The organism is Nocardia amikacinitolerans, from assembly GCF_900215415.1.
Classification (GTDB): domain Bacteria; phylum Actinomycetota; class Actinomycetes; order Mycobacteriales; family Mycobacteriaceae; genus Nocardia; species Nocardia amikacinitolerans.
This window is the reverse complement of the sequence record NZ_OBEG01000002.1, coordinates 1109069-1165545: the sequence shown is the minus strand read 5'-3', so window position 1 is coordinate 1165545 and position 56477 is coordinate 1109069. Positions and strand designations below refer to the sequence as shown.

55 protein-coding genes and 1 pseudogene (2 of these 56 running past the window's edge) are annotated in these 56477 nt (G+C 68.7%); 30 read left to right on the top strand and 26 right to left on the bottom strand.

Annotated features, from left to right (window positions below; translation table 11 throughout):
- Positions 1-573, bottom strand: the 5' portion of a protein-coding gene (locus CRP45_RS13485; protein WP_097245275.1) for an alpha/beta hydrolase. Its footprint begins 561 nt before the window's first position; the window shows 573 of its 1134 coding nt (coding positions 1-573); it begins with the start codon at positions 571-573; its stop codon lies off the left edge, out of view.
- Positions 574-1058: 485 nt separating this feature from the next.
- Here CRP45_RS13485 and aceA point away from each other — a divergent pair, with 485 nt between their 5' ends.
- The 3 genes from aceA (at position 1059) to metE (ending at position 6104) form a co-directional block, all read left to right on the top strand.
- Positions 1059-2348 (top strand): isocitrate lyase, encoded by a 1290-nt coding sequence (gene aceA / locus CRP45_RS13480; protein ID WP_067790976.1) that lies wholly within the window; start codon positions 1059-1061, stop codon positions 2346-2348.
- Between the two features lie 157 nt (positions 2349-2505).
- Positions 2506-3393 (top strand): 3-hydroxybutyryl-CoA dehydrogenase, encoded by an 888-nt coding sequence (locus tag CRP45_RS13475; RefSeq protein WP_097245274.1) that lies wholly within the window; start codon positions 2506-2508, stop codon positions 3391-3393.
- Between the two features lie 407 nt (positions 3394-3800).
- Positions 3801-6104, top strand: coding sequence for a 5-methyltetrahydropteroyltriglutamate--homocysteine S-methyltransferase (metE, locus tag CRP45_RS13470; protein WP_097245273.1), 2304 nt, complete (start codon positions 3801-3803; stop codon positions 6102-6104).
- Between the two features lie 490 nt (positions 6105-6594).
- Here metE and CRP45_RS33825 read toward each other — a convergent pair whose 3' ends face one another.
- Positions 6595-6735 (bottom strand): hypothetical protein, encoded by a 141-nt coding sequence (locus CRP45_RS33825; protein ID WP_179830858.1) that lies wholly within the window; start codon positions 6733-6735, stop codon positions 6595-6597.
- A 770-nt stretch (positions 6736-7505) separates the two neighbouring features.
- On the opposite strand from CRP45_RS33825, the gene CRP45_RS13460 reads away from it, so the two are divergent.
- Both CRP45_RS13460 and CRP45_RS13455 read left to right on the top strand, forming a co-directional pair.
- Positions 7506-7931 (top strand): VOC family protein, encoded by a 426-nt coding sequence (locus CRP45_RS13460; RefSeq protein ID WP_097245272.1) that lies wholly within the window; start codon positions 7506-7508, stop codon positions 7929-7931.
- Positions 7931-8503 carry a TetR/AcrR family transcriptional regulator gene (locus CRP45_RS13455; RefSeq protein ID WP_245910100.1) on the top strand — a complete coding sequence of 191 codons (573 nt, stop codon included), beginning with the start codon at positions 7931-7933 and terminating at the stop codon, positions 8501-8503. Before CRP45_RS13460 ends, CRP45_RS13455 begins: the two co-directional genes overlap by 1 nt.
- Before the next feature lie 389 nt (positions 8504-8892).
- Here the strand turns inward: CRP45_RS13455 and CRP45_RS13450 are convergent, their stop codons facing one another.
- Both CRP45_RS13450 and CRP45_RS13445 read right to left on the bottom strand, forming a co-directional pair.
- Complete coding sequence (locus CRP45_RS13450) at positions 8893-10098, bottom strand: AI-2E family transporter (RefSeq protein WP_245910099.1); 1206 nt, start codon at positions 10096-10098, stop codon at positions 8893-8895.
- A gap of 647 nt (positions 10099-10745) precedes the next feature.
- Positions 10746-11801 (bottom strand): NAD(P)-dependent alcohol dehydrogenase, encoded by a 1056-nt coding sequence (locus tag CRP45_RS13445; RefSeq protein ID WP_067790959.1) that lies wholly within the window; start codon positions 11799-11801, stop codon positions 10746-10748.
- A gap of 204 nt (positions 11802-12005) precedes the next feature.
- Between CRP45_RS13445 and CRP45_RS13440 the strand changes: the two genes are divergently transcribed.
- Positions 12006-13109 carry a S1C family serine protease gene (locus CRP45_RS13440; protein ID WP_097245271.1) on the top strand — a complete coding sequence of 368 codons (1104 nt, stop codon included), beginning with the start codon at positions 12006-12008 and terminating at the stop codon, positions 13107-13109.
- A gap of 6 nt (positions 13110-13115) precedes the next feature.
- Here CRP45_RS13440 and CRP45_RS13435 read toward each other — a convergent pair whose 3' ends face one another.
- The 3 genes from CRP45_RS13435 to CRP45_RS13425 all read right to left on the bottom strand — a co-directional run bounded on the left by CRP45_RS13435 (position 13116) and on the right by CRP45_RS13425 (position 15215).
- The gene (locus tag CRP45_RS13435; RefSeq protein WP_097245270.1) at positions 13116-13682 is read right to left on the bottom strand and encodes a vitamin K epoxide reductase family protein; all 567 of its coding nucleotides are present in this window, start codon (positions 13680-13682) and stop codon (positions 13116-13118) included.
- The gene (locus CRP45_RS13430) at positions 13679-14428 is read right to left on the bottom strand and encodes a thioredoxin domain-containing protein (protein ID WP_097245269.1); all 750 of its coding nucleotides are present in this window, start codon (positions 14426-14428) and stop codon (positions 13679-13681) included. The genes CRP45_RS13435 and CRP45_RS13430 overlap by 4 nt, the downstream gene beginning before the upstream one ends.
- A 208-nt stretch (positions 14429-14636) precedes the next feature.
- Positions 14637-15215 (bottom strand): TetR-like C-terminal domain-containing protein, encoded by a 579-nt coding sequence (locus CRP45_RS13425; protein ID WP_372508066.1) that lies wholly within the window; start codon positions 15213-15215, stop codon positions 14637-14639.
- On the opposite strand from CRP45_RS13425, the gene CRP45_RS13420 reads away from it, so the two are divergent.
- The 3 genes from CRP45_RS13420 to CRP45_RS13410 are packed head-to-tail and all read left to right on the top strand — an operon-like array spanning position 15205 to position 18640.
- Positions 15205-16623 (top strand): carboxylesterase family protein, encoded by a 1419-nt coding sequence (locus CRP45_RS13420; protein ID WP_245910098.1) that lies wholly within the window; start codon positions 15205-15207, stop codon positions 16621-16623. The genes CRP45_RS13425 and CRP45_RS13420 overlap by 11 nt on opposite strands.
- Before the next feature lie 29 nt (positions 16624-16652).
- The gene (locus CRP45_RS13415; protein ID WP_097245266.1) at positions 16653-17786 is read left to right on the top strand and encodes an FAD-dependent oxidoreductase; all 1134 of its coding nucleotides are present in this window, start codon (positions 16653-16655) and stop codon (positions 17784-17786) included.
- A 35-nt stretch (positions 17787-17821) separates the two neighbouring features.
- On the top strand, positions 17822-18640 hold the full coding sequence (locus tag CRP45_RS13410) for an alpha/beta fold hydrolase (RefSeq protein ID WP_097245265.1): 819 nt from the start codon (positions 17822-17824) through the stop codon (positions 18638-18640).
- Positions 18641-18645: 5 nt separating this feature from the next.
- Here the strand turns inward: CRP45_RS13410 and CRP45_RS34620 are convergent, their stop codons facing one another.
- Both CRP45_RS34620 and CRP45_RS13395 read right to left on the bottom strand, forming a co-directional pair.
- Positions 18646-19125 (bottom strand): excalibur calcium-binding domain-containing protein, encoded by a 480-nt coding sequence (locus tag CRP45_RS34620; protein ID WP_245910097.1) that lies wholly within the window; start codon positions 19123-19125, stop codon positions 18646-18648.
- Between the two features lie 197 nt (positions 19126-19322).
- Positions 19323-20102 (bottom strand): class I SAM-dependent methyltransferase, encoded by a 780-nt coding sequence (locus CRP45_RS13395; protein WP_097245264.1) that lies wholly within the window; start codon positions 20100-20102, stop codon positions 19323-19325.
- Positions 20103-20149: 47 nt separating this feature from the next.
- Between CRP45_RS13395 and CRP45_RS35285 the strand changes: the two genes are divergently transcribed.
- The 3 genes and pseudogenes from CRP45_RS35285 to CRP45_RS33325 form a co-directional block, all read left to right on the top strand.
- Positions 20150-20404, top strand: a complete 255-nt coding sequence (locus CRP45_RS35285) for a ribbon-helix-helix domain-containing protein (protein ID WP_097245263.1) — start codon at positions 20150-20152, stop codon at positions 20402-20404.
- Positions 20401-21048: a transcriptional repressor LexA gene (gene lexA, locus CRP45_RS13385; RefSeq protein ID WP_097245262.1), complete on the top strand. Its 648-nt coding sequence runs from the start codon at positions 20401-20403 to the stop codon at positions 21046-21048. The genes CRP45_RS35285 and lexA overlap by 4 nt, the downstream gene beginning before the upstream one ends.
- Positions 21049-21364: 316 nt before the next feature.
- Positions 21365-21600: pseudogene (locus CRP45_RS33325) on the top strand (4-coumarate--CoA ligase family protein); the annotation flags it as partial.
- 9 nt (positions 21601-21609) lie between these two features.
- Here CRP45_RS33325 and CRP45_RS13380 read toward each other — a convergent pair.
- Genes CRP45_RS13380 through CRP45_RS13365 form a run of 4 tightly spaced genes read right to left on the bottom strand, consistent with a single transcriptional unit; the run spans position 21610 to position 24298 of the window.
- Entirely contained in the window at positions 21610-22455 is an 846-nt protein-coding gene (locus tag CRP45_RS13380) for a polyphosphate kinase 2 family protein (RefSeq protein ID WP_097245496.1), read from the bottom strand.
- Between the two features lie 46 nt (positions 22456-22501).
- The gene (locus tag CRP45_RS13375; protein WP_097245261.1) at positions 22502-23230 is read right to left on the bottom strand and encodes an ESX secretion-associated protein EspG; all 729 of its coding nucleotides are present in this window, start codon (positions 23228-23230) and stop codon (positions 22502-22504) included.
- On the bottom strand, positions 23227-23874 hold the full coding sequence (locus CRP45_RS13370; RefSeq protein WP_245910096.1) for a hypothetical protein: 648 nt from the start codon (positions 23872-23874) through the stop codon (positions 23227-23229). Before CRP45_RS13370 ends, CRP45_RS13375 begins: the two co-directional genes overlap by 4 nt.
- Positions 23875-23908: 34 nt before the next feature.
- Entirely contained in the window at positions 23909-24298 is a 390-nt protein-coding gene (locus CRP45_RS13365) for a hypothetical protein (RefSeq protein ID WP_067790937.1), read from the bottom strand.
- Between the two features lie 305 nt (positions 24299-24603).
- On the opposite strand from CRP45_RS13365, the gene CRP45_RS13360 reads away from it, so the two are divergent.
- A complete protein-coding gene (locus CRP45_RS13360) occupies positions 24604-25350 on the top strand; it encodes a GntR family transcriptional regulator (protein WP_067790936.1) in 747 nt (248 codons plus the stop codon).
- Positions 25351-25453: 103 nt separating this feature from the next.
- On the top strand, positions 25454-25660 hold the full coding sequence (locus CRP45_RS13355; RefSeq protein ID WP_067790934.1) for a hypothetical protein: 207 nt from the start codon (positions 25454-25456) through the stop codon (positions 25658-25660).
- A gap of 137 nt (positions 25661-25797) precedes the next feature.
- On the opposite strand, the gene CRP45_RS13350 is transcribed toward CRP45_RS13355, so the two are convergent.
- The 4 genes from CRP45_RS13350 to CRP45_RS13335 form a co-directional block, all read right to left on the bottom strand.
- Positions 25798-26430 (bottom strand): class I SAM-dependent methyltransferase, encoded by a 633-nt coding sequence (locus tag CRP45_RS13350; RefSeq protein ID WP_097245260.1) that lies wholly within the window; start codon positions 26428-26430, stop codon positions 25798-25800.
- Between the two features lie 70 nt (positions 26431-26500).
- Entirely contained in the window at positions 26501-27751 is a 1251-nt protein-coding gene (locus CRP45_RS13345; protein ID WP_097245259.1) for a saccharopine dehydrogenase family protein, read from the bottom strand.
- Positions 27752-27794: 43 nt separating this feature from the next.
- A complete protein-coding gene (locus CRP45_RS13340; protein ID WP_097245258.1) occupies positions 27795-29279 on the bottom strand; it encodes an ABC1 kinase family protein in 1485 nt (494 codons plus the stop codon).
- A 183-nt stretch (positions 29280-29462) separates the two neighbouring features.
- Complete coding sequence (locus CRP45_RS13335) at positions 29463-30143, bottom strand: TetR/AcrR family transcriptional regulator (RefSeq protein ID WP_097245257.1); 681 nt, start codon at positions 30141-30143, stop codon at positions 29463-29465.
- 220 nt (positions 30144-30363) lie between these two features.
- On the opposite strand from CRP45_RS13335, the gene CRP45_RS13330 reads away from it, so the two are divergent.
- The 5 genes from CRP45_RS13330 (at position 30364) to CRP45_RS13310 (ending at position 35765) form a co-directional block, all read left to right on the top strand.
- Positions 30364-31656, top strand: a complete 1293-nt coding sequence (locus CRP45_RS13330) for a DUF445 domain-containing protein (protein WP_067790982.1) — start codon at positions 30364-30366, stop codon at positions 31654-31656.
- A 105-nt stretch (positions 31657-31761) separates the two neighbouring features.
- Entirely contained in the window at positions 31762-32265 is a 504-nt protein-coding gene (locus CRP45_RS13325; RefSeq protein WP_067790927.1) for a helix-turn-helix domain-containing protein, read from the top strand.
- Entirely contained in the window at positions 32262-32918 is a 657-nt protein-coding gene (locus tag CRP45_RS13320) for a heparin-binding hemagglutinin (RefSeq protein ID WP_097245256.1), read from the top strand. Before CRP45_RS13325 ends, CRP45_RS13320 begins: the two co-directional genes overlap by 4 nt.
- Positions 32919-33072: 154 nt before the next feature.
- On the top strand, positions 33073-33378 hold the full coding sequence (locus CRP45_RS13315) for a DUF2516 family protein (RefSeq protein WP_097245255.1): 306 nt from the start codon (positions 33073-33075) through the stop codon (positions 33376-33378).
- A 1343-nt stretch (positions 33379-34721) separates the two neighbouring features.
- On the top strand, positions 34722-35765 hold the full coding sequence (locus tag CRP45_RS13310; RefSeq protein ID WP_097245254.1) for an alpha/beta fold hydrolase: 1044 nt from the start codon (positions 34722-34724) through the stop codon (positions 35763-35765).
- 310 nt (positions 35766-36075) lie between these two features.
- Here the strand turns inward: CRP45_RS13310 and purU are convergent, their stop codons facing one another.
- Both purU and CRP45_RS13300 read right to left on the bottom strand, forming a co-directional pair.
- Entirely contained in the window at positions 36076-36963 is an 888-nt protein-coding gene (purU, locus tag CRP45_RS13305) for a formyltetrahydrofolate deformylase (protein ID WP_067792658.1), read from the bottom strand.
- Positions 36964-37677: 714 nt separating this feature from the next.
- Positions 37678-38229, bottom strand: a complete 552-nt coding sequence (locus CRP45_RS13300; protein WP_097245253.1) for a GNAT family N-acetyltransferase — start codon at positions 38227-38229, stop codon at positions 37678-37680.
- A gap of 158 nt (positions 38230-38387) precedes the next feature.
- Here CRP45_RS13300 and deoC point away from each other — a divergent pair, with 158 nt between their 5' ends.
- Entirely contained in the window at positions 38388-39056 is a 669-nt protein-coding gene (deoC, locus tag CRP45_RS13295) for a deoxyribose-phosphate aldolase (RefSeq protein ID WP_097245252.1), read from the top strand.
- A gap of 50 nt (positions 39057-39106) precedes the next feature.
- Here the strand turns inward: deoC and CRP45_RS13290 are convergent, their stop codons facing one another.
- A complete protein-coding gene (locus CRP45_RS13290; RefSeq protein WP_097245251.1) occupies positions 39107-39835 on the bottom strand; it encodes an LmeA family phospholipid-binding protein in 729 nt (242 codons plus the stop codon).
- Between the two features lie 99 nt (positions 39836-39934).
- Here CRP45_RS13290 and CRP45_RS13285 point away from each other — a divergent pair, with 99 nt between their 5' ends.
- Together CRP45_RS13285 and CRP45_RS13280 are read left to right on the top strand one after the other, a co-directional pair.
- Complete coding sequence (locus CRP45_RS13285; protein WP_067792670.1) at positions 39935-40543, top strand: hypothetical protein; 609 nt, start codon at positions 39935-39937, stop codon at positions 40541-40543.
- Between the two features lie 91 nt (positions 40544-40634).
- Complete coding sequence (locus CRP45_RS13280) at positions 40635-42128, top strand: hypothetical protein (protein WP_143861425.1); 1494 nt, start codon at positions 40635-40637, stop codon at positions 42126-42128.
- A 373-nt stretch (positions 42129-42501) separates the two neighbouring features.
- Here CRP45_RS13280 and CRP45_RS13275 read toward each other — a convergent pair whose 3' ends face one another.
- From CRP45_RS13275 to CRP45_RS13265, 3 genes are read right to left on the bottom strand one after another with little or no spacing between them, the layout of a single operon-like run.
- Positions 42502-43302 (bottom strand): SAM-dependent methyltransferase, encoded by an 801-nt coding sequence (locus tag CRP45_RS13275; RefSeq protein ID WP_097245249.1) that lies wholly within the window; start codon positions 43300-43302, stop codon positions 42502-42504.
- Complete coding sequence (locus CRP45_RS13270) at positions 43272-43793, bottom strand: DUF2505 domain-containing protein (RefSeq protein WP_097245248.1); 522 nt, start codon at positions 43791-43793, stop codon at positions 43272-43274. The genes CRP45_RS13275 and CRP45_RS13270 overlap by 31 nt, the downstream gene beginning before the upstream one ends.
- A gap of 39 nt (positions 43794-43832) precedes the next feature.
- On the bottom strand, positions 43833-44318 hold the full coding sequence (locus tag CRP45_RS13265; protein WP_097245247.1) for a DUF2505 domain-containing protein: 486 nt from the start codon (positions 44316-44318) through the stop codon (positions 43833-43835).
- A 91-nt stretch (positions 44319-44409) separates the two neighbouring features.
- Between CRP45_RS13265 and CRP45_RS13260 the strand changes: the two genes are divergently transcribed.
- Both CRP45_RS13260 and CRP45_RS13255 read left to right on the top strand, forming a co-directional pair.
- Positions 44410-45450 (top strand): UDP-N-acetylmuramate dehydrogenase, encoded by a 1041-nt coding sequence (locus CRP45_RS13260; protein ID WP_245910140.1) that lies wholly within the window; start codon positions 44410-44412, stop codon positions 45448-45450.
- 91 nt (positions 45451-45541) lie between these two features.
- Entirely contained in the window at positions 45542-46762 is a 1221-nt protein-coding gene (locus tag CRP45_RS13255) for a L,D-transpeptidase (RefSeq protein ID WP_097245245.1), read from the top strand.
- 303 nt (positions 46763-47065) lie between these two features.
- Here the strand turns inward: CRP45_RS13255 and mscL are convergent, their stop codons facing one another.
- Both mscL and CRP45_RS13245 read right to left on the bottom strand, forming a co-directional pair.
- Entirely contained in the window at positions 47066-47527 is a 462-nt protein-coding gene (gene mscL / locus CRP45_RS13250; RefSeq protein WP_097245244.1) for a large conductance mechanosensitive channel protein MscL, read from the bottom strand.
- 192 nt (positions 47528-47719) lie between these two features.
- A complete protein-coding gene (locus CRP45_RS13245) occupies positions 47720-48454 on the bottom strand; it encodes an SDR family NAD(P)-dependent oxidoreductase (RefSeq protein WP_097245243.1) in 735 nt (244 codons plus the stop codon).
- Positions 48455-48550: 96 nt separating this feature from the next.
- Here CRP45_RS13245 and CRP45_RS13240 point away from each other — a divergent pair, with 96 nt between their 5' ends.
- The 6 genes from CRP45_RS13240 (at position 48551) to CRP45_RS13215 (ending at position 56061) form a co-directional block, all read left to right on the top strand.
- Positions 48551-49372: an alpha/beta fold hydrolase gene (locus CRP45_RS13240; RefSeq protein ID WP_097245242.1), complete on the top strand. Its 822-nt coding sequence runs from the start codon at positions 48551-48553 to the stop codon at positions 49370-49372.
- Between the two features lie 170 nt (positions 49373-49542).
- Positions 49543-50940, top strand: coding sequence for a D-inositol-3-phosphate glycosyltransferase (gene mshA / locus CRP45_RS13235; RefSeq protein WP_097245241.1), 1398 nt, complete (start codon positions 49543-49545; stop codon positions 50938-50940).
- Entirely contained in the window at positions 50937-51440 is a 504-nt protein-coding gene (locus tag CRP45_RS13230) for a type III secretion system chaperone family protein (protein ID WP_067792701.1), read from the top strand. The genes mshA and CRP45_RS13230 overlap by 4 nt, the downstream gene beginning before the upstream one ends.
- Positions 51441-51573: 133 nt before the next feature.
- Positions 51574-52467: an ROK family protein gene (locus CRP45_RS13225; RefSeq protein ID WP_067792704.1), complete on the top strand. Its 894-nt coding sequence runs from the start codon at positions 51574-51576 to the stop codon at positions 52465-52467.
- 43 nt (positions 52468-52510) lie between these two features.
- Positions 52511-53248: a phosphoglyceromutase gene (locus CRP45_RS13220; RefSeq protein WP_067792713.1), complete on the top strand. Its 738-nt coding sequence runs from the start codon at positions 52511-52513 to the stop codon at positions 53246-53248.
- Between the two features lie 761 nt (positions 53249-54009).
- Complete coding sequence (locus tag CRP45_RS13215) at positions 54010-56061, top strand: CocE/NonD family hydrolase (protein WP_097245240.1); 2052 nt, start codon at positions 54010-54012, stop codon at positions 56059-56061.
- Positions 56062-56372: 311 nt separating this feature from the next.
- Here CRP45_RS13215 and CRP45_RS13210 read toward each other — a convergent pair whose 3' ends face one another.
- A protein-coding gene (locus CRP45_RS13210; protein WP_097245494.1) for an NADPH-dependent F420 reductase crosses the window boundary here: on the bottom strand, positions 56373-56477 show its 3' end. Its footprint extends 555 nt past the window's final position; the window shows 105 of its 660 coding nt (coding positions 556-660); the start codon falls outside the window, past its right edge — the gene reads right to left on this strand; its stop codon occupies positions 56373-56375.

The following is a 56477-nucleotide window of genomic DNA, read 5'->3' as shown; positions in this document are numbered from 1 at the left end:
CTCGGTGGCGTAGCGGGCGGTGAAGACGGCCGCGCCGCCGCCCTGCGATTGGCCGACGACGACCCACTTCCTGGCCAGCGAGGTGTACTGCGTGGTCGCGGCCTTCACCGCGTCCACCACGTTGTGCGCCTCGACGGTGCCGTTCAAGTAAGGATGCTCGCCCGGCGTACCGAGGCCCGCGTAGTCGGCGGCGACCACGGCGTAGCCCTGGTTCAGCCAGGTGCCCAGGTAGGCCCAGTCGCGTTCGCGGGCGGCGGGGCCCGCGACGCTGTAGGCGCAGTCGTCGCCGAGGCCGACCGTGCCGTGCGCCCAGGCGATCACCGGCCACCCGCCTTCGGGCGGCGTTCCGGCCGGGAAGTAGACGGCGGCGCTCGCGGTGGTCGACGCGTCGCCCGCGGTAGTGGAGCGGTACAGGAGGCGGGCAGCGTCGGCTGCGTCCGGCGGCGTCGCGACCGCGGCGAGCGGCGCGACGGATTCGATCGTGCCCGCCGCGGGTTCCGCGCTCGCGGTCGACGGGTACAGCAGGGCGGTCGCGCAGGCCGTGACGGCCGCGGCGACGCTGAGCTTCCGCATGGGACTCCTGTTCGATGGGCGCGGGTGGTCACGCCGAGCGAGGGCGCTCCGCAAGAGTTGGACGCTTGCTCGAGATCGGCTCTCCGCCCAAGTCTGCCGCATCCCCGCGGCGCGCGTGGCCTGGCCCACACCGACGGCACCCGCCCCACCCTGTGAATCGACTCACAGACCGGTTCGCCCCGGCGTGTTGCCGCGGGCCCGCGGCGTGAACGCAAACAGTACGAGCGTTACGCTAAAACCCCACGTCAGGGCTACTCGCGGGTAGATTGAATGCTTGCAATTCGCCCGCAAATTTCGCAAAGTTGGCAAACGGTAGGCGAAACCTAGCTGAGATTCACATTAGCAACAGGTAGACGGCTATTTCCCGGTGTGCCATCGTGTGGAAGTACACCCCAAGGGCCTAGCAACCCTGCAAATCGCCGCTCCAGCAGTCCGGGTGGAATCTCGGCAAGCGGCACCGACCGACCAAAGAAGTGGAGTCAGAGATGTCGACCACCGGCACCCCGAAGACCGCTGCGGAAATCCAGCAGGATTGGGACACCAACCCGCGCTGGAAGGGCATCACCCGTAACTACACCGCGGAGCAGGTGGTGAAGCTCCAGGGCACCGTCGTCGAGGAGCACACGCTCGCTCGCCGCGGCTCGGAGATCCTGTGGGATCTCGTGAACAACGAGGACTACATCAACTCCCTCGGCGCCCTCACCGGCAACCAGGCCGTGCAGCAGGTCCGCGCCGGCCTGAAGGCCATCTACCTGTCCGGTTGGCAGGTCGCCGGTGACGCGAACCTCTCCGGCCACACCTACCCGGACCAGTCGCTCTACCCGGCCAACTCGGTGCCGCAGGTCGTGCGTCGCATCAACAACGCGCTGCTGCGCGCCGACGAGATCGCCAAGGTCGAGGGTGACACCTCGGTCGCCAACTGGCTGGCTCCGATCGTCGCCGACGGCGAGGCCGGCTTCGGTGGCGCGCTGAACGTCTACGAGCTGCAGAAGGCCATGATCGCGGCCGGTGTCGCCGGTTCGCACTGGGAGGACCAGCTGGCCTCCGAGAAGAAGTGTGGCCACCTGGGCGGCAAGGTGCTGATCCCCACCCAGCAGCACATCCGCACCCTGACCTCCGCGCGTCTGGCCGCCGACGTCGCAGGCGTGCCGACCGTGGTCATCGCCCGCACCGACGCCGAGGCCGCCACCCTGATCACCTCGGACGTGGACGAGCGCGACCGCGAGTTCCTGGACGGCACCCGCACCGCCGAGGGCTTCTTCGGTGTGAAGAACGGCATCGAGCCCTGCATCGCGCGTGCCAAGGCCTACGCCCCGTACTCCGACCTCATCTGGATGGAGACCGGTGTGCCGGACCTCGAGGTCGCTCGCAAGTTCGCCGAGGCCGTCCGTGGCGAGTTCCCGGACCAGCTGCTGGCCTACAACTGCTCGCCGTCCTTCAACTGGAAGGCGCACCTGGACGACGCGACCATCGCGAAGTTCCAGCGTGAGCTCGGCGCGATGGGCTTCAAGTTCCAGTTCATCACCCTGGCCGGCTTCCACTCGCTGAACTACGGCATGTTCGACCTGGCGCACGGCTACGCCCGCGAAGGCATGACCGCGTTCGTCGACCTGCAGGAGCGCGAGTTCAAGGCCGCCGCCGAGCGTGGCTTCACCGCCATCAAGCACCAGCGTGAGGTCGGCGCCGGCTACTTCGACACCATCGCCACCACCGTGGACCCGAACACCTCCACCGCGGCGCTCAAGGGCTCCACCGAAGAGGGTCAGTTCCACTGAGTTGACCAGCCCGCAGTGATGCAGGCCGACAACCCTCTACTCCAGTAGGGGTGTACCGCCCTCCCCGCCGAACAGCCCCGGCGGGGAGGGCATCCCTATAACTTGGACCAGAACCCCCAAGCCAATCCCAGCCACACCAGACCAGCAGGAGCGGGACGTGAGCAGCGAGAAGATTCAGCGTGTCGGCGTCATCGGCGCCGGACAGATGGGTGCCGGAATCGCGGAGGTGTGCGCCCGGGCGCACGTCGACGTGCTCGTCTACGAACAGACCCGGGAACTAGCGGCCGCCGGTCGCGCCCGCATCCTGCGCTCGCTGGATCGCGGCGTGAGCAGCGGCAAGATCACCGAGCGCGAGCGTGAGCAGGCCGCGTGGCGGCTGCGCTTCACCTCCGACCTCGGCGATTTCGCCGACCGTCAGCTGGTCGTCGAGGCGGTGCTGGAGAACGAAGAGGTCAAGACCTCGATCTTCGCCGAGCTCGACAAGGTCGTCACCGACCCGAGCGCCGTGCTGGCCTCCAACACCTCCTCCATCCCGATCATGAAGATCGCCGTCGCGACCGCGAACCCCGAGCGCGTCGTCGGCATGCACTTCTTCAACCCCGTGCCGGTGCTGCCGCTTGTCGAGCTGGTCACCACGCTGAAGACCAGCGAGTCGGTCTCCCAGCGCGCCGAGGCCTTCGCCGGTGACGTGCTCGGCAAGCAGGTCGTCCGCTCGGCCGACCGCTCCGGCTTCGTCGTCAACGCGCTGCTTGTGCCGTACCTGCTGTCCGCCATCCGCATGGTCGAATCCGGTTTCGCGACAAAGGAAGACGTCGACAAGGCCATGGTGCTCGGCTGTGCCCACCCGATGGGCCCGCTGGCGCTGACCGACCTCGTCGGGCTGGACACCGTCAAGTCGATCGCCGACTCGATGTACGCCGAGTTCAAGGAGCCGCTGTACTCCGCGCCGCCGCTGCTGATGCGCATGGTGGAGGCCGGGCTGCTCGGCAAGAAGACCGGCGCGGGCTTCTACCAGTACAACTCCCCCGCCTCTCCGCGTACTTAGCGGGCGGCGCGGAGCCGTCGGCGTCGCGCACCCGTGCCGGCGGTCGGGTGCCGAGCCGACTTCGGTCGTACCCGGCGAGTTACCCGGCCCTTGCGAGATCAGTTGTCGCGTTGGGTGAAGGAGCTCGCCGGGCCTTCCTCTCCTGGAACTCAGCAGCGGGACGGCCGCGAACGGGCTCGTAGGACTCGCCCAGGGGTGGCTGGGTGTGCTCGGATGATCGACAGGTGGGCAGGTCCGGTCAGGGGGCCGCTGCTCATCGCTTCGCAGTGATACCAGCAGTAACGGCATAAGCTGCAAGGACGCCGAGTCGTTGGCGCGGCTCGGCGGGACACCGAAAGCGCAACGCTGCGCGTCCTCCGCCGTGCGGAGCGGATATCGCGCAGGTGATCGAAAGGGAGTTCCCGCGCATGGTCAACGTCACGGATGGCTACGGGTCGAGCATTCTGGGTTATCCCAGGATCGGGCCGCACCGGGAACTCAAGCGGGCACTGGAGTCCTACTGGCGCGGTTCGCTCTCGCGCGCGGAACTGCTCGCGGTCGGCCGCGACATCCAGGAGCAGCAGTTCAGCGAGCTGGCCGCCACCGGACTCACCCAGGTGCCAGGCAACACCTTCTCCTTCTACGACCACGTCCTGGACAACGCGCTGATGTTCGGCGCGGTGCCGAAGCGCTTCCAGCCCTACCGGGACGTGATGGAGCCGCTGGACTTCTACTTCCTGATGGCGCGCGGCCGACCGGATCTTCCGCCGCTGGAGCTGGTGCGCTACATCGACACCAACTACCACTACCGCCAGCCCGAGCTGGACGCCGAGACCGAGTTCTCGCTGCATCCCGAGGCCCTGCTCGATGAATTCGACCGCGCGAAGGCGCAGGACATCGAGCTGCGGCCGGTCATGCTCGGTCCGCTCTCGCTGCTGCTGCTCTCCAAGGCGGGGCAGGTGCCCGGCGAGCCGGAGTTCGACGCGCTCGCCCTCTTGGACAAGCTGCTCCCGGTCTACGAGGAGCTGTTCGAGATCCTCGCCAAGCGCGGCGCCACCTGCGTCCAGCTGGACGAGCCGATGTTCACCAGCGAGCGCAGCGACGCCGAGCTGGCCGCGTTCGAGCGCGCCTACCAGCGGCTTTCCCACGCGCCACTGCGCCCGCGCATGCTGGTCACAGGTCAGTACGGCGACTTCGGTGAGGCGTTGACCATCCTGGCCGCGTCCAATGTCGAGGCCATCGGCCTGGACCTGGCCAGCCACCGAATCCGCCCTGAGGATCTCGCCGCGGTGCCCGGCATCCGCCGCAAGCGGCTGTACGCGGGGGTGATCAGCGGTCGCAACGTGTGGCGCGCCGACCGTTACGTGACGCTGGAATACCTCAACGAGTTGGCCAAGGTGTGCCCGGATCTGGTGGTCTCCACCGGAAGCACTCTGCTGCACGTGCCCTACGACCTGCTCGTCGAATACGACATCGAGGGCAACGTCGCCGATCGCCTCGCCTTCGCGAAACAGAAGGTGGGCGAGGTGGTTTCGCTCGCCAAGGCGCTCACCGAGGGCCCGTCGGACAAGTGGCGGAAGCGGCCGAGGGAAGTGCACTTCAAGCAGAAGCACGCGGTGCGCCAACGGGTTTACGCGATCACGCCGCAGATGCGCGAGCGCGAACCCTACGAGCAGCGCCGAATCGCCCAGCAGGCCAAGCTGAACCTGCCGCCGGTGCCCGCCACCACACTGGGCTCGTTCCCGCAGACCGACCGGATCCGCCAAGCCCGTTACGAACTCGGCGAGGGCAGGTTGTCCTACGAGGAGTACCGCAAGCGGATCGAGGCCGAGATCGAGGCGACGATCCGGTTGCAGGAGGACATCGGCCTCGACGTGCTCGTGCACGGCGAGCACGAGCGCAACGACATGATCCAGTACTTCGCCGAGCTGCTGGACGGCTTCGCGACCACCCACTTCGGATGGGTGCAGGTGTACGGATCCCGTTGCGTGCGACCGCCGATCATCTACGGCGACGTCTCGCGCCCCGCGCCGATGTCGGTGGACTGGATCACCTACGCCCAGTCGCTTACCGACAAGCCGGTCAAGGGCATGGTCACCGGCCCGGTCACCATGATCGCGCGCTCGTTCGTGCGCCAGGACCAGCCGCTGCACGAAACGGCCGACCAGGTGGCGCTGGCGATCCGTGACGAGGTGGTGGATCTGGAGCGCGCGGGCATCTCGATCATCCAGGTGGACGAGCCCGCGATCCGAGAGTTGTTGCCGCTGCGCAATATCGGGCGCGCCGAGTACCTCCGCTGGGCGGTCGGCGCGTTCCGGCTGGCCACCTCCGGTGTTCGACCCGAGACCCAAATCCACACGCACATCGGCTATTCCGGTCGCGCCGAAATCGTGGACGCCATCGAACAGCTCGACGCCGACGTCACCGCGATCGTCGCGACCCGCTCCATCGAGTGGGTGCTCAAGGCGCTCAAGGAGGACTGCGCCTCGGGTCACGGCCTGAGCCACGGCGTGGGTCCCGGTGTGTACGAAAGCCGTTCGGCCCGCATCCCGGACATCGACGAACTCGACGAGCTGCTCACGGCCGCAGCCGAGGCCGTCACCCCGGAACGTCTGTGGGCCAACCCGGACGGCGGACTCAAGACCCGCCACTACTGGCAGCTGGAGCCGTCGTTGCGCAACATGGTCGCGGCTGCTAGGCGTATTCGTCGGCGTATTCCGACGGGCGAATAGTCCACCTGCACGGGCCGCCTTTTCGTCGTGAAAAGGAAGGGCGGCCCGTCGTTTTCGTCGAGAATGCCTGGCTCTCGACTATCCGTCGCCAGGGCGGTTCGGTGCGCACTGTGCTTCTCGACGACCGCGGATGCGTCGCGCTGGCGCGGCTGTACTCAGCGCGCACCGGCCACACCGCCGGGCCGATGTTCCGCGCCGACATCAACGGTCGCGGAGCATGTCGAAGGCGAGGTCCTTGCGCGGTCGCCCGCGCACAGATCACGTCGAGCGCCCAAGTGACGTCGGCGGCCGTTGCCGGGCGGCAGTCGCTTGGGCACGGTGATCGTGTCGATGCAATCCATCTGGGCAACGGCGGGGCTGGCCGCGCGTCGCCCACCGGCAGAACGCGCCAACTGCGGCGCGGTTACGTTCGCGGGTGGCGGAAGTCCGTTGGGGCACCACAACATCACTGAGCACGTCATAGCAATGGACTCAGCCTTGCTCGTTGCCGTCAGCAGTTGAACGGGTAGCACGACTTCGGCGGGGCAGTCGTGTCTGCGGGCGCGACGGTCGACGGCACCACGGCGGTATCTTCTGTGCTGTCGGGGGATCCCATATGGGTGAGGGTCAGCACGACCAGCAGCAGGATCACCCCGCCGAAGAGTGACCCGAGGGCCCACAGGATCGGCGTGGGCGAGGCACTCCGGTAGCCGGGGTAGTAGGGGGACCGGCTCCGCGGCCGGGGTGCGCGCCGGTCGGTGAAGCGGACGGACCCGCGCACATAACTCCCGCCTATCCGTCCCCTGCGCGAATGTGGCCGAATGGCTTCATATCCCATGCCTATCAGTATGGGGCGAGGGTGCGACACGATCGGCCGGTCAGCGAGCCGCAAGAGGGCGTCCCGGGGGCAGCAGCAGGTCTACGAATTCTCTGGATGCTCGGGTCGTCGTCGAGCTCGGCGGTCACGACCGCCTGGGCCGACGGTGCCGTCACACCTTCCAGCCCGAGTGAGAAGGTGTGCTCCACTCCGTGACGGTCAGCGACAGACTGCGGTCTGCGGTCCGTCGAAGTCGATCCGCTCACCGTCCGGCGCACGCATGACGACTTTGCGCCATCGACCCCGACCTGCTGCCACTGCTGCGGGAAGCACTCGCGCGAGTCGAGTGATGCGGCATCGACCCGTCCGGCACATAAGCAAGGTCCCTGCGCCGAACCACACCCGCGTCTACGCCACCGGCGCCGCCTACGACCAGGCCAACCTCGCCCGCGCCGCGACTGGTGCGGCGGGCTCAGCCGCGTCACCGTAGCCACGGTCAGCGGGGCGGTGACGGACGAGCTGGTCGGACTCCCTGTCGCCTCGCCGCCTGGTCCGGGCCGGCTTGGTTCAACCTATATATCGGTACGGTTCGTACCGTATCATTTATGACTGTGGATGGACGGGTGTGGCCGGAATCGTTGCGGGTGGCTCAGGTGCGGGTTGCGCGGCCGACGGATCGGCTCGATGAGGTGGTGCGGTTCTATGTCGAGGGGGTGGGGCTGCGGGAGTTGTATCGGTTCGAGAACCATGCGGGGTATGACGGGGTGATGGTTGGGCTGCCGGGGGCGGAGTATCACCTGGAGTTCACCTCGCATGTGGATGGGAGTCCTGGGGACGCACCGAGTTCGGAGAATCTGCTCGTCCTGTACTTCGAGGGGGAAGCGCAGATGTACGACGTGGTGCAGCGGCTCGGCGAGTACGGTGTCGAGCCGGTACCGATGGAGAATCCGTACTGGGCGGCGAACGGCGGCTTGGGTTTTCCTGATCCCGACGGCTGGCTGGTCGTGTTGATGCCGCGGCCGGTGTTCTGATGGTGGGGCGGGCGCGGGACGATCGGATCGACGCGGCGGTGTTGGCGGCAGCGCGGGAACTGTTGGACGAGAACGGGTATGCCGAGTTGACGATCGGTGGTGTGGCGACGCGGTCGGGAATTCATCGTCCCGCGATCTACCGGCGCTGGCCGTCCAAACGGCACTTGGTCGTGGCGGTGGTCGCGGATCTGCTCGGTCTGCGGCCGACCGCGAACACCGGAGACCTGCGCGCCGATCTGATCGCAGCGATGCGTGATCTCGTTGCCGCCCTGCGTGATACGTCGCTCGATCGGGTGCTTCCCGCGCTGCTCGCGGACCTCGCCAACGACCCTGAACTGCGTGAGCACTTCCTTGCCGTCGTGTTCGAGCCGCGACGGCGAACCACCGAGACCGCGTTGCGCGGGGCTATCGACCGTGGTGAGGTGCGCCCCGAGATCGACATGGACTTCGTCTTGGACGCCATCGCGGCGCCCATCTACTTCCGTGCGCTGTTCGGCCACCTGCCGCTGGACGACGAACTCGCCGAGTCCTCGGTCGACGCCGTCCTGCGCCTGATCGTCGCGGCCCGATGAGGTGGTCGCTTCCGCGCGAGCGGGGCTGTTCCGGTGCGTGCGGAGTTGCTTCGGTGCGGGCGGGGCTGTTCCGGTGCGTGCGGAGTTGTTCCGGTGCGAGCGGGGTTGCTTCGGCGTGAACCGGGTCGCTCAGGCAACCTGATCGCTTCGGCGCGGACGGGGCGCTTCGGCGTGAACGGGGGCGTTGGCGCGAACAAGGTCGTTCCGGCACGAACGCGGGCGCTTCCGCGTGAACGGTGTGCTCTGGCGTGCACGGGATCGCTCTGGAGCGAACGAGGTCGCTTCGGCGTGAATCGGGTCGCTCCGGCACGAACGGATCGCTTCGGTGCGAGCTGTTCTCGCTCCGGCCGTCCTGAGCTGATCGCCCGGCGCGATGACTCGGAAACCCGTCAGTGCTGGGCGCGGGTGAGTCGAAGCATCAGTTCCCGCATGCGGTTCGGGCCGTTCCGCTTCGGGGGTTCGGGGGCGGGGGCTTCCACGTCGGTCTCGACCTCGTAGCGGCGGATGTAGGCGCCGGCGAAGGCTTGCACGGTGGCGGTGACGGGGATGGCGAGCAGCGCGCCTGTCGGGCCGAGTAATGCGGCGCCTGCGATCACGGCGCCGAAGGCGACGGCCGGGTGCATGTCGAGGGTGGTGGCGGTGATGCGCGGTTGCAGGACGTAGTTCTCGAATTGCTGGTAGAGGATGATGAATCCGAGAATCCACAGGGCGTCGCCGGGGCCGCCGTTCACCAGGGCGACGATCACCGGAAGGGCGCCCGCCAGGTAGGTGCCGACGGTCGGAATGAATTGGGAGACAACGCCGACCCACAGCGCGAGCGCGAACGCCGATGGCACGTCGAGCACTCGCAGCACCACGTAGTGGGCCAGCGTCGAGCAGACGGCGAGCAGGCCGCGTGAGTAGATGTAGCCGCCGGTCTTCTCGACCGCGATGTCCCAGGCGCGCAGCACATGTCGCTGACGGTGTGGCGGAAGCAGCGAGGACATGGCGTTGCGGAAGCGCGGGCCGTCGGCGGCGAAGTAGTAGGTGAACAGCAGCACGCCGAGACCTTGGAAGAGCGCGCCGATCGCGGCCGTGCCGATGCCCCAGGCGTTTTCGGCCAAGCCGACCAGGTAGCCCTCGATCTGGTCGCTCCACTCCGTCGCGTATTTCTGGATGTCGGTGCCCGACAGCTCGGTATTGAACGTGTCGTTGATCCAGTCGACCATGCGGTCGGCGTATTCGGGCGCGTTCTGCACCAGCGTGGTCACCTGGTCGATGAGCAGCGAGCCGAGTGTGTACAGGAACCCGCCGACGATCATCAGCAGGCCGAGGAACACCACGCCGGTCGCGAGCCCGCGCCGCACCCCGCGCGCGGCGAGCCAGTTGACCGCGGGTTCGATGGCGAAGGCGAGGAACAGCGAGACCATCAGCACGGTGAGCAGACCCTGGAGCCGCTGCAATACCCAGAACCCGAAGATCAGGCCCGCGATCGTCGCGGCAGCCAGCAGGAAGGCGCGCAGCAGCCACGGGGGCGGACCGGCCGAGAGGTCGGTGAGCACTCCGCCGCGGCGATCGGGCGTCTGCTTCTCCGATCTCGTCGCTTCGGGTTCCACTGCGCTCGGCCCTGGGCGGTCCGCTGAGGTCGGCACTGGGCGACCTGCTGCGGTCGGCGCGGGGCGCTCGGTTGAGCTCGGCCGTCGGTATTTCGCCCTGCTCGACGCTTCGGGTTTCGCTGCCTCGGAACGCGGCTCCTTCGGTCCGGACGCCTCGGGGCGCGGCTCCTTCGAGCCGGACGCCCCGGCACGTGACACACCGGACCCGCGCGCGGCGGAATCTCCCGCATCGGACTTCGGGGTGGTCGAGTCTTCGTCATCCGCGGACACAAATCCACGGTACTTACGCGAGAGGAACCCGCGCCCCGCAACATGCCAGCGCGCACGTGAACGCTGTCGGGCCGATGCGGGCCGGTCGATCATGGATCGCTGCGAGGACGACGATCTGCGCTCTCTGAGGGAGCCTGTGGACAACTCGCGCATGGGTACACGCGCGGTGTGCGCAGTTGGCGCTGCCGGGGGAGTCCGGCGAAAGGCCGGTGGCGGAGTCGACCCCGAGAGAGCTGTTGGCCTGTCAAGGCCGCAACCACCATTTGACTACCGTCGATTTCGCCCCGCGCTCAACGCAGGCGCGCCACACGCTCGGAACAGGCGAAAGTGCGCACGATGGGCGCTGCCGACGGAGGGCCTGACCGCAGCCGAAACCCCTACATCGTCGCCGTATCGATGACGAACCGATACCGCACATCGCTAGCGACAACCCGGTCGTACGCGCTGTCGATCTCGTCGGCGGAGATCAACTCGATCTCCGCGCCGATGCCGTGCTGGGCGCAGAAGTCCAGCATCTCCTGCGTTTGCGCGATGCCGCCGATCATCGAGCCCGCCAGCGACCTGCGGTAGCCGGCGAGGGTGAACGGCTTGACGGTCATCGGGTTCTCGGGGAGGCCGAGGATGACCAGCGTGCCGTCCAGGTTCAGCAGCTTCATGTAGTCGTCCAGCGGCAGGTCGGCCGAGACGGTGTTGAGGATCAGGTCGAAGCGGCCGCGCAGTTCGCGGAAGGTCTGCCGGTCGCCGGTGGCGTAGTAGTGGTTCGCGCCGAACCGCTTGCCGTCTTCTTGCTTGCTCAGCGAGTGGCTGAGCACGGTGACCTCCGCGCCCATCGCCGCGGCGATCTTCACGCCGACGTGCCCGAGCCCGCCCATGCCGATGATCGCGACCCGTTTGCCTGGCCCGGCCTGCCAGTGCCGCAGCGGCGAGAACAGGGTGACGCCCGCGCACAACAGCGGCGCGGCCACGTCGAGGCCGATGCCTTCCGGGATGGACACCACGAAGTTCTCGGTCACGACGACCTGGGTGGAGTAGCCGCCCATGGTGTAGCCGCCGGGCTGCACCGCGGGATCGACGGTGGAGTTGTAGGTCATGGTGGCGCCGGCCTGGCAGTACTGCTCCTCGTCGGCAAGGCACGGCGCGCACTTGCCGCAGGAGTCGACCATGCAGCCGACACCGACCCGGTCGCCGACCTTGTGCCTGGTCACCGCCGAGCCGACGGCGGCGACGAGGCCCGCGATCTCGTGGCCGGGCACGCAGGGGTAGCGGGTGCCGCCCCATTCGTCGCGCGCGGTGTGGATGTCCGAGTGGCAGATGCCCGCGTACTTGACGTCGATCAGCACGTCGTGCGGACCGAGTTCCCTGCGCTCGATGGTGACCTTCTCGAAGGCTCCGTCCGGAGCGGGCAGGGCGTAGGCGGCAGCAGCGGTGCTCATGAATACATGCCTACCGCCGCATGCTCCGGTTTGTCGAGCCGAGGGGTTTGTCGAACACAGGGGTTTGCCGAGGCCGGCGCCGGGGATGTCCATCCTGTCCTGGTTTTCCGGCCCGCGCTGGGCGCACGGTCCGGAATTCCTGATCTACGGTGAAGATCTCCGGCCACAATGGAATTCGTCAGGCGTAGCGAGGCGGGAGTGCCCATGGACGACGGACGGCGCGGCAGCGGCGGCGGGCGAGCGCTCGCGCTGATCGTCGTCGCCGTGCTCGGCCTGGCGGGCTTCCTCGGTTATCGCGGTGAACTGCCGGGCTGGCCGCTGTTCACCGGCCCCGGCACCGCCATCGCGCCGATGCCGCCCGCGCCGACCCCGCCGCTGGACCGAGCGACGGTCGCGGCCGCGGTGCAACCGGCCATGGTGCACATCAGCACCGCCACCGAGACGTTCGGTCAGGGCGCGGCCGGGTCGGGCATCGTGCTCACCGCCGAGGGACAGGTGCTGACCAGCCATCACGTGGTGAAGGGCGCCGACACGGTCACCGTGACCTCGGTCGGCTCCGGGCAGGTCTGGTCGGCGACCGTGCTCGGCTACGACTCCGGCGTCGACATCGCCCTGCTCGAGCTGCCCGGCGCCGCCGGACTCACCGTCGCCCGGCTCGGCAACTCCGCCGACGTGCGGCTGCACGACGAGGTGCTCGCCATCGGCAACGCGGGCGGCGCGGGCGGCACGCCGACCTCGATCACCGGGAACGTCACCGATCTGGACAGCACGATCGTCGCGCTGAACTCCGCCGACCTGTCCCGCAAGGCGCTGTCGGGAATGCTGGAGATCGCCGCCGCGGTCAGTTCCGGGCAGTCCGGGGGAGCGCTGGCCGATTGGCGCGGCGCGATCATCGGCGTGATCACCGCGGCGTCGGGCGAGCACGACCCGGAGGTCGACCGCGAGCCCAACGGGTACGCGGTGCCGATCGACACCGCCATGCGGGTGGTGCGCCAGATCCGCTCCGGCACGCCGACCGACACGGTGCACATCGGTCCGACCGCGACGCTCGGCGTGCTGATCTCCGACGCGCGACCCAGCGGCGCGCGCATCGATGTCGCGATCTACGGCAGCCCCGCCCACTCCGCTGGACTCGCCGACGGCGAGGTGATCACCTCGATCGACGGCCGGGCGATCACCAGTGCCCGCGCCCTGCGCGCGGCGATCAACGTCCGCAAACCCGCCGACACGGTGCGGCTCGGCGTGCTCGGCCCCGGCGGCGTCGAGCGGACGGTGACCGTGGTGCTCGGCAAGGGCGCGCCGAACTGACCCGGCTCAGAACAGGCTCAGCCAGTAGTCCTGGAAACGCAGGAAGATCAGCAGCAGCACCACCGCGTAGAAGAGCGCGACGATCGTCCAGCGCCATTCCGCGAGCACACCGAGCGGGCCGCTCGACCGACCCCACAGCTGATCGGTGGCCACCGCGAACAGCGGCGTGACGATCGCCCAGACCACCATGCAGTACGGGCACAGCGCGTTGATCCGGTACAGGCTCTGGAAGATGAGCCAGCAGACGAAGGCGATGCCCGCGATCGTGCCGAGCCACAGGCCGCCCCAGACCCACTTCGGGAACCCGAGCCCGGCGACCGCCAAGACGCCGAGGGTGACGACCACGGAGAAGCCGACGATGCCCGTCAGCGGGTTCGGGAAGCCGAACACCGAGGCCTGATCGGTCACCATGACCGAGCCGCAGGACAGGATCGGGTTGATGCTGCACGTCGGCCGGTAGTCCGGATCGGTGAAGAGCTTGAACCGCTCGATGGTCAGCGCCATCGAGGCGAACCAGCCCGCCAGGCCGCAGATCAGCAGCAGCCAGGCGGACCGGGGTGGCGCGGCGATCACTGTCCTGCGGCCGCCGTGGCGATGGCCTGCTCGAGCGCGCTCGGGTTGACCTGCTTGCCGTCGACGAACACCGTCGGCGTGGACTGGATGCCGCTGTCGAAGGCCTGGTTGGTGGTCGACGCGACGTACTTGTCGTAGGTGCGGTCGGTGATGCAGCTCGCGACGGCGTCGGTGTAGCCGACCGACTTCGCGATCTCGATGAGCTGCTGGTCGGTCAGGCCGCTGCCACCCTCGGGCGGCTGCTGGGCGAACATCGCCTTCAGCCACGCCTGGTACTTGGTCGGGTCCTGCTGGGCGACGCAGTAGGAAGCGTTGGCCGCGCGGGTCGAGTACTCCGTGGTGGAGGCCTTGTCCAGGAACGAGATGATGTTGTATTCGACCGCGGCGGTGCCGTTGGCGACCGCGTCCTCCAGCACCTGGCCGTAAGCGGCTTCGAAGTTCTTGCACGCCGGGCATTGCAGGTCGGCGACCACCCGGACGGTGACCTTGGCCTCCGGCTTGCCGACGCGGATGGAGCCGTTGTCGGTGATGGATCCGGAGACGGCGCCGGGCGCCTGCGCGGCGGCGATGCTCGGGGTTGGGCCCGGGTCGTCCCGCTCCGCCTTCTTGATCGCGATTCCGATGCCGATCGCGGCGACCAGGCCGATCAGCACGGCGGCCACCGCCACCTGGATGAGGATCTTGCGGTTGCGGTCGGCGCGCTCCGCTTGCAGCAGCGGATTCTTCCGTCCCGGGTTGTTGCTCACCGTGCGTTCACCACGCCTTTCGCTCGCCTGCCGGTTTCGCCTGCCGCCACGATGGTAGTTCCGGAACTGTTCGCCGAGCGGTCGGGCACGGCCACATCATCGTGGGTGAACCTGAGAGATTCCGAAATTTCCCACTGGCCCACTCGGTAATTCGCGCGGGCGAGCTCGGGAGTTCACGAGGACGTGTGCCGCGATTCGAAGCGGGCGCTCAGCGCGCCGCCGCGCCGCTCAGCACCAGATCGACGGCATCGCGGGCCCACGCCGCCGGAATCGCGCCGCCGAGGTGGGTGACCTGCAAGTGCACCAGGCCGCCGAGCGTGAGCATGATCAGCCGCGGGTCGGTGGTCGGCGCGAGCTCGCCGCGCGCTATCCCGCGGCGCACGATCTCCTCCGACGCGGAGAGCCGAGCCATCCAGAATTCCCGGCGAGCCTCGGCCACCTCGGGATCGCTGTCGGCGATGGCGGTACCGCGAATCAGCGCGGCTCCCGATGGCGTCTCGGCGAACCGGATCAGGTCGGCCAGGAAGGCCTCCAGATCGGCGCGGGTCGAGCCGGTGTCGGCGATCGGTACCTCCGCGTCCAAGCGCGCGAGCAGGGCGTCGAGCAGCAACTTGGGCAGCGTTTTCCATCGGCGATAGATCGAGGTCTCGTGCACACCCGCGGCGTCGGCCACGTCGGCCACCCGGACCTGGTCGATGCCGACGGACTCGATGCGCGCCAGCGTCGCGTCGAGCACTGCCTGCCGCAATCGCGCGCCGCGGATTTGGGGGTTCGCCATGGGGTCGATTATCGCAAGTCGTCTTGCGTTATTTCCGCGCGGGTCCTACCGTGGACCGCACAACGCAAGTCGACTTGCGTTAGAAGGCGAGAATGGCATGGACAACGTGGTCGCCGGGGGCCTGCGCGGCGAAAGCACCGACGGAGTGGTGGCGTTCCGGGGCATCCGCTACGCGCGGGCCGAGCGCTTCGGGCCGCCCCAGCGGGTATCCGCGCACGACGGGACGCGAGACGCGACGAGCCGCGGTCCGAGCGCGCCGCAGCTGCCCTCGCGGCTGACGGCGGTGATGGGTGCGCCCGCGCCGTTCGAACAGTCCGAGGATTGCCTGCGGCTCACCGTCACCGCGCCTGCTCAGGCTGTGCCCGGTGGTCACGCCGTGCTGGTGTGGCTGCACGGCGGGGCGTACCTGACCGGCGGCGGCGAATGGAATCTCTACGACGCGGACCGGCTGGTGCGGGATACCGGAATCGTGGTGGTCTCCGTGTCCTATCGGCTCGGCATGCTGGGTTACCTTCGCGCCCAGGGTGTTTCGCCGGGCAACCTGGGTCTGCTCGATCAGCTGACGGCGCTCGAGTGGGTTCGCGACAATATCCGCGCCTTCGGCGGTGATCCGGCGCGGGTGACGGTCGCGGGTCAGTCGGCCGGCGCGCACTCGGTGGTGGCGATGTTGGGGAGCGGGCGGGCCGAGGGGTTGTTCGCGCGGGCGATCGTGCAGAGCGCGCCGTTCGGCGTCGGCTTCCATCGGCCCGCCGACGCCGAACGGGTCGGTGCGGTGTTCCTCGGCGAACTCGGTGGCGACCCGCGGACGGCACCCGTATCGGAAATGCTTGCGGCACAGGCGCGTACGGCGGCGCGCTTGGCAGGGCCGGGCGGCCTGAACTCCGCGCCGCCCCTTCTTCCCGTGTGCGAGACCGAGGTCTTGCCCGGGGACTGGCGCCGGCTGGTCAGTGAGCGCGCCGCGCGGACGCCGGTGCTCGTCGGCTGTACGGCCGCGGAGATGCGTGCGTTCTACGACGGGCCGCACCCGGTGTTCGGCAGGGTGCGGCGCGCACCGGTCATCGGGCGACGCCTCACGGCCGTCGCGGAGCGGGTAGTCGGCCGGAAAGTCTTCGAGGACGGTGTGTTTCGGTTCGCCGATCTGCTGACCGAGTCCGGTGGAACGGCCTTCTGCTACCGGTTCGGTGCGCTGCATCCGGACGGCCCGTTCGGGGCGTGTCACTGCATCGAATTGCCGCTGCTGTTCGGCGCGGCCGACGACTGGCGCGCGGCGCCGATGGTGCGTCCGCTCGACTCGGCTCGTCTCGATGAACTCGGCGTCCGAACACGCGGCTACTGGGGCGAATTCGTGCGGACCGGAAGTCTCGGGGACCGGCCGCGTCATCGGCACGGATCGCGTGCCGTTCTGGAGCTCCCGTGAACGGGCGCGCACTAGGAAGGAGCGGGTCGGTGGGACGACATGCGGAAGTGATCGGCGGTGGCATCGGCGGGCTCACCGCGGCCACCGCACTCGCCTTGGGCGGGTGGACGGTACGGCTACACGAGCGGCAAACCGAGATCCGTGCCGTCGGTGCCGGAATCTACGTGTGGGACAACGGATTGTCGGCGCTGGAAGCGATCGGGGCGTATCGCGAAGCGACGCTCGGCGCGCACATCGGTCCGGCCGTCGAGGCACGTTCGCGGACCGGACGCACGCTCTACCGGATCGGGATCAACGGGCCGGGTCAGCCACGCTGCTACACACTGTTGCGGGATCGGCTGATCGAGGCCTTGGTGCACGCGGCCGAGCGGGCGGGCGTGGAACTGGTGACCGATTCCCGCGCGGTGTCGGCTGACCCGGACGGGACCGTCGCTTTCGACGACGGGCGCACGGCGACAGCGGATCTCGTCATCGCGGCCGATGGCGTGCACTCCCGGCTGCGCGACAGTCTGGGTATGGCGACCCGGCGGGTGCGGATGCGCCAAGGCGCGGCGCGGCTGATGGTGCCCGCCTCGCCGGACTATTTTCCCGCCGAGGACCTGGTCAAGCACCTCGAGTACTTCCAGGGCAGGCGCCGGTTGCTCTATACGCCATGCACGCCCGAACACGTCTATCTCGCAGTGGTTTCCGATGTCGATGACCCGTCGACCCGCGGCTCGAGCATCGATCTCGAGTCCTGGGTGCGCAGCCTTCCCAGCCTGGAGAACCTGCTACGGCGGGCCGATGGCATTCCGATCCGCTGGGACACCTTCGAATACATCCGCCTCCGCTCGTGGTCGTGCGGCCGGGTCGCCTTCCTCGGCGACGCCGCGCACGCCCAGCCGCCCTACCTCGGGCAGGGCGGCGGCACCGCGATGACCAACGCGGTCTCGCTGGCCGCGACGGTGGGCAGGCCGGGGCTCGCGCTCGGCGAAGCGCTGGCGGCCTGGGAGCGCGAGCAGCGGCCGGACGTCGAACGTACACAGCGGACTTCGTACCGGATGCGACTGCTCAACGCCGTCCCCGACGCGGTACGCGACCCGTTGCTGAGCCTGGTCGGGCGCACTTCCGGATTCGCCGACAGCCAGCTTGCCGCGACCAAGCTGCGCCCGACCGCTTCCTGAGAACGCTCGTCGAACAAGAGAAACAGGAGAAGAGAATGCTCAACACCTATCGGATCAACGGCGTCGAGATCGGTTTCGACGACCAGGGCTACGCGCCGGATCGGCCCGCGATCGTGCTGCTGCCCGGCTGGGGCCACGACCATCGCGCCTTCGACCGGCTGCTGCCCTACCTGCGCCCGCACCACCGGGTGGTGCGCGTGTGCTGGCGCGGACACGGGATCGATCGCACGCTCGTCGGCGATTTCGGCGTGGCCGAACAGGTTTCCGACACCATCGGCCTGCTCGACGCGCTCGAGGTGGAATCCTTCATCCCGCTCTCGCACGCGCACGGCGGGTGGGCGGCCATGGACATCGCCGAAACGCTTGGCGCCGAACGTGTTCCCGCGCTCCTGCTGCTCGACCTGATCATGACCCCGCCGCCGCCGGAGTTCGCCGCCGGGCTCCAGGCGCTCCAGCGCAAGGAGAGCTGGCGGGCCGCCCAGCGGGCCCTGCTGGACAGCTGGCTGGCGGGCAGCGTCGACCAATCGGTGCTGGACCACGTGCGCTACGAGGCGGGCGGCCACGGTTTCGACATGTGGGCACGGTCCGGGCGTGTCATCGAAAACGCCTACGCCACTTGGGGCTCACCGATGGGCCGCCTCGACAAGCTCACCGAGCCGCGCCCGGTGCGCCACGTCTTCTCGCACCCGAAGTCCCTCGACTACGACGCCGTGCACGAGGAATTCCGCCGCAACCACCCGTGGTTCAGCTACACCCGCCTCGACGGGCACACCCACTTCCCGGGAATCGAACTCCCGGAGCGCGTGGCGGCGGAACTCTTCGACCTCATCGGCACGGACCGCGCCGCGGCCTGAACGTCCTATTCGCAAGCGATCCCGTCGCCATCCCTGTCCAACTCGCTGCGATATCCGGGCTCGCCCTGATGGAGCGGTGCCGCGCCCGCTGCCCTGGCCGCCGCGCAATTGCGGTAGTAGGCGCCGCTCTGCTGCGGGCTTGGCGGGGGCGGAGGGGGTGCGATCTGCGGTGGTGGTGGCGGTGGCGCGGCCTGCGGCGTCGGGACGGCGAGTGGCGGTGGTAGTTGCGAGGTCGGCAGTACCGGCGGCGGCACGAACGACGCTGGTGGCGGCGCCGTGGTCGCGCCTGTGGTGGTCGGGGGTGGCGTCGTGCCGGTCGTGGTCGTGGGTGGCGTCGTGGTCGCGCCTGTCGTGGTCGGCGGCGTGGTGACGGTGGTTCGTGCCGTCGTCGTCGGGCGCGGAGTGTCGGTGTCGCCGCCGCACCCAGCGGCGGCGAGCACCGCGAAACCTAACGCGACGACGGCGATATGTCGTGGATTTCCCATGTTCCCCTGCGATATCGAGTCGATGAAGACGCGACCCGGTTCTGGCCCGAAGGCGGCTCCCCCCGACAGGAGTCGTCGCGTGCGGAACATTTTGACAGGCAGAATGTTTGGACACGCGGGATTCGGGGAACTATGTCCAGCCGCAGTTACGGTTGGGCTATGTCTGGCGACCGCAACGGCTATCGGTGGGGCGGACCTCAGGCCGGACCCGACCGGTGCGCGGTGAGCACCGGCTGGAAGAAGCCGGTTTCCTCCGGCGTGTGCCAGGCCGGTTCGACGAAGCCCGCCTCCGTGACGAACTCCGTGAGCTGCGCCCTGGTCAGCGCCCAGTAGCGCGCGCCGCCGACCCGGACTGCCCAGCCGTCGCCGCCCTCGGTGAGCCGGAACATCTCGAAGTCGTAGCGCTCGCCGTCCTCGTGCCAGCTCCAGAGCTGGAAGGTGACGGTGCGTCCGGTCGCGGAATGGACCGACTTCGGTGGCATGCCAGCGGGTTTGGCGGCGCGCAGCGCGTCGTAGTCGCGGGTCGTCAGCACCAGTAGGCCGCCGGGCCGCAGCACCCGCCACATCTCGCCGAGCGCGGTGCCCACCTCGACGGCGGTGAGCAGATGCGGCAGCGCGTTGTCGGCGCACACCACCGAGTCGGCCCACCCGCCAGCGAAGGGCAGCGCCCGCATATCGCCCGCCAGAGTAGGCAGCCGCAACCCCCTCGTCCGCGCCTCCTCGGCCGCCCGCGCCGCCGCCACCGGACTCAAATCCATCCCCACCACGCTGTGCCCGCACGCCGCCAACCCGATCGCCTGCGTGCCGATCCCGCACGCCGCGTCCAGCACCGTCGACGGCCCGGCCCCCAACCGCCCCCGCAACACCCGATCCAGCGCCCGCCCCTGCCCCGCGACCGCCGCGGGCCAGTCCTGGTAGAGCAGGTGATACTCGTCGGCCAAGTGGTCGTAGAAGTCCCGCGCCGCGTATCCGGACATAGTTCAACCGTAGATGCCTGGGTCGACCGGGCCATACCCTGCGTCGAATGAAGACCGAGACGAGCGTGTACCTCGAAGCCGATCAGGTGGCCCGACTCGAGAAGGCCGCGGAGGAGTCTGGCCGGTCGAAAGCCGAGCTGATCCGAGAAGGGATCGACCTCGTACTGCTTCGCACACTCGAGGTCCGCCGCACCCGGCCGTGGCCGTCGTTCGATTCCGGCGACCCGAGTTTCGCTGCCGCCGCCTTCGCACCGAGTCGTGCGGCGAATTGTCCGAGGCCGCCTCTAGCATTCCCCGGGTGACCGGATACGACTTCGAGCATCTCGATACTTCGACGCTGCCGCCGCGGCAGCAGCGGATCCTGGCGGTGATTCGGGACTGGGTTGTCGAGTACGGGTATCCGCCGAACGGCAGGCAGATCGGGGACGCGGTCGGGCTGTCGGCGTCCACGGTCTCCAAGCACATGAAGAGCCTCGAGGAGCGGGGGTTTCTGCGGCGCGGCTCCGGGATGGCGCGACCGATCGACGTGCGGTTGTTCCTTCAGGGGACGGCGCGGGCGGAGACCTCCGACGCCGCGGTCACCGTGCCGGTGGTCGGCGACATCGCCGCGGGCACGCCGATTCTCGCCGAGCAGCACGCCGACGACACGTTGACACTGCCGCGCGAGTTGGTCGGTCGCGGAACGGTTTTCGCGCTTCGGGTGCGCGGCGATTCGATGATCGACGCTGCCATCTGCGACGGCGACACGGTGGTGGTGCGTCAGCAGAACGAGGCGCACTCCGGTGACATCGTGGCCGCCATGCTCGGCGAGGAGGCGACCGTGAAGGTGTACCGCCGCCGCAACGGCCACGTCTACCTCGAACCGCGCAACCCGGCCTACGACGTCATCGATGGCGACGATGCCGTGATCCTCGGCAAGGTCGTCTCCGTGATGCGCCGAATCTGACACGCGGGGCGCCCGCGCGGGGCTCAACCCGTAGTGGCCACTCCCGCGCAAGCGTGTCGCTCGATGACGCTGGAACAACTTCGCCGATGGGCTGATGCTGTCCTGCCGACCCGCGCCGCGCACGGAGGCGACCCCCGCCGGGAGGGGACCGACGGGGGCCGCGCTGGCACCGAGGTGAAGCGGGTACGGGCGGGCCGATCACCCCGGTTGCTCTGTTATCTCCGCTGCCACCTATTTCGCAGCAGCGAGAGCGGCACTGATTTCCGCGGCGGCCCGCGCACCCGCTTCCACGGCACCCGAGATCCACCCACTCCAGTACGGTCTGACGGTGCTGCTGAACGCCGCCCTGCGCTGGTCACCATGCCGAAATTCGGACTGTCCCAATTCCTTTGGGTGGTCGCCCGGCGGCGCTGTAGCTATCTGTACATCGCGCCGCCGATCGCGGTCGCGCCGGCCAAGCACCCCTCGGTCGACGAATACGACCTCACCAGCGTGCGGGCCGTCATGTCGGTCGCGGCGTCGTTGGGCTCGAAACCGGCCGAGGCGGTGGCACGCTGAGCTTCAGGACTTGTCCAAGCGGCGAAGTTGTTCGGCGACATCGAAATTCGCCGGTGGCCAGTCCAGTTTCAACTTCTCCAGCGCGTCGATGAGCAATTCGGTGACCGCGAGCCTGGCGTACCACTTGTGGTCGGCGGGCAGCACGTACCAAGGCGCGTCCGCGGTCGACGTGCGGTCCAGCATGTCCTGGTACGCCGCCTGATAGGCGGGCCAGTAGGCGCGCTCGTCGATGTCGGAGGGGTTGAACTTCCAGTACTTGTCCGGCCGCTCCAGCCGCTGGCGCAGCCGCTTCTTCTGCTCGTCCAGCGAGACGAACATGGCGACCTTGATCAGTGTGATGCCCTCGTGCGTCAGCTCGCGCTCGAACTGGTTGATCTCGTCGTAGCGCGGCTCCCACTCCGCGTGCGGCACCAGTTCGTGCACCCGCACCACGAGGACGTCCTCGTAGTGCGAGCGGTCGAACACGCCGAGCTGCCCGCCGCGCGGCAGTTGCTTGCGGATGCGCCAGAGGTAGTGGTGGCGCCGCTCCTCCTCGGTGGGGACGCCGAATGCGGCGTGGTCGACGCCCTGCGGGTCCACCGATCCGATGACGTGCCGGACGATGCCGCCCTTGCCCGCGGTGTCCATGCCCTGCAACACCAGCAACACGCTGCGCTTGTCGCCGGAGCGTCCGTTGGCGTAGAGCTTCTCCTGGAGCACGGACAGGACGTTGCCGCGCTCGATCAGCAACTCCTGAGCGAGTTTTTTGTCCCCGGTGAATCCCGGCGTCGATGATGTCTTCAGCTCCGCGAGCCGCAAACCGTCCGCTTTCAGGGCCTCGGTGACCGGGAGGGACCAGTACAGCGCCATCGACCACACTTACCACGTCCGCGCGCGCCCGGAAGGCGGTTCGGCGTCAGCGGATCTGCGCGAGCCGCAGCAACTGCACGGCGAAGTCGTCGTCGGAGACCGGCGTGAGAATCAGGTCGTGCGAGGTGGTCAGCAGGTAGCGGCCGTCGCCGGTGAAATCGAGCCAGGTGCGGTGGCGCGTCGGGGGCGACATCGGATTGTCCGGGTCCACGGTCACGGTGATGAACCCGCGGCAGTCCACCGGCTTGCGCAACGTCTGCCGGAAACGGGCGGCGCCGCGCTGGCCGTTGGTCGCGGGCGTCTCGGCCGGCTCCGTGGTGAGCACCGCGTCCTGCGGCTCGCGCATCGCACCGAGCCGTCCGGGCTGCGCCGAGCCGATCACCTGCACCAGATGCTGGCCGAGATTGCGCGCGTGGCACATCTGCACGATCACCTTGTCCGGCATCGCGACGAGCACGCCCGCGTGATTGTGCACCACCGCGGCGAACGCAAGGACGCGGTCGCCCTCGGGGGAGCTGCCGTTGCGCCCCGGCGTGCTCCGCTCACCCGAGATGGTGATGGTGGTGGCGTCGGTGCGCGCGCACAGCATCAGCGCCGCGGCCAGATCCGGGTCGGCCTGCCTGGCGAAGCGCTGCGGCAAACGCAGTGCGGCGTATTCGGTTTCGGTGCGCACGGTGGACGACGGCACCATGTTGATCGGATACGGTCGCCTGTCCAGGTTCGTTTCGCTTTCCCAGACATGCGTGAATTCGTCCGGGGTGAGTACCCATCTCACCGTGCGCCGCCCTCGCCGTCGGAGGGTGCGCGCGGCGGCGTGAATCGGGGCACGCTGTCGCCCGAGGCGGGCATGGTCGGTGTGTAGACGTAGGTCATGGTGTCCTGGACGTCGGCCTGCGCCGCCGCGGCGGCCAAGTCGTGATCCATCCTGCGGCGCCCGCCGTACACGGCCTCCGCCGCCGGGTCGTCCAGCGGAACGTAACGTCGCGGCTCCGGGATCGCGGCGCGAATGGTCTGCGCCGCATCGCGATTGAGCTCCATGAGCCGCTGCACCGCGCGGCACACGTCGTGCGCCTCGGCGCCGACCCGGATGAACTCCCGCGTCGCCCGCTGCGCCGCCTCGGCGGATCGACCTGACCAGCGGGCGAATTCGCGATTGGCGGCGTCGGCGAAGTGCTGGAAGGCGTCGGCGATCGCGTCGGCGCCCGCCTGCCACGCCGCGGCCGTCTCGCCGAGCGCGCCGGGATCGAGCGCCTCGTGCACCCGGTCCCAGATCTCGACGTGCGTGTACGCGCCGAATCGCTCCCGCTCCGGCGCGTAGGCGGGATCGGTTCCGCCGCTGGATGTTCCGGCGGAGTCGGCGAGCGCGCGCTGTTGCACCCTGATCTCGTCGGCGGCGGCTCGTGCCGCGGCGTCCACCACGGTCACCACCTCCGCATCTCGGATACGCGCGCGGTCATCGCGGATCCAGATACTCGGTGACCAGTTCGAGCGCGGCCCGATTCGCGGCCTCCGCGTCCGCGAGTTTACGGCCGGCGGCGAGATAGGCCGCTTTGAAGAGCAGCGCGGTCTCCTGGAACGCGGCAACGGTATCGAGGAACTGCCTGCCTTTGTCGCCGAACCCCGCGGCGAGGCCCCGGCCGGAAGGCAACTCGGGAAACCCGCTCACCTCGGTGACCAAATGCCCTGTGGCCATGGCCTTTCGCAGATCGTCGACCAAACGGTCGCAAGCCGCGGCGAGATTCTCGGCCACATCCTCGGCCAGCTCGAAACGCTCGCCCTCCGCGCCGACGGCCGCCGCGTACAGCCCCCTGGCCAGCCCCTGTCCGGTATCCGGCACCGCCATTCGGTTCGCCCCCTTCTGCTCGGTCCACACCCAACCGCCCGAATCCGTCCGCGGCCGCGCACGGGCCGTAGCGGCGGTGGAGGTACACAAAGAACAGACACTGTCCGTCGCTACACCGCGCATGGCCGGAGCGGATGCGGAGGTACGCGTACTGGTCGGCACTCTACCGTCCGGTAACCACCGCCGTTGCCCGCTTGCGCCCGCCCACGTGCTGTGATGTGGCGCACGGTCGGCGGCGAGGCGCAGTTCGCGGGCTGGTTACACTGGCCCGAAGTATTGGCAGATCCCGGAGCGGAAGGCGTTCGGTGCCCGACATCGAAGAAGTACTCCCGAAGTATCAGCAGATTTCGGGGTACATCCGCGACCAGATCGAGCGCGGCGAACTCGCGCCGGGCGCCGAGGTGCCCTCCGAACGCGAGCTCGCCGCGGCGTGGAAGGTCGCGCGGCCGACGGCGGCCAAAGCGTTGAATACGTTGCGCCAGCAAGGATTGGTCGAATCGCGACGCGGCTCGGGCACCTTCGTGCGCGGCCCGGACGCCGTCCCGCTGGTGCGCGAATCCGCAGGGCGGGCACGGCAGTACGGCGGGATGTACGCCGAGCGCGAGCCGATCGACATCCTTGCCGCGGAACTCGTCGACGGCCCGGAGTACGTGACCACCGCGCTCGGTTTGGAGATCGGTAGCGAGGTGATCGCCCGCAGGCGCTTGCTCCACGGCGAGAACGGCGACGCCGAACTCTCGACGTCCTGGTTCGCCGGCGACCTCGCCGATGTCGCGGATCGCCTGCTCGATACCCAGCGGCTGCCCGGCGGTACCGCCACCTACCTGGAGGCGGTGACCGGTCGCCGGGTGGCGTCGGTGTTCGATCAGGTCAGCGCGCGCATGGCGACCAACGAGGAGCGCAAGCGGCTGCGGCTGGCTCGCACGTCCGCGGTGCTGGTCTACCGGCTCACCGCGATCGATGCCGACGGCGTGGTGCTCCAGTTCGACGAGGGCGTCTATCCGCCCGAATCTTGGTTATTCCGCCAGGAATATTCCGTTCCCGGCGTGTGACACGCGGTCGATGACGCGCCGCGAATCCGTTGACAAGGCGGCATCGCACCTGGAATAGTCCGGCGCGCGAGGGAATGGCCTAGTCCGCAGGGTGGGAGGTGCGATGCTCGACCAGTTGACCATCGGTGGCTGGGTAGTCGTCGGAGAGCACTGCTCGGTCCGGCGTGCCGCATTGCACTGCGACGACTACCTGACCTATGTCTTCGAAAACGGCGGTACCGAACTCGATTTCGCGATCGCGCCCGCCGTGCTGCGCCGGATGGTCGAGCTGAGCGAAGCTCGGCCGCCGGGTGATGAGTCGTCCGACTGATCGGGTTCGGTTCCGGCCGGGGCTGCAGCCGCGTGTGAGCCGGGTTTGCGCGAACCCAAAGCGGTCGTGTCTGAGCTGGAACCGCCGCAAGGGTGGCGAAAAATCATCACGAGAGAAGTAAGGTGCCCAGCCCTCGCTCACGCAGGACGGGTGGCGCTGACGTACTGCAAAAGCCGGTGCACCCGCTGATCGATCTCCACGAGCCCCAGTTCCCGGAACAAGTCCGGGAAGGTCGAATCGTCGAACACCCGCAGACCGCTCAACCCGCCGACGAACCGGCTGGCGCGCCCGAACGGCGTATCGGCGCGGTGGCTCGTGGTGATGGCGATGCGCCCGCCGGGAGCGAGCACCCGCACCATCTCCCTGGTGGCGGTCAGCGGATCGGGGATCAGATAGAGCGCGCCGAAACAGCACACCGCGTCGAAGACGCCGTCGGCGAACGGCAGCGTGCGGGCGTCCCCGCGCAGATAGCCCACCCGCGGTCCGACATTGTCGACCACCGCGCGGGCCAGCATCGGCTCGGAATAGTCCACGCCGACCGCGTAGCCGCCCTCGGACAGCGATTCGCTCAGATACTTGGTGAAATTGCCCGGACCGCAAGCGATGTCGAGCACCTTCTGGTCCCCGCCGAGCCGCAGCGCGGTGACCGCGTCGCGGCGATCGGACGCGGTGCTGCGGCCGCTGGCGAGGTAGAACAGCGTCGGCCGCCACGCGCGTTCGTAGACGGCGGCCAGCGCGGGGTGATTCATGGTGCGGCGCGCCAGGTTCAACGCGCCGCCCTCACAGCGTCGTACACGACAAAGCTCCTGGACGATGGAAATCGTGGTGCGGCAGTCCGATTCAGGACCGCTCGACCTCGATCGTCATGCCCGCGGCGCGCAACCGATCGGTCAGCGCGTCACCCATGGCCGCGGCCGGGGTGAGGATGCCCGCAAGCTCGGGCTGCTTGTCGGTGTCGAAGGCCAAGCACAGCCCGGCCTCGCCGAGCATGACCGCGGTGGCCTGGTACCCGGGGTCGCCCTGACCGGCGAACGTCGCGACGTACTTCGCGCCGGATGTGGTGCGCGCGTAGGTCTTCATGGTGAACCAGCCACTGCGCCTTGCCTCTTCGCTCGGACCGGTGCCCGGCTTCGGCAGCACCCGGTCGAGCAGCTTGCGTCCCGCCGAGACCCGGGACAGCAGCGCGCCGGTGGCCATGGTGGCCACGATGCCGCCCGCCATGCCCGCCGCGACCAGCGGTGCCGCCGCCGACTTGCCCGCGTTCATCACCTCGCGGTAGCGGAAGTTCTTGCCGTACGGCCAGCCGAGCAGGCCGTTGCTGCGGCGCACGATCTTGGTGTTGTGCGCGGCCATCACGAAGGTGGCCACCCAGCCGTCCAGGCTCGGGTCGATGCTGCTCGCCCGCTGCAGCGCCTGATCGCTCTGGCGGCCGACGTCGGGATCCATCGACTTGTCGGGGCTCAGCGAGTACGGGTGCGAAAGCACCGAGGCCTTACTGGAATCGGCGGCGATGGCCTCCATCATGGCCCGGCCCGAATCGATGGTGCCGCCGCTCATGCCGCCCTTGAGCGAGGCGATCAGGGTGGTGTCGGTCAGCTCGCCGGTGTTGTCCGCGACCGTGCTGCGGTACAGCTGGTAGACGCTCAGATCGGACGGAATCGAGTCGTAGCCACAGGAATTGACGATCTTCGCGCCGGTGCGCGCGGCCTCGTCGTGGTAGGTGTCGATGGCGTCGCGGATGAACAGCGGCTCACCGGTGAGATCGGCGTAGTGGGTGCCCGCCTTCGCGCAGGCGGCGACCAGCGGCATGCCGTAGCGCAAGTACGGGCCGACCGTGGTCACCACGACCTTGGTGCGCGCGGCCAGGGCGTCGAGTGTGGCCTGGTCGGTCGAGTCGGCCACCACCAGGTCCCACGCCGCGGCCTTCGGGCCCAGCTCCGCGCGGACCTTGGTCAGCTTGTCCAGCGAGCGGCCCGCCAGCGCGATGCGGGCGTCCGAGGGCGCCGCGTCGAGCAGGTACTCCGCGGTGAGCTTGCCGACGAAACCCGTCGCGCCGAACAGGGCGATGTCGAATTCGCGATTGTCTGCCATGTGTCTGTTCACTCCTGGTCGGTGCCGTGGCGTGCGGTGCGGGTCAGGCTTTGCGCCCGGCCCTCGGCTGCCGCGCCTTCTTCGCCGCGGTCTTCTTGGGTGTGTTCGCTGTGGACGCGGCCGAGCGCGGCCGCGCGGTCTTGGTCGGCGCGGGCGGCGGGTTCTCCGCAAGCCATTGCTGGTGCGCCTTGCCCAGTTCGGTGACCGGTGGTTCGTCGTAGAGCCACTCGCGGGAGATCCGATGCCAGTTCGCGGTGGCGTTGAGCTGGCCGAGCATGCCGAAGGTGAGGAAGTCGGCGCGGCGGGAGAACAGGTGTTCCGGCGGCAGGTTCTGCTGCTTCATGCCCGCGAACTCGCTGGCCCGCGGGTCAACGGCGAGCAGGAACGCGCCGCTGGCCAGCTCGGGCGTGATGGTCAGCTCCTCGTCGACCAGACACCACTCCGAGGCCGCGAGCACGTACTCCAGGCATTCCTCGGCGCCGATCTCCTCCGGCGAGTCGATAACGCCGCGCTGAATCATCAACTCGCGCAAGTCTTCCGCGCGGTCCTCGGCGGCCGCCCGCAGGCAGATCGTCTCGAACCGCACGTGCTCGGGGTCCATCCGGTTGAACAGGCCGAAGTCGAGGAAGCCGACGCGGCCGTCGTCGACGAGCAGCACATTGCCCGGATGCGGGTCGCCGCAGAACTCGTTGAAGGTGAACAGCGAGCCGACGTAGAACCGGTAGATGATCTCGCCGATCCGGTTGCGCTCGTCCTCGGGGAACTGGCGAAGCTCCTCGAAGCCCTTGCCGGGCAGGTATTCGCTGACCAGCACCCGAGTCGTGCTCAGCTCGGGCAGCGAGCGCGGCACCGCGATGAACGGGTGCCCCGCGTAGAGCTCCGCGATCTGCAGCTGGGTGACGGCCTCGGTCTGGTAGTCGAGCTCGCCCTCCATGTTCAGCCGCAGCTCGTCGAGGACGGCGGGGGTGACCCACGGCATGGCGGAGGTGAGCACCTTGCGGAACATGTTGAGATTCTTCAGATCCGCGCGCACCGCGGCGTCGATGCCCGGGTACTGCACCTTCACGGCGACCACTCGGCCGTCGCGCAGCGTGGCCTTGTACACCTGGCCGATCGAGGCGGCCGCGATCGGCTCCGGATCGAACTCCGCGAAGATCGCCGTGAGCGGCTGTCCGAAATCCTCCTCGACGACCTGCCGCATGGCGTCGAAGGAGACGGTCGGCGCGGCGTTGCGCAGCACGGCAAGCCGCTTCTGGAAGCGTTCGCGATGATCCTCGGGCACCAGGTCCAGATCGAGCACCGACATCATCTGTCCCAGTTTCATGGCCACGCCCTTCATGGTGCCAAGCACCATGACCACCTGCTCGGTGGTGCGGATCATGGATTCCTCGGCCATCTTGGCGCGCACGGCCTCGGATCTCCCCCGCATGGAAAGCCTCGTGCGCTGCGTCCGCAAGACCGAACTGGCGGCCACGGCACCCAGCTTGGTGCCACGAGCAAGCCGGGAAGTCGGTACTTGCTTCGCCATCGAGGTACCTCCATTGGTGCCGCGGTCGTAGCCGACGGGACACGCAGGCGAGAACTCGCGTGACCACGTTGGGGGCGGTGACCAACCCCACTGTGGCACCGCTCGCGTTCAGAGTAACCAACCGGGCGGCATTGTCGAACCCACCGTCACAGACACCGGCTGCGACGGGCGCGGCACCGCCTCTTACGCGGAGGCGTCGGTGTCCGGCCTCGGCAGCACGTGCGGCTGCTGGTTGAAGGTCTCCCGCGAGCCGCCTGCCCGCGCCATGCCTTCGATGGCGCTCCAGGCCATCATCGTCAGATAGTCGATGACCTCTTCGCGCGCCATCGATTTGTCGGTGGTCCACCAGTGGGTTGCCAGCTGGATGCCGCCGACCAGCACGTAGGACCACAGCATCGCGCCGGTGGTGTCGATGCCGAGCGCGCCCGCCTTGTCGGCGATGACGGCGGAGACGACCTCGGCGAAGAGCTTCTCGAACTCGGCGAGCGAGGATGCGTCCGAGCCGCTGCCCATGATGAAGCGGTACACCTCGGGGTCCTCGTCGACCGTGCCGACGTAGGCGGCCAGCGCCGAGCGCACCAGCTCGAACTCGTCGGCGTCGAGGCTGATCGCGCCGTACACCCGAGGCATCAGCGTGGTCTCGATGAACCGCTGCATGGTCGCGTGGACCAGGTCGTTCTTGTCGGAGAAGTACCGGTAGAGCACGGTCTTGGAGACGCCGATCTCCGCGGCGATCTCGTCCATGCCCGCGTTGCTGCCGCGGGTGCGGACAGCGGCAAGGGTGCCGTCGACGAGTTCCTCGCGGCGGTCGATCTTGTGCTGCCGCCATCGGCGCTTGCGGCCGTCCATCCGGCCGGTGCGCACCGCAGCCGGTCGCTCGGCGAGCTCACCGATGTCGACAAGGTCTTCGGTGGACAGCGTTGGCTCCCTCGTTCGTAATGGTCGTGGACTTTCAGCTTAGGTGCAGGCCACCCAGCGTAGGTCCGTTTGGGTGCCGGATGCGGCAGGAACCACACATCAGAGGGCCCAGCGCGCGGCACAGCAGAATGGAGACATGGAGAAAGCTCCCGGCAACATCCCGGTCATGGCCCCGCCGACCCCGGCTGGGCCGACCGGGTTCTTCGTCGACGAGGCCGCCAAACGACGTGACCTGTGGAAGATGAAAGCCGTCGCCACCGGCTTCCTCGCCTTCGCGACGGTGGTCTACCTGTTCTGTCGCTGGCTGGAATCGCGCGGCGGGGGTGGCGACTGGGTCGGGTACGTGCGCGCGGCGTCGGAGGCGGGCATGGTCGGCGCGCTCGCCGACTGGTTCGCGGTGACGGCGCTGTTCCGGCATCCGCTCGGCCTGCCGATTCCGCACACCGCGATCATCCGCAAGAAGAAAGATCAGCTCGGCGCCAGCCTCGGCAGCTTCGTCGGCACGAACTTCCTCGCGCCGGAGGTGGTCTCGGCCAAGGTGAACTCGGCCCAGATCTCGCTGCGCGTCGGGCGCTGGATGGCCGACCCGCAGCACGCCGGGCGGGTTGCCGAGGAGAGTTCGACGATCCTGCGGGCGGTGGTCGGGGTGTTGCGCGACGAGGACGTCGAGCAGGTCATCGACAACACGATCGTCAAGCGGATCGCCGAACCGCTGTGGGGTCCGCCGATCGGCCGGGTGCTCGCCGAACTGCTCGCCGACAACCGGCAGCTGCCGCTGCTCGACATGCTCGCCGAGCGCGCGCACCAGTGGGCTCTCGGCAGCCAGGAGACCATCGACCGGATTGTTTTGCGCGACGCGCCGCAATGGGCCCCGAAATTTGTAAACATTCTGCTTTCAGAAAAGATCTATCGCGAGCTCGTCGAGTTCACCTGGAAGGTGCGGTCGAATCCCGAGCACGAGGTGCGATTGGCCGCGAATCGCTTCTTGGAGGATTTCGCGCACGATCTGCAGTACGACGACGCGATGATCAAGAAGGCCGAACGGATCAAATCGCAGATCATGGGCCGCGAGGAAATCACCGGCATGGCAGAGGCGACCTGGCGCGCGGCCAAGCGGCTCATCCTGGAATCCGCGGACGATCCGAACAGTACGTTGCGCCGCAAAGTGGGGGAGAATGTGCAGCAACTCGGTGAGCGGCTGCGCGACGACGCCGAGATGCGGGCGAAGGTGGACGGCTGGATCGACCGGGGCGCGCGCTACCTCGTGTCGAACTACGCGAGCGAGATCACCACGCTGGTCACCGACACGGTTGCCAGGTGGGACGCCGAAGAGGCGAGCAAGAAGATCGAATTGCAGGTCGGGCGCGATCTGCAATTCATCAGGATCAACGGAACCGTCGTCGGATCGCTGGCCGGGCTGGCGATCTACACGGTTTCGCACCTGTTGTTCCAAGGTTGAGAAAACGGCACGCCGGCGGTTTGCCGAACGCGTGCTAACAGCGTGCTTGCAAGAGTTAGCACCCTGCCCTAGAATTGAATCCGTACAACCGCCAGAAGGTGAGTGATGGCAGACCATCCCGAGGTTTCCGCCGAGTACACCGACGGTCCGTCCGAGCAATCGGCGGGCGTCGGCGAACGAGGGGGTCGCGTCGCGAACGCGGCGCACGACATCGGAGGTTTCATCAGGGCGCAGCGCGAGGCGGCGCAAGTCTCCCTGCGTCAGCTCGCCGCACTGGCGGGGGTGAGCAATCCGTACCTCAGTCAGATCGAGCGCGGATTGCGCAATCCCTCCGCCGAGGTACTCACGCAGATCGCGAAGGCGCTGCGGGTGTCCTCGGAGGTGCTGTACGTACGGGCTGGCTATCTCGAGCAGCGGCCGCACAGTCCGGTCCGGGATGCCCTGCTTGCCGACACGGAGATCAGTGAACGGCAGAAGCAGGTGCTCCTGGAGATCTATGAATCGTTTCGCCGGGAAAACGGAGGGAACGAGCCAGGGGGGGAATGGGACAGCGACGTTCCGCGCACGACAACCGACACTCCGCCACGCCAGGAGAACGAAAAAATATGACCGAGAAGACCGCAACAGTCAGCAAGCCTCTGTTCGCCGCCGTCGGCGCCGGGGATGCCGTCTACACCGCCGCCCTGGACGTCGTCACCCAGGTGCGTGAGCGCGCGGCGTCCGCCGATGTGCCGGGCCGGGTGGAAGAGGCCCGCGAGCGCTTCGCCAACGTGCCCGCCGACGTGCAGGCCCAGTTCGAGACGCTGCGCGAGCGGCTGTCCGGCCTCCCCGCCGAGCTGCCGGACGACCTCGCCGAGCTGCGTGAGAAGTTCACCTCCGAGGAGCTGCGCAGGCTCGCCGAGGAGTACTACAACAAGGTGGTCGACCTGTACGCCGACCTGGCCGTCCGCGGCGAGGAGACCGTCGAGCGGCTGCGCGCCAACCAGCTGGTCGAGGACCAGATCGACCGCGTCGAGACCCTGTACAAGGACGCCGCGGGCCGCGCCGAAGAGGTTCTGGAGCGCGTCAACGGCCTGATCGGCCGCAAGGCCGACGAGGAGCCCGTCGCCGAGCCGGTCGTCGAGGCCGAGGTCGTCGCGGTGACCACCGAGACCGCGCCTGCCGCCGAGAACGGCGCGCCGAAGAAGGCTCCGGCCAAGAAGGCTCCGGCCGCGAAGAAGGCCGCCCCCGTCGCGAAGAAGGCCGCGCCGAAGAAGGCGTAATCGGCACGGGCGGTCCGTCGACAGCCCGCGGACACGCCGATGGCACAGCCGGACGTGATCCGTCGACAGCCGCGCATGGCCGCGGTCGAGGCGGAGATACACACACCCCACGACGCCCCCGCACAGCCTGCTGTGCGGGGGCGTCGCTCGTATCATGGGTCAGGTGAATACCGTGCACGGGTTGACCGGACTGATTCTGCTGGTGTTGTGGCTCGTTGCGCTGGGCGCGACGATCTTCGCGCTGATCCACGCCATCCGCCAGCGGCCGGACGCCTTCACCGCGGTGGACAAGCAGACCAAGCCGATCTGGCTGGCGATCCTGGGGGCGGCGCTGCTGCTTCTGCTGCTCTCGCCCGCCGGGCTTGGTCTGCTCGCCTTCGTGGCGATCATCGCCACGGGTATCTATCTGGCCGATGTGCGGCCCAAGGTGGACGAGGTTCAGCGCGGTCCGCGTTGGTGATTCGCTGATCGGCGCCCGTTTCGCGCGTCGGCGAGTTGTCGGTGCCGCGATGGCGATTTCCACGAGATCGGCGCGACCGCGGGACGCAACATCATCACCGGCTTCGCCAGGGTGACGGCCGCAGCGTCAGGGTGCGCGCACTGAGCCGAAGCTGGTCTGCATGGCGATCGGCCTTTGGAGCGGGCGCGATCCGGCGGCGCTGGTGATCTTCGGTTGATCGCTGCTGTGTGCCTTGCGGCTGCTGGTTGTGTGGGGCTGGTGGCGGTCGGCTGATCGCCGTCCTTTCGGGCGGCAGTGAGTCGGTGCTGTGGGCTCGTCGTCAGCCGAATGCAGGTGTGCGCGGCGATCTGCCCTTCGAGTCGGCGCGATTCGGCCGCGCTGGTGATCTTCGGTTGATCGCTGCCGCGCACCTCGCGGCTGCTGGTTCTGTAGGGGCTGGTGAGCTTCGGACCGCTGCCGTACGCCTCGCAGTTGCTGGTTCTGTGTGGGCTGGTGGCCGCCGGTTGATCGCCGTCCTTTCGCGCGGCGGTGAGTCGGTGGTGCCGCGAGGTGTGGGCTCGTCGTCAGTCGTATGCAGGTGTGCACGGCGATCCGCCTTTCGAGTGGGCTTGATTCGGCGGCGCTGGTGATCTTCGGTTGATCGCTGCCGCGCACCTCGCGGCTGCTGGTTCTGTGTGGGCTGGTGGCTGCCGGTTGTTCACTGCCAAGCGCCTTGCGGGAGCTGTTTCTGTGGTGGCTGCCGGTTGATCGTTGCCGTACGTCCCGCCGTGGCTGCTGGTTCTGTGTGGGCTGGTGGCTGCCGGTTGTTCGTTGCCATGCGCCTCGCGGCTGCTGGTTTTGTGTGGGGGCTGGTGACCTTTGGTTGATCGCTGCCATGCGCCTTGCGGTTGCTGGTTCTCTGGGGCCTGGTGGCCGCCGGTTGATCGCTGCCATGCGCCTCGTGGCTGCTGGTTCTGTGTGGGCTGGTGACCTTCGGCTGATAGCTGCTGTACGCCTCGCGGCTGCTGTTCTGTGGGGGGCTGGTGACCTTCGGCTGAGATCGCTGCCGTACGCCTCTGGCTGCTGGTTCCATTTGGGGGCTCGTGACCACTGGTCGATCGCCGCCACACGCCATGAATACGCCGCTCGTGTTGCTGTCGCTGTGCGGAATGTGCGCGGGGATTCAACGAGCTGCGGCAGAAATTTCTCGCGCTTGCCACAGCTAGCGGACTTGGCGTTCGCGCTGGTAGGCGACCTTGTGTGCCGCTGCCCTGGTACCGGGCGGCGGCGCTTTTTGTGCTTGCACTAGCTAGCAGGCGGTACTTCGGGTTACTGTAATTATCAGTAACACAAAGGAGTGTCCGATGCGTGCACAGTTGCAGACCGCGTTGGGCGAGCTGCCGGGAAAGGCTCGGGGCCTGCTCGACGTACATCGCGCCAATCTCCGGGCGCGCACCTACTCGACCCCGGCGCTGAACCCGCCCACCGTGCCACACGACGTCATCCCGGTGACCGCGCCAGACGGCACGAAGCTGCGGGTGCACGCGTACGGTCCGGTCGACGCTCCCGCCCTCGTGCTCGTGCACGGCTGGACCTGCGCGATCGAGTACTGGAACGCCCAGATCAACGCTTTCGCAGGCGAATACCGGGTGATCGCCTACGACGTGCGCGGACACGGTGAGAGCGAGCGCGGCTCCTCGAAGCTGACCATGGAACTGCTGGCCGACGACCTCGCCGCGGTGCTGAAAGCGGCGCTGCCCGCGGGCCGCAAGGCCGTGCTCGTCGGACACAGCCTCGGCGGCATGACGCTGCAGGCATGGGCCGGGCGCTACCCCGAGGAGGTCACCCAGCGCGCGGAGGCGGTGCTGCTGACCAACACCGCGCCGCACGGTCTGGTCGCCACGACCACCGTGGTGCCGTTCTTCAACCGGCCGCTGCCGTGGAAGCGCACCGGCGTCTCGCTGCCGCACGTCGTCGGCAAGCTCGGCCTGGGAACGCCGATCGTCTTTCCGCCGATCAAGCCTGTCAAATGGGTGTTCGCCCGGCAGATCATGAGCCTGGAATCCACCGGCGACCTGGTGGACTACAGCATGGCCGTGGTGCGCTCCTGCCCCGCGATGGTGCGCGCCGAATTCGGCAAGCTGCTCGCCGTGATGGACCTCGGCGAGTCGGCGAAGAACCTGGTGGTGCCGACCACCATCCTGGCCGGCTCCGCCGACGACATGACGCCGCCGCTGCACTCCGAGATCATCGCCGAGATGCTCGAGTCGGTGGGCAGCCTGGTGCGCTACGAGGTGCTGAACACCGGCCACCTCGGCAACGTCGAGATGTACGAGCGGTTCAACGATGAACTCGCCCGCGTGCTCGACTCCGCGTACGCCCCCGCGCGTACCGAAGCGGTCGGCTGAGCCGACCGCCCGCTGACCCCGACCGGAGCCGACGCCGTCTCCGATCGGGGTTGCGCGCGTTCGGGCCACCAGGTGCCGAGCCGCGCTTCCCAGTCGGGAGGAAGTCCCTCGAGCAATGCTCTGCCTGTCAAGGCCCCAACCACCATTTGACTACCGTCGATAGAGAAATGGATTCGACGGTAGTCATATGGTGGCTTTTGAAGATCGAATAGCAACCATTTGACTACCGTCGATTTCAGACGGCTGTGCGCCCGGGGCGCCTCGGAAGAGGGGCGCGGCTACACGGGACTCGGGACCTCCGCGGCTGCGGTCAGTTGAAGACGACCGTGCGGCGGCCGTGCACCAGCACCCGGCCCTCCAAGTGCCAGCGCAGTCCGCGGGCCAGGACCACGCGTTCGATGTCGCGACCTTGGCGCACCATGTCGCGGACTTCGTCGGCGTGATCGATGCGGATCACGTCCTGCTCGATGATGGGGCCCGCGTCCAGTTCGGCGGTCACGTAGTGGCAGGTGGCGCCGATCAGCTTGACGCCGCGGGCGAACGCCTGGTGGTACGGGCGGGCGCCGACGAACGAGGGCAGGAAGCTGTGGTGAATGTTGATCGCCCGGCCCGCCCAGTGTTCGCAGAGTTCGGGCGGCAGCACCTGCATGAAGCGGGCGAGCACCACCGCGTGCGGGTCGTGCGCGTCGACCAGGTTGCGCACCTCTTCGAAGGCGGGGCCGCGTTCGGCCGGGTCCTTGGGGAACGGGACGTGATGGAACTTCACGCCGTGCGCCTCGGTCATCCCGGCCAGATCCGGGTGGTTGCCGATGACGGCCTCGATGGTCGCGGGCAGTTCGCCCGAGGCGGCGCGGCCGAGCAGGTCGTGCAGGCAGTGGCCGTCCTTGCTGACCAGCAGCACCGCGCGGCGGCGCTCGCCGGTGTCGTGCAGCTGCCACTCCGCCGTGCCGAGTCGGGTGGCGACCTCGGTGAAGCGCTCGCGCAGTTCCGCGATGCCGAAGGGCACCGTCGAGGCCTTGATCGCCTGCCGGGTGAAGAACCAGCCCGTTTCGGTGTCCGAGTGGTAACCGGCCTCCACGATCGAGCCGCCGAAGTCGGCGATGAACGAGGTGATCCCCGCAATGATGCCGGGTCGGTCCTGGCAGCCCAGCGTCAACACGAAACGGCGATCGTCCGAGGCGGATGGAGCGGAACTCATCGGCCCATCCTCCCAGGCGACGCTTCGCGCGCTACACGAGGACCGCCCGTTCCCCGGCGTAACTCCTCGGATGCCCACCGTTCGCCCAGCGCACAGCCACCGCCTCCAACGACCGAAGGTGACCGTCACCCACCCAACCCGACCGAATGTCACCTTCGTCCGGTTCCCGCCCGCAGGCATAGCCCGACCGAAGGTGACATTCGGTCGGTGTGACCGGGTGGCGGTCACCTTCGGTCGGCTCCCGCCCGCGGGCATAGCTCGATCGCAGGTGACATTCGTTCGGGTTCCCGCCTCCGGGCATAGCCCGATCGAAGGTGACCTTCAGTTGGTTCCCGCCCGTGGGCTCAACCCGACCGAAGGTGACATTCGGTCGGTGTCACTGGGTGGGGGCCACGTTCGGTCGGTCCTTGCCCGTGGGTTCAGTCCGGTTGAAGGTGACATTCGGTTGGTGTGACTGGGTGGCGGTCATTTTCGGTCGGTTCCTGCCTGTGGGCTTAGTTCGACCGCAGGTGACATTCGGTCGGTGTGACCGGGTGGGGGTCATTTTCGGTCGATTCCTGCCCGTGGCTTCGCTCGATCGCAGGTGACATCCGGGCGGTTCCCGCCCCCGGGTTCAGTCCGGTTGAAGGTGACATTCGGTTGGTGTGACTTGGTGGAGGTCACCTTCGGTCGGATATGACCAACCGCGCGGGTGCGCGCCGAGACCGGCAGCGATCACAGATCGTAAAACGGTTCGGCGTAATGGAATTCGCCGGTGATCTGGGCTTCGTAGGTGGTGAGCGGGCGGACCTGGAAGTGCGAGGACCAGTCCGATTCGTCCGGGGCGATGCCGAGGCGGGCGGCGGGGACGAAACCGAATCTTGGGTAGTAGTCGAGGCTGCCGAGCAGGCCGATGAGCGGTTCGTCGAGCGCGTCTGCGGCGCCGAGCGCGGCGTGCATCAGCGCGGAGCCGACCCCGGTGCCCTGGTGCTCGACGTGCACGCCGAGCGGTCCGAGGCCGAGCGCGGGGAACGGGCCGACGGCGGCGCGGGTCAGGCAGACGTGGCCGATCACGGCGTCGTACTCCACCGCGACCAGCGAGAGGGTGGGGATCCAGCCCGCATCGCTGCGCAACCGCGCGACGAGATCGACTTCCGGTGGATCGGCGGGTGGCGCGGCGGCGAGTCCGGCCGCAGCGGCCTCGCGGGCGTACAGCGCGCCGAACGCGCTGCGATGCACCGACGCGACGGCGGGGGCGTCCTCGGCGCGTTCGCGACGGATCAGCACGGTGTCGTCTCCTCCCGAACGAGTTGGGCCATCCGCACAACGCTCGTCAGGTGGGCGAGCTTCCCGAAGCCCGCGGATCCACTGACAGTTACGAGTGTGCGGTACGCGTCGCCAGGCACGCAACGGAATTCGCCTCGCGTGTGCCAGACTCTCGAAACATGGCAGATTCCGCGTCGCTGAGCAGGGCCGAAGTGGCCGCCGTCATCGATCACACCTTGCTGGCGCCGGACGCGACGCCCGCCGAGGTCGCCGCGCTGGTCGACGAGGCGCGCGCGCTCGGGGTGTACGCGATCTGCGTTTCGCCGTCCATGCTTCCGGTGCGCGCGCCGGGTCTGGTCGTCGCCACGGTCGCCGGATTCCCTTCGGGCAAACACCATTCGCTGGTGAAGGGTGCCGAGGCGCGGCTCGCGGTGGATCAGGGCGCGGCCGAGGTCGACATGGTCATCGATGTGGGCGCCGCGCTCGACGGCGAATTCAACGCCGTGCTCGCCGATATCGTCACCGTGCGCGAGGCCGTCGGGGATCGCGCGGTGCTCAAGGTCATCATCGAATCCGCCGCGCTGCCGGACGAGGCGATCGTCGAGGTGTGCCGCGTCGCCGAGCGCGCGGGCGCCGATTTCGTGAAGACCTCCACCGGATTCCATCCCGCGGGCGGTGCGAGCGTGCACGCGGTGCGGTTGATGGCCGAGACCGTCGGTGGTCGGCTCGGGATCAAGGCCAGCGGCGGCATCCGCACGGCCGAGGCGGCGGCGGAGTTGATCGCGGCGGGCGCGACACGCCTCGGGCTGTCGAAATCGCGTGCGGTGCTGGAGGGTTTCCCCGCCTGAGCCGCGGCCACGTCGAAAAGAGCGGGGCCCGAGGCTGTTTCGCATGGGGATCAGCAGCGAACCTCGGCGTTGTTCTCGGCGGCGGGCAGTTCCGTGCGACCACCCGCGAGCTGCGCGACCACGCCGTCGTCGGTCACCTTGATCTCGGTGGCCTTCAGGCCCATGGGGTAGCTCTGCAGGCTCTGGGTCATGATGTCGACGATGCCCTCGACCAGATCGGTCGGCAGTCCGATGCCGAGCAGCTCGGCCGACTTGGTCTGCACCTCCACGGCGCCGTTGCGCACCTCGGGGTGCACCTGGAGCTGGGCGAGCCCGCCGAGCACGTCCAGAGTGATCATGCCGGTCGCCGACGACGAGCGCACCCCGCTGACCATGCCGCCGAGCGACTCCTGAATGCCCTCGTTGCTCCAGGTGACGTGCGCGGAGGAGCTGCCGACGACGCCGCCGCCGTTACCGCTGTTCACGCCTTCGAGATCGTTGAACTCGGCGTGCACCACCATGCCGACGGCGGGGCCGAACTTGTTGTCCTTGCTGTCCACGGTGACTGACGAGACCTTCCCGTCCAGCCAGGTGATCAGCATCGGCTTGGCGCCGAAGCCGACATCGATCCTAGATCCCATCTCTTTCTCGAACTGGCTGCTGATGCAACGCGAGACGACATGGCGCGCGTACGCCTCGCCGCCGGCCAGGACGGCGGCCAGCAACGTGGCGACCACCACCAGGGCGATCACCAGCGTGCGCCTGCTGACGGACAACTTGGTGGGCGGCTTCGTACTCATGCGGAAGATTCTTCCCGACGTTTCTGTGCGGGTTCTGTGGGCGCGTTGAGGGTCTCGAATGTGACATGTGACACAGAATTCGAGCGTAGCCTGGTCTGCATGGCTGGCGATGCGGCGGGCCGCGCACCCGAATCCGTCGATCAAGGGTGGCGTGTGCTGCGCAGGCTGGCCGGTCGGCACGCCGGATTCTTCACCACCCGCCAGGTGCTGCGCACGGGATGTGAGGCCAGAGTGCGGGCCGGGCTGGGGGACGGATCGGTGACCAGGGCCGGTGTCGGGATGCTGCGGCTGACCGAATGGCCCGATGGACCGCTGGACGAATACGCGATGTGGGCGGCCTGGTTCGACGGCGCCGCCGCGGTCTCGCACCACAGCGCGGCCGAGTTGCACGGCATGGGCCGGTTGCGCCCGCGCTTCCTGCATCTCTCGGTCGGCGCGGGACGCCCGCCGGTGACCCCGCGACTTGTGGTGCTGCGCCGCCCGCTGATCGGCTCGGACGTGGAATCGGCGGGCGCGTTCCTGGTGACAACGCCGGTGCGCACCGTGCTCGATCTGGCCGAGGCCGATATCGGGCAAGTGGCGCTGAACGAGGTGGTCGGCGACGCGGTCGCGATCAACCGCTGCGCGGGCGCGGAAATCCGTTCGGCCAGTGTGCGTCTGCCGCCGCGGGCCGCCGCCAGGGTGCATCGCGCGCTCACGGGCCTGTGAGGCGCGCGGTGAGCGCGGTCATCCGTTTCGGCTATGAATTCGAGGTCCGTCCGGTTTTGCCGGGCGCGTAATCGTGGCAGGGTGACTGATCATGGGGTCGGTAGGTGCGGGTAGGTGGGATCTCGTCTTTCCGTCCGGAGCGCCCGATCGAGTCGGCGACATGTTCGCCACCGCCGTGGTCGCCGATGCCGTGCGCCGCTACGACGCCGATCTCGCGCAATGGGTGGAGACCTGCCGCGACTGGTCGCGCCAATACCGCCCGGTGTTCCGCGGGCTGACCGCGCTGGCGGCCAGCTCGCCCGACGCGTCGGTGGGCAGCGCGCGCGAAGGACTGCGCGCGGCGCGGAACCTGCTGCGCTTCGTCACCGGGTACTCGGTGGAACCGTTGCGCGGTGTCGAGATCGGGTCGGTCGCCGCGGACGGGCCTGCGACGGGAACGGCCCATGGTGCCGGGAAACCCGCACGGCGCCTGGAGGTTCCGTTTCGCGGCGCCGTGCTCGCCGAGGAGGCGTTGCAACGCGAGCTGACCGATTGGCGGCAGCACGGCATCGTGGAGCCGGGTTTCGCCGCCGCGGTGGAGCGGGTGATCGATCATCCGGAGTGGTTGGCGCTGACCGGGTTTCGGGTAGTCGTCGCGGGCGCGGGTGAGCTGACGCCGTTGCGTCCGCTGCTGCGCTGGGGCGCCGACGTGCTCGCGGTCGCGCGGCCGGGACCCGCCCGGTGGCGCGAGTTGGTGGGGGAGGCCGAAGCGGGCGGAGGCGTGCTGCGCTATCCGCTGGTCGACGGGCAGCCGGGCGCCGACATCACCACCCAGTTCCCGGCCCTGGTGCACTGGATTCGAGAACACCTCGGCGGGGACACTTTTCCGGTGTTCGGGAGCTACGTCACGCGGCGCGGGCCGGGCGGCGTCCGGCTCGCCGTCGCCCTCGACCTGCTCGCCGCCGATCTGCTCGCCGCGCGTCCCGACACCGCGCTGGCCGGAGTCGGATCGCCGACGGACTGCTACGCGGTGCCGGAATCCGTGGTCGCCCAAGCGCATTCGCGGCTACACGGGCGCGGATCGCGCGGCCTCATCCAAGACGCGCTGCGCGTGCTCACCCGATCCGCGCTCTATCGGCCCAACTACCGGACCCGAGTCACCGACGCCGCGGGCGCGCGCTGGTCGGTCGCCGACGCGCTCTTCCCGCCGCAAGGCCCGAACCACGTTCTCGCCCAGCGGATTCTGCGCTGGCGCGCGATCGCCGCACAGGATGCGGGACACACCGTCTCCTACACAGTCGCGCCGCCGACCTGGACCCGCGCTGTGCTGTCCCAGCGCTCGTTGGCCGCCGCGTATCGCAGCGCGCACCGCTTCGGCATGCAGATCTTCGAACCCGACACCGCACGCACGCTGCTCGCCGCCAAACTGGTCGCCGACCTCAACGACCCGGCACCGGCCGACCCGAACCCGGAATCGTTGTTCGCGGGCGGTGCCGCACACGGCGGACTCTGGTCCCTGCCGTTCGAACCCCGCTCCATCCTGCCCGTCGCCATCGCCACCGGACATCTACGCGGGCTGCTACACGGCGACGAAAACGGTCGGTGACGAGGCGCGACCGCGCATCGACAACGCCGCATTGCCCCGCACCGGAAACGCCGTGCGCGTGAGTGTTCGGCGCTGGCGACGTGGGCCGCGCGACGACGACGTTGCGTGACGGGGCGAGACCACCGACTACCCGACCGAAAGCCGTAGTCGCGTATCTGCCTTGATGTTCCCGCATCGGAGACCTGGCATGCCGGAGCACGCTGGCGGATGCGGGGCCGCGACGAAGAGGTCACTGTCGGGGTGCGACCACCGACCACGGCACCGACAGCACACAGTCGCGCGTGCGCCGTCGGTACTCCCGCGCCGGAAAGCCCTGCGCATAGCTGCGCCCGCCGGACCACGCCAGCGCACGCGAGGCGCGCGACGAAGACGTTCACTGCCGGGGCGCGACCACCGACCACGGCACCGACAGCACACAGTCGCGCATCCGCCGCCGATACTCCCGCACCGGAAACCCTTGCGCACGAAGCTGTTCCGCCGCCGCCCGCCACCGGACGCGGGGTCCGAACGGGGCGAGCGGCGCGGCGTGCGAGTACGCGCGATCGGCGGCGGTGAGCAAGGCGTGGATCGGTTCGCCGGGCACGTTCCGGTGGATGAGCGCCTTCGGCAGCCGCTCGGCGATGTCGGAGGGACGTTCGACGGTGAACGGATCCCACGCCAGCGTCAGCGAGCGCGGTCCGGTGCGGTCGAGCAGTACCCAGGCGCAGCGGCGGCCCAGTTCGTCACAGGTGCCGTCGACGAGCAGGCCGTCGGGCGCCATCGCGGAAAGGATGGTCGACCAGGCGTCCGGCACGGCCGACTCGGGATACTGGCGCAGCACGTTGAACGCGCGCACCAGCACGGGACGCAGACCGGCCAGCTCGAAACCGCCCCTGGCGAAGGTGACGCCGTCGCGACCGGGCACCACTCGGTCCGGATCGATCTCCAGACCGACCATCCGCACGTCCGGCCGCACCCTGCGCAGTCTGCCCGCCAGCTCGAAGGTGGTCCACGGGCTCGCGCCGTAACCGAGGTCGACCACCAGCGGATCGGGCGCCGCCGACAGGCGCGCGGCGACCAGCTCGTCGTGCATCAGCCAACGGTCGCTGCGTCGCAGCCGGTTGACGCCGGTGGTCCCCCTGGTGATCGTGCCGATAGGTCTGCTCAGCTGATCGGGTTTCGCTCTTCCAGCCACTTCACCGTTACCTCGGCCTCGCCGCGGAACAGATCGACGAGGTTCACCAGCATCAACTGCTCGAGGCGCGGACCGACCATCGGAATGAACACCTTCGCTTCCGAGGAGAAGCGCATGGTGCAGCCGGTTTCGGTGGGGAACAGCTTGATGGTGCCGCCCAGGCTGCCGGGTCCGGCCGGAATCGAGGCCGAGAACTTGCCGACGGTCTCTTCGCCGTTGTACGGGCCCCAGCTCTCCTTGCGGGTGATGATCATGTCCTTGCGCATCACGGTCTGCGCGATCTCGGGCAGCATCTCGCGCGGCAGGACGTGGTGCAGCACCACCTCGATACCCGAATCGCTCACCTCGAGGCTGACCACCTCGTTGCCCGGCGTGTACTTGCGCATCTCCTCGACCCGCGCCTCCCAGTACTCACGGGTCGACAGCGCCTCGTGCAGCTCCTTGGTGGTGTGCAGCGGGTAGCGGGCGGAGTAGTCCAGTCGGCGTGCCATGTCGGGAAAGGTTACTGGGTGGCGGTCGGCACACGATCCTCAGTGCTGGGACAGCCAGGTGTTGGTGAACTCCTCCTCCGACTGGAGAAGTTCGGTGAGGCGTTCCTGGATGGCGGCTTCGATCTTGCTGCCGAAGAGCGGCACCTTCACTTCGATGCTGCCGTCGACGGTGGCGGCGGCGGAGGCGTCGTCGCCGCTCAGGGCGATGGTGCCGCGCATGGTGGCGGGGGCGCCCTCGACGCGGACGTCGAAGGTGGCGGTGTCACCGGTCCAGTTCTCGGTGCGCGGGATGATCAGGTCGCCGGGGCGCACGGCGGTGATGGCGGGCGGCAGCTGTTCGGCGGCGATGGCCTGTACCATCTCGACGCGCACGTGGTCGCCCTGGACGATGACCGACTCGAGGCGTGCGTTCGGTCCGCCGACCTCGGCGATGCGGTCCTTCCAGTACTGCTCGTCGGCGAAGGCCGCGCGCACGGCGGCGACCGGGTGGGAATAGCGGGCCGTGAACGCCAAGGGTGTAGCCATGGTTGGACACGCTACCGTCTGGAGCGTGCGAACTTCACGTGTGGTGGCGACCGATCAGGCGCGCGACGTGCTGGCCGACACCGGTGCGCTGGTGCGCGACGAGGTGCGGCTTGCCGAGCTGACCACGCTACGGGTCGGCGGCCCAGCGCTGGTCGCCGAGTGCGTCTCGACGCAGTCCGTGGTGGCGACCGTGCGCGCGCTGGACGCGGCGGGCATCCCGCTGCTGCTGCTCGCGGGCGGCTCGAACCTGCTCATCGGCGACGACGGGTTCGACGGCGTCGTGGTGCGCATCGCGACCGAGGGTGTCGAGATCGGCGCGGACGGCGTCGTAGCGGAGGCGGGCGCGAACTGGGACGCGGTGGTCGCCGCGACCGTGGCGGCCGGCCTCGGTGGTCTCGAATGCCTTTCCGGCATACCGGGTTCCGCAGGCGCGACGCCGGTGCAGAACGTGGGCGCCTACGGCGTCGAGGTGGCCGATCTGCTGCGCCGGGTGCGGCTGCTCGACCGCGTGAGCGGCGAGATCCGCTGGGTGGAGCCCGCCGAACTCGGCTTCGGCTACCGCACCAGCGTGCTCAAGCACCGCGACGACGCGGTCGTGCTCGACGTGGATTTCGCGCTGAACGCGGGCGGGTCGAGCGCACCGCTGCGCTACGGCGAACTGACCAGGGTCCTGGACGCCACCGAGGGAGAGACCAGGCCCGCCGCGGCCGTGCGGGACGCGGTGCTTCGCCTGCGCGCGGGCAAGGGCATGGTGCTCGACGCCGCCGATCACGACACCTGGAGCGCGGGCTCGTTCTTCACCAACCCGGTGGTCCCGCACGGGCGCGTGCCCGAGGTGCGGGCCGCGATCACGGCCCATGTGGGTGACGTCACGATTCCCACCTATCCGGCCGTCGACGGCGTGAAGTTCTCCGCGGGCTGGTTGATCGAACGGGCGGGCTTCGCCAAGGGCTTCCCCGGACCGGACGCCGCCGCCCGGCTCTCCACGAAACACACACTGGCACTGACGAATCGGGGCGACGCCAGCGCCGCGGACCTGGTCGCGCTCGCCAGGAAGGTGCGCGACGGAGTTGCCGAGCGTTTCGGCATCCGGCTCGAACCCGAACCCGTCACCGTCGGCGTGACGCTCTGACGACGAGCGCGGTGCGGGTTAATCGGACGAAACGGGCGCAGCGCTTCGCGACCGGCGGATCGGGTCGTTCGCCGGGCGTAAATTCGATTCGGTGAGCAAGCGATCCTTCTGCCGATCGGTGACCGCCGTGTCGGCCGTGCTGCTCGTCGTGATCGCCTTGGTGGCCGGTTGTTCCAGCGACAAGCCCGGCGGAGCGTCCGGTCCGGTGGCCGAAGTGACCATGAGCCCCGGTGACGCCGACGAGAACGTCAACCCTGTCGCGCCCGTCTCCGTGACGGTCGCCGACGGGACCATCGCCCAGGTCGCGTTGACGAACGCGGCGGGCAAGCAGGTGCAGGGCGAGCTCAGCCCCGACAAACGCGCCTTCCGCATCACCGAACCGCTCGGCTACGACGCCACCTACACGTGGTCGGGCACCGCGGTCGGCGCCGACGGCAGGCCGGTCCCGATCGAGGGCTCGTTCCACACGCTGGCGCCGATGAGCACCGTCCCGGCGACGGTCAATATCGGCGACGGTCAGGAGGTCGGCATCGCCGCGCCGATCATCCTGCAATTCAAGTCCCCGGTGACCGACAAGGCGGAGGTGGAGAAGGCGCTGACCGTCACCACCGATCCGCCCACCGAGGGCGCGTGGGCCTGGTTCCCCGACGACAACGGCGGTTCGCGGGTGCACTGGCGGCCCAAGCGGTACTGGACGCCGGGCACCACCGTGCACGTCGCGGCCAAGCTCTACGGCCTGGATCTGGGCGGCGGGCACTACGGCTACTCCGATCTCACCTCGGATTTCCGCATCGGGCGCAGCCAGATCGTGCAGGCCGACGCGCCGAGCCATCGCATGCGCGTGGTGCGAGACGGTCAGACGATCTTCGATTTCGCGGTGAGCTACGGCCAGGGCAACGAGCCGCGCAACGTGACGCGCTCGGGTATACACGTGGTCACCGAGAAGTACGAGGATTTCCTGATGTCGAATCCGCCGTACTACACCAACGTTCGGGAGCGCTGGGCGGTCCGCATCTCCAACAACGGCGAATTCATCCACGCCAACCCGGAATCCCTGTCGGCGCAAGGCTCGGCGAACGTCACCAACGGCTGCATCAATCTCTCGCCCGCCGACGCCCAGGCGTACTTCCCGACCGCGCGCTACGGCGATCCGGTCGAGGTCACCGGCACCTCGATCCCGCTGTCCGCCGCCGACGGCGACCTCTACGACTGGACCATCGACTGGGAGACCTGGAAGAAGATGTCGGCGCTGGACGGGTCCTCGTCCCCTGTGGTTTCGGCCACCCCGGTCTCGCCGGGACCGCCGCGTTAGGCGTCACCTTCCACAACCGTTCCGGCCGACGGATCGTATGTCCGCTTTCGCAGCGTGCCTTTGCCTTCCTCCAGATGTGCGCCGCTCAACGACGGGCCAGCAGCGCCAGTTGTGGACACCTCCGGCCTCGCTGCGCCATGCGCCGTGTACTCGAGATGGCGTATGCGTCGGGTTGGGCTCGGTCCTCCACCGGAAACTGCGGCTCTGCCGTGGTGAATTCCCCGGCGCGCGGCTGCCCACGTGACCCGTCTGGGTCCGCTCGCCCTTTCCTCGCCGGTCTCGCGTCGGCGGACCTGCCCGCTCCTACTGGTGCGAGCTGCCGAGGGTGGGGTCGACCCGGTCGAGCTTGGCCAGGGTCTCCGCGTTGTGGGCGGCGCGGGCGTCGGCGCTCTGCTTGGCGAGCAGGTCGCGAATCTCGATGAGCAGTTCGGTCTCGGTGGGCTCGGCGGCCTTGGTGGTGCCGAACCGGTTCTTCAGGGTCTTCATCGGCATGATGAGCACGAAGTAGAGAACCGCGGCGATCATCACGAAGTCGATGAGCGCGGTGACGATCGGGCCGACGGCGATGAATGTCGCGGGCTTGCTCGACACCAGGTGGAAGCCGAGGCCGAGCTCGTTGGCGCCGCCGAAAACGGCGAGCAACGGGTTGACCACGCCCTTGGTCACCGCGGTCACCACCGCCGTGAACGCGGTACCCATCACCACCGCCACGGCGAGATCGATGACATTGCCGCGCATCACGAACTCTTTGAAGCCCTTGAGCATGAGTCGAACAACTCCAATCCGGTGTAGCAAAGTTTCAGAAAAACGATCCGATGCTAACCGCGTCTCCGCAACTCGGCGAATTCACAGCAAACGATCTGCCATGACGCCGGGCTCCCACATACCCACCACACGCTTCACATTGCCACCGCCTATGTGTCGCGTGCGGAAAGTATGTGGCAGTGACCGTTCGGCTCAGGAGCGTCGCGCGAAGCGACCGGGGTCGGCTTGGTCGCGTGGCTTCACGATGATCTGGTCCAGATTGACGTGCGGCGGGCGGGACGCCACGAAGCCGACGATTTCGGCGATATCCGCCGCGACCAGTGGATCGATACCCTCGTATACCTTCGCCGCGCGCTCCGCGTCGCCGTCGAAACGCACCAGCGAGAACTCGGTTTCCACCGCGCCGGGCGCGATCTCGGTGAGCCGCACCGGTTTGCCGAGCAATTCGCCGCGCAGGGTGCGGTGCAGCACGGCTTGGGCGTGCTTCGCCGAGGTGTAACCGGAACCGTTGTCGTACGCGTGGAACGCGGCGACCGAGGTGATGGTGACGATCAGGCCGTCGCCGGAGGCGATCAGCTTGGGCAGCAACGCCTTTGTGACGCGCAGCGTGCCGAGGACGTTGGTCTCCCACATCCAGCGCCAGTCGTCGAGGTCGGCTTCGCTCACCGGCGCAAGGCCTTTCGCGCCGCCCGCGTTGTTGACGAGCACGTCGACCGACGGCACCGCGTCGGTGAAGGCCGCGACCGACTCCTCCGAGGTGACGTCGAGTTCCAGTGCGGTGCCGCCGATCTCGTCGGCGAGGGTCTTCAGCCGGTCGAGCCTGCGCGCGCCGACGTACACGTGATAGCCCTGCGCGGCGAGTTCTCGCGCGGTGGCTTCTCCGATGCCGGAACTGGCTCCCGTGACGACGGCGGTGCGATTGCTCATGGGGCGAGTTTAAGTGCGGAGGGTTTGCCGGTGTCGGCCGCTGTCGGGCGGATCACCCCGCGCGGATCGTCGGCGCGCGGCCTTACGCTGGGTGGCATGGCACTTCGGGAAGCGGTCAGCGCGGACGGCACCAGCATCGTCTACCGGGTCGACGGACCCGCCGATGGACGGCCGCTCGTCTTGGTACACGGCTGGTCGGCCAGCCTGCGCTGCTGGGGCGGCGCGGCCGACGATCTGGCAGGCCGGTTCCGGGTGATCGCGCTGGACCTGCGCGGTCACGGTTACTCCGGCGTCCCGGAGAGCGGCTACGACGATCCCAAGAATTGGGCCGCCGACCTCGCCGCCGTGCTCGCGGCCGAGGGCATCGAGTCCGGCGCGGTGCTGCTGGGCTGGTCCTACGGCGGCATCGTGATCAGCGATTACCTGACCGCGTACGGCACCGGCGCGGTGGCGGGCGTCGTCTTCACCGGTTCGATGGCCAATATCGGACGCGACGTACCCGGCGCGGCGACCGGATCCGCGATGCGGGAAGCCATTCCCGGCGTCTTCGAGACGAGCGCAGGCCGCGCCACCAGGGCCTTCGCCGCGTTCGGCAATGCCAACACGGGACCGGGCGAGGACAAGGGCGTGGACGCCCAGCGACTGTTCGGCATCAGCCTCGCCACGCCGCCCGCGGTGCGCAAGGTGCTGTTCTACCGGTCCGTCGACAACACCGAAACCCTTCGCGCCCTGGACATTCCGGTCCTGGTGCTGCACGGTGACGCGGACCCCGTCGTGCCCATCGACAACGGTCGCTACATCGCCGAGAACGCCCCGCGTGCGCGCACCTCGTTCTGGCCGGGCGCGCAGCACGGATTGTTCATCGAGGACCGCCCGCGCTTCGTCGCCGAGGTCGGCGAGTTCATCGACAGCTTGTAGTCCGGGACGCCCGATCGACGCTCCAGGGGGAGCCGTCGACCGGCCGGAGCGCAGCCGCACATACATTCGAATCGCAGGTCAGCGGGGTTCGTGAGCGCTCTCACTTTCGCTGTGTGATGACGCTCACTTGCCCGGTAGGCGGCGTCGGCGGCGGATATCCACCGTGCACTATGGATGGTGTGAGTCAACGTGCGGACCTACGGCCGAACCGGATCGCCGTGCTGTCGGTGCACACCTCACCACTCGCCCAACCAGGCACCGGCGACGCGGGCGGCATGAACGTCTACGTGCTGCAAACGGCTCTCCAGCTGGCACGACGCGGGACCGAAGTCGAGATCTTCACCCGCGCCACCTCGTCGAACGTCCCTCCGGTTGAAGAGGCGGCGCCCGGGGTGCTGGTGCGCAACGTCGTCGCGGGCCCGTTCGAGGGACTCGACAAGCACGACCTCCCCACCCAGCTGTGCCCGTTCACCGCGGAGGTGCTGCGCCAAGAGGCGCGCCACCAGCCGGGCCATTACGACCTGGTGCACTCGCACTACTGGCTGTCCGGGCAGGTCGGCTGGCTGGCCAGGGATCGCTGGCGGGTGCCCCTGATCCACACCGCGCACACCCTGGCCGCGGTGAAGAACGCCGCGTTGGCCGATGGCGACTGTCCCGAGCCCGCCACCCGCGAGATCGGTGAGAAGCAGGTCATCGCGGAGGCCGACCGGATGGTCGCCAACACGGCGGAGGAGGCGCGTCAGCTCGTCGAGCTCTACGGCGCCGACGCCGAGCGCATCGATGTGGTGCCGCCGGGCGCCGACCTGGCCCGCTACCGTCCCGGCGACAAGGCCGCTGCCCGCGCCGAGCTCGGACTCGCCGCCGGCGAGCGGATCGTCGCTTTCGTCGGCCGCATCCAACCGCTCAAGGCGCCCGACGTGCTCGTCCGCGCTGCCGCCGAATTGCTGCGTGCCGATCCGGACCGCAACCTGCGGGTGCTCATCGTCGGCGGTGCGTCCGGCAGTGGACTGAAGCGTCCCGACGCGCTGATCGAGCTCGCGTCCGAACTCGGCATCACCGACCGCGTGACGTTCCTGCCGCCGCAGCCGCCGGACCGTCTCGTGCAGGTCTACCGCGCCGCGGACCTGGTCGCGGTGCCCAGCTACAACGAATCCTTCGGCTTGGTCGCCATCGAGGCGCAGGCCAGCGGCACCCCGGTCCTCGCCGCCGACGTCGGCGGACTCGGCACCGCCGTCCGGCACGGCGAGACCGGACTGCTCGTCGCGGGTCACCGCACTCCGGACTGGGCCGCCGCGCTCGGCACGCTGCTCGACGCGCCAGGGCGGCTGGCGGAGATGCGCGATCGCGCGGTCGCGCACGCCACGAACTTCTCCTGGGAGCACACCGCCGACGGGCTGCTCGCCAGCTACGCGGCGGCATTGGCCAGCTTCCCCGAGACCGAACTCGGCGGCGGTCTGAAGGCGGCGGACGCGGAACGCACTAACCTGTCCGGTGCCACGCTCCTCGGCGAGGGCGGGCAGGCCAGATCGCGGGCGCTGTGGCGGCGCCGGATGGGAGTGCACCGATGACGAATATCCAGGCGACCGCGCAGCTGATCGACGAGACCCTGCGTGATCGGGAAATCGAGTACACCCGACCTGGCGAGGACGTCTTCGTCGTCGTGCTGCCCGGTGAGCGCAAGTTGAAGACGACGCTCATGCTCACCGTCGGCAAACACGGCGTGCGCATCGAATCCTTCGTCTGCCGCAAGCCCGACGAGAACTTCGAGGGCGTCTACAAGTTCCTGCTCCGCCGCAACCGTCGCCTCTACGGCGTGGCCTACACGCTGGACCGGGTCGGCGACATCTACCTCGTCGGCCGCATCGCCACGCACGCCGTCACCGAGGACGAGCTCGACCGCGTCTTCGGCCAGGTGCTGGAGGCGGTGGACGCCGACTTCAACACCCTGCTGGAACTCGGCTTCGCGGAATCCATTCGGAAGGAATGGAAGTGGCGGGTCTCGCGCGGGGAGTCGTTGAAGAACCTGCTCCCGTTCGAGCACCTGGTCGAATCCTCCGAGAACTCCTGAGGGTCGCGCTCGGGTTGGTGGTGCTCGGCTGCCGCCGAACAACTACCGTTGGCGACCGCACAGCAAGATCATTCGGCACCGGACCGTCGCGCGAAAGCGGCGGTCCGGTGGCGTTGGGAAGTGGGGGTTTCAGATGACCGTTCTCGCTCTGGACATCGGCGCGACCAAGATCGCGGTCGGCTTGGTGGGGGCCGACGGAATGACGCACGAGGTCGGCCGCATTCAGGTGCCGCCGACCGGCGTGTGGGAGGCGGTGCGCGGGCTGCTGCTCGCCGCGGCCAACGGATCCGAGGTCGACCTGGTCGGCATCGGCTCGTGCGGTCCGGTGGACGCGCCGGCGGGGATCACTACCCCCCTCAACATCCCGGAGTGGCGCGACGGGTTCGCGCTGGTGCCCGCGGTGCAGGAACTGTTCCCCGGCGCCACGGTGCGTTTCGCCATCGACGGTGTGTGCCTGGCGCTGGCCGAGCGGCATTTCGGCGCGGCGCGGGAGACGCCGGACGCGCTGGCCATGACGGTGTCCTCGGGGATCGGCGGCGGCGTCATCGTCGGCGGCATGGTCGCGGTCGGGCACACCGGCAACGCGGGGCACATCGGTCACATGATCGTGCCCGGGTCGACCGATCCGTGCGCATGCGGCGGTGTCGGTTGCGTGGAGGCGGTGGCCAGCGGCCCGTCCTCGGTGCGGTGGGCGCGCGAGCGCGGCTGGCACGGAACAACCGGCATCGAGCTTGCCGCCGACGCCGAAGCGGGCGACCGGGTCGCCAAGGCGGCGCTGCGGCGCGCGGGAATCGCGCTGGGCCAGGTGATCTCGTCGGCGGCCGCGCTGCTCGACGTGGATCTGGTGGTGATCGGCGGCGGCTTCGCGCAGTCCGGTGAGCCGCTGTGGCGACCGTTACAGGAGGCCCTCGGCGCGCACGCCCGCATCGACTTCCTGCGCGACCTGCACGTCGTCCCTTCGGAATTGGGCGATCAGGCCACCCTGGTCGGCGCCGGACTGCTCACCGCGTTCGCTCCGGCATCCTGACCAGGGCTCCAACGTGCGGTCCTCGCGTGGCAGGATGGCCGTCATGACGTACACCCTCGTGTTGCTGCGCCACGGCGAGAGCGAATGGAATGCCCTGAATCTGTTCACCGGCTGGGTGGACGTGCACCTGACCGACAAGGGCATCGCCGAGGGTAAGCGCGCGGGCGAGCTGCTCGCCGAGCACGGCATCCTGCCCGACATCGTCTACACCTCGCTGTTGCGCCGGGCCATCTCCACCGCGAACATCGCGCTGGACGCGGCCGACCGGCACTGGATCCCGGTGATCCGCGACTGGCGGCTCAACGAGCGCCACTACGGCGAGTTGCAGGGCAAGAACAAGGCGCAGATCCGCGACAAGTACGGCGACGAGCAGTTCATGCTGTGGCGGCGCAGCTACGACACCCCGCCGCCGCCGATCGACCCGGCCAACGAGTACAGCCAGGAAGGCGACGCGCGGTACGCGGGCATCGAGGTGCCCAAGACCGAGTGCCTGCTCGACGTGGTGAACCGGATGGTCCCGTACTGGGAGTCGACCATCTCCAAGGAGCTGCTCACCGGCAAGACCGTGCTGGTCGCTGCGCACGGCAACTCGCTGCGCGCGCTGGTCAAGCACCTGGACAACATCTCCGACGACGACATCGCAGGCCTGAACATCCCGACCGGCATCCCGCTGCGCTACGAACTGGACGAGAACCTGCGCCCGGTGCGTCCGCGCGAGTACCTGGACCCGGAGGCGGCCGCCGCAGGAGCGGCCGCGGTCGCGAGCCAGGGCGGCAAGTAGTACGTAATTCGATGCGCCGCGGTCGTCAGTCGGCTGCGGCGCATCGTCTTTTCGCGAGCGCCCGACCGGACACGCGCCACGGCCGCGCGTCGCCGACCCGAGCCAGGGCGCTGAGCAAGTAGACAGTGCGCCGCGGTCGTTGATCGGCCGCGGCGCATCGTCGTTTCGGCGGGGCGGTCGATTCTGTCGGCTGCCGCACCGGCGTGCCCGGCCGAGCGCCGCACGGCCGAGTCGCTGGCCGACCGAAGGTGACTTCAAGTCCGTCTGACCGGGTGGGGGACACCTTCGGTCGGGGTGTTCCCTGCTGTCGGGCTGCGAGCCGTAGGCCGCCGGGGCCCGGCTTGTCGAGCCCTCGAACCGTCGGCCCGTGACCGACGACGCACAGCGGCCCGGTCGCCTGGGCGGACGGCGGTCCAATCGACTCGACAACCCAGACCGTCCGACCACTCGCACCTCCCGCGTGCAGACATCGCCAGTGCCAAGAAACCGCCGGCGCGACCCGGCGGCCGGATCTCGCCGAGAATCAGCCGCGTTTCGGCCTGCGATCCGGCGTGTACATCCGCGATAGTCCAGTCAATGCGGTAAACCTTTATTCTGGCGCGTGAATCTCGCAAAACCCCCATATTCAGCGGCTATTGTGAGCCTTCCTACTTATGTGAATGGCGATTCCGGGCAATCTGTGTGGTACCGGGAGTTCTTACCGACTGGTCAGTTGTGTATGCTTCCGGACGTTCGACAGTCCGAGAGGTGGATCACGTCCGATGAAGCACGCGTTTCGAGCCACAGTCGCGGCGCTCGCCGCCGCGGTGCTCGTTCCATTCCTCAGCACCGGAGCGACCGCCGCACCCGTCGCCACGGGTCCCGACGGCGGCGCGGCGGGAGCGGCGTGGGCCGCCACCGAGGACGGCGTCCAGCAGTACCCGAACGTGCACATCGAGTGGGATGTGCCGATCACCATGAGCGACGGCACGGTGCTGAAGGGCAATGTCTACCGGCCCGCCGACGCCTCCGGCCGCCCGATCGACGCGCCGACGCCGACGATCGTCAACCTGACGCCCTACACCAAGCTGGTGTCGAACCTCGCCGATCACGCGCAGTCCATTCCGGCGCTGTCCGACGCGCTGCTGAACCTGTTCCGTCAGATCGATTTCGGCGGCACCCCGCTCTCCGGCGTCACCGATCTCACCAAGGCCTTCGGCGGCGGCGAGCTGCGCAACTTCACCGTGGACCGCCAGCTGATCAAGAGCGGGTACTCGCAGGTCGTCGTCGACGTGCGCGGCACCGGCTTCTCGCAGGGCGAATGGGACATGCTCCGCGCCCGCGAGCAGCAGGACACCCTCGAGGTGATCGACTGGGCTTCGCGTCAGCCGTGGTCGGACGGCAAGATCGGCATGAACGGAATCTCCTACTCGGGCATCAACCAGGTGCAGGCCGCGTCCAAGCAGCCGCCCGCGCTGAAGGCGATCTTCCCGGTCGTGCCGGGCAGCGACCTGGTCAACGACGTGCTCGCACCCGGCGGCGGCTTCGGCTTCAACTTCATCCCGCTGTGGCTCACCGCGATCAACACCCTCAAGTGGGTGCCGGACGTGCAGTCCATCGTGAACGGCAAATTCGACTGGGAGTGGCTCGGCGATCGCGCCGCGTCCCCGCTCACCTTCATGGACGTGTTCCTGAACGCTTACACCGCAACGCGTTTCGAGGACGCCGACCCGCGTCTGCTCGACCTGCTCAGCCACAGCAGCCCCGAACGCGGCGACTACGTCAGCGATCCCACGCAGATCCGGGTGCCGACCTTCGTCGTCGGCGGCTGGCACGATCTGTTCACCTACTCGGAATCCAAGATCTACAACCAGATTCCGCTGCCCGCGGGCCAGAAGCAGCTGCTGATGGGCAACACCTACCACGTGAACTCCGGCAACGAGTACGGCAAGCCCGGTCTGCCGCCGCGGCTCGACGTCCTGCAGCGCGCGTGGTTCGACAAGTGGCTCAAGGGAATCGACAACGGCGTCGACAGCTACGGCCCGGTCACCCTGCGCCAGCAGGGCGGCGGTTGGGTCACCCAGAACGGCTTCGGCGCTTCGGCCGTCGGCGAGGCGGCCGCGCAGCACCGCCGCATGTACCTGTCCGCGGCGCCGAGCGGTACCGCGCAGAGTGTCTACGACGGCTCGCTCACCGCCGAAGCGAACGCCGACACCGCCCGGCTGACCGTCGCGCCCGGCCTGACCACCCTGTGCTCCAACGATGCGGCGCAGGGCAGCGCGGGCGTGCTGTCGATCATCGACGGTTGCGCCAAGGACTCGCGCGTCGCCGAGCTGAACGCGCTCACCTTCACCAGTGCGCCGGTTGCCGAGGCGACCACCATCTCCGGCCCGATCGCGATGCGGCTCAACACCGTTCAGGACGCGGCCGACGGCTACTGGACGGTGACCGTCAACGACGTCGCGCCCGACGGCCAGTCGACCGTGCTCACCTCCGGTCAGCTGATGGCCTCGCTGCGCGAGATCGATGAGGCGAACAGCAGCCGTTCCGCCAACGGCGACTACACCGACCCGCGCCCGTACACCTCGATCGAGAAGCGGCAGCCGACGGTGCCCGGCGAGGCGACCACGCTGGACATCACGCTGAGCGCCACCGAGGCGATCCTGCAGCCCGGCCACCGCCTGCGGGTGGACGTGTTCGCGAGCAACTTCCCGAAGGGACTGCCCGTCCTGCCGATGCTGCTCGACACGGAACTGAAGCCCCAGCACATCCAGCTGGACCCGGCGCGCCCGAGCTTCGTCAACATCCCGGTCCGTGGCAACCACGGCTGGTGAACCCCACCGCCGTAGGGCGGTCGTCCCACACACCCCGTGCACTCCTCGCATAGCCACCGCCTATGTGAGGCGTGCAATCCCTGTGTGGGACGACCACGCGACTTCACGCACGATCTCGGCCGCTGTGTGACCGGGGGCGCAACCACAGCTAGATGACCACGGTGGAAGTCGTGCCCGGGCTCGACGGTTGCGGAGGTAAGTCGGGCCCGGAGCCCGAGCACCGTTGGAGGCAAACCTGGGCCAGCCGCGCATGTGCTACAGGCTTTGCCCCGGAACCACGTTTACCAGCCCGTTCAACCGGACGACTCTTCTCAATCCCGCGCAGCGAACGCCCCGGACAGCGGTGGCAACATGGCGCGAGCGTCGTACCCGCCGAACCAGAGGCCGACCGCCAACGCCGAAGCCGCCTCCAAGTA

Excerpts from the sequence above, each read along its gene's own strand:
- CRP45_RS13290 (WP_097245251.1), bottom strand. The coding sequence starts at position 39,835 with ATGAGTACGAAGCCGCCCACCAAGTTGTCCGTCAGCAGGCGCACGCTG.
- mshA (WP_097245241.1), top strand. The coding sequence starts at position 49,543 with ATGGATGGTGTGAGTCAACGTGCGGACCTACGGCCGAACCGGATCGCC.
- CRP45_RS13410 (WP_097245265.1), top strand. The coding sequence starts at position 17,822 with ATGCTCAACACCTATCGGATCAACGGCGTCGAGATCGGTTTCGACGAC.
- purU (WP_067792658.1), bottom strand. The coding sequence starts at position 36,963 with ATGAGTTCCGCTCCATCCGCCTCGGACGATCGCCGTTTCGTGTTGACG.
- CRP45_RS13285 (WP_067792670.1), top strand. The coding sequence starts at position 39,935 with ATGGCTGGCGATGCGGCGGGCCGCGCACCCGAATCCGTCGATCAAGGG.
- CRP45_RS13420 (WP_245910098.1), top strand. The coding sequence starts at position 15,205 with ATGGGGTCGATTATCGCAAGTCGTCTTGCGTTATTTCCGCGCGGGTCC.
- CRP45_RS13320 (WP_097245256.1), top strand. The coding sequence starts at position 32,262 with ATGACCGAGAAGACCGCAACAGTCAGCAAGCCTCTGTTCGCCGCCGTC.
- CRP45_RS13440 (WP_097245271.1), top strand. The coding sequence starts at position 12,006 with ATGGACGACGGACGGCGCGGCAGCGGCGGCGGGCGAGCGCTCGCGCTG.
- CRP45_RS13315 (WP_097245255.1), top strand. The coding sequence starts at position 33,073 with ATGGGTCAGGTGAATACCGTGCACGGGTTGACCGGACTGATTCTGCTG.
- CRP45_RS13365 (WP_067790937.1), bottom strand. The coding sequence starts at position 24,298 with ATGGCGGTGCCGGATACCGGACAGGGGCTGGCCAGGGGGCTGTACGCG.
- CRP45_RS13330 (WP_067790982.1), top strand. The coding sequence starts at position 30,364 with ATGGCCCCGCCGACCCCGGCTGGGCCGACCGGGTTCTTCGTCGACGAG.
- CRP45_RS13455 (WP_245910100.1), top strand. The coding sequence starts at position 7,931 with ATGGTGGGGCGGGCGCGGGACGATCGGATCGACGCGGCGGTGTTGGCG.
- CRP45_RS13345 (WP_097245259.1), bottom strand. The coding sequence starts at position 27,751 with ATGGCAGACAATCGCGAATTCGACATCGCCCTGTTCGGCGCGACGGGT.
- CRP45_RS13325 (WP_067790927.1), top strand. The coding sequence starts at position 31,762 with ATGGCAGACCATCCCGAGGTTTCCGCCGAGTACACCGACGGTCCGTCC.
- metE (WP_097245273.1), top strand. The coding sequence starts at position 3,801 with ATGGTCAACGTCACGGATGGCTACGGGTCGAGCATTCTGGGTTATCCC.
- CRP45_RS34620 (WP_245910097.1), bottom strand. The coding sequence starts at position 19,125 with ATGGGAAATCCACGACATATCGCCGTCGTCGCGTTAGGTTTCGCGGTG.
- CRP45_RS13265 (WP_097245247.1), bottom strand. The coding sequence starts at position 44,318 with ATGGCTACACCCTTGGCGTTCACGGCCCGCTATTCCCACCCGGTCGCC.
- CRP45_RS13445 (WP_067790959.1), bottom strand. The coding sequence starts at position 11,801 with ATGAGCACCGCTGCTGCCGCCTACGCCCTGCCCGCTCCGGACGGAGCC.
- CRP45_RS13230 (WP_067792701.1), top strand. The coding sequence starts at position 50,937 with ATGACGAATATCCAGGCGACCGCGCAGCTGATCGACGAGACCCTGCGT.
- CRP45_RS35285 (WP_097245263.1), top strand. The coding sequence starts at position 20,150 with ATGAAGACCGAGACGAGCGTGTACCTCGAAGCCGATCAGGTGGCCCGA.
- CRP45_RS13395 (WP_097245264.1), bottom strand. The coding sequence starts at position 20,102 with ATGTCCGGATACGCGGCGCGGGACTTCTACGACCACTTGGCCGACGAG.
- CRP45_RS13270 (WP_097245248.1), bottom strand. The coding sequence starts at position 43,793 with ATGGCACGCCGACTGGACTACTCCGCCCGCTACCCGCTGCACACCACC.
- CRP45_RS13245 (WP_097245243.1), bottom strand. The coding sequence starts at position 48,454 with ATGAGCAATCGCACCGCCGTCGTCACGGGAGCCAGTTCCGGCATCGGA.
- CRP45_RS13355 (WP_067790934.1), top strand. The coding sequence starts at position 25,454 with ATGCTCGACCAGTTGACCATCGGTGGCTGGGTAGTCGTCGGAGAGCAC.
- CRP45_RS13220 (WP_067792713.1), top strand. The coding sequence starts at position 52,511 with ATGACGTACACCCTCGTGTTGCTGCGCCACGGCGAGAGCGAATGGAAT.
- CRP45_RS13460 (WP_097245272.1), top strand. The coding sequence starts at position 7,506 with ATGACTGTGGATGGACGGGTGTGGCCGGAATCGTTGCGGGTGGCTCAG.
- CRP45_RS13380 (WP_097245496.1), bottom strand. The coding sequence starts at position 22,455 with ATGGCGCTGTACTGGTCCCTCCCGGTCACCGAGGCCCTGAAAGCGGAC.
- CRP45_RS13240 (WP_097245242.1), top strand. The coding sequence starts at position 48,551 with ATGGCACTTCGGGAAGCGGTCAGCGCGGACGGCACCAGCATCGTCTAC.
- CRP45_RS13280 (WP_143861425.1), top strand. The coding sequence starts at position 40,635 with ATGGGGTCGGTAGGTGCGGGTAGGTGGGATCTCGTCTTTCCGTCCGGA.
- CRP45_RS13225 (WP_067792704.1), top strand. The coding sequence starts at position 51,574 with ATGACCGTTCTCGCTCTGGACATCGGCGCGACCAAGATCGCGGTCGGC.
- CRP45_RS13340 (WP_097245258.1), bottom strand. The coding sequence starts at position 29,279 with ATGGCGAAGCAAGTACCGACTTCCCGGCTTGCTCGTGGCACCAAGCTG.
- deoC (WP_097245252.1), top strand. The coding sequence starts at position 38,388 with ATGGCAGATTCCGCGTCGCTGAGCAGGGCCGAAGTGGCCGCCGTCATC.
- CRP45_RS13215 (WP_097245240.1), top strand. The coding sequence starts at position 54,010 with ATGAAGCACGCGTTTCGAGCCACAGTCGCGGCGCTCGCCGCCGCGGTG.
- CRP45_RS13310 (WP_097245254.1), top strand. The coding sequence starts at position 34,722 with ATGCGTGCACAGTTGCAGACCGCGTTGGGCGAGCTGCCGGGAAAGGCT.
- mscL (WP_097245244.1), bottom strand. The coding sequence starts at position 47,527 with ATGCTCAAGGGCTTCAAAGAGTTCGTGATGCGCGGCAATGTCATCGAT.
- aceA (WP_067790976.1), top strand. The coding sequence starts at position 1,059 with ATGTCGACCACCGGCACCCCGAAGACCGCTGCGGAAATCCAGCAGGAT.